Origin of the sequence: Stenotrophomonas rhizophila, assembly GCF_007667275.1 — a bacterium.
GTDB classification, from domain to species: Bacteria; Pseudomonadota; Gammaproteobacteria; order Xanthomonadales; family Xanthomonadaceae; genus Stenotrophomonas; species Stenotrophomonas maltophilia_AE.
On record NZ_VDQT01000001.1, the window covers coordinates 343,405 to 399,747 of the forward strand.

Here is a 56,343-nt window from a genome sequence, read left to right on the forward strand (position 1 = left end):
TTCCAGGGTCGCATTGCCGTGGTCCACGGTGGGGTCGCCGAACCAGATCGGGAAGCTGGCCCTGGTGAAATCCGGATGGAACTTGTAGATCGCCGTGGTCAGGATGGTTTCTTCGTGCCGCGCCGGCCAGTACAGCGGATTCAGGGTCACGCCCTGGTAGATCCAGCACGTGGTGTCGCGGGTGTACAGGGTGTTGGGCAGCGGCGGCAGCAGGTAGCCGACGATGTCCGGCTGCTCGCGTGCCGCCTGCAGGGTCGGACCGGCGAAATCGTCGGGCAGGTCGAACACGCTGAGGCCGCCGATCAGCGTTTCAGCCAGCTCGCGCGGTGACAGCGACTCCAGGTACGCACGCACTTCGGCCATGAACTCCACGCCCACTTCATTGGCGTTGATCTGGTGGTCCAGGATCCAGTTGCGCGCCTCTACGTTCTCCAGCGTCTCGGCCAGCAGGTCGTGCATCTCCACCACGTCCACGCCCCGGGCGCGCATCTTGGACATGAAGTCGAAATGGTCGCGCTTGGCATTGTCGACCCAGATCACGTCGTCGAACAGCAGGTCGTCCTTGTTGCGCGGGGTCAGCCGGCTGTGCGCCTTGCCGGGTGCGCAGACCATTACCTTCCTGAGTACGCCAACTTCGGAATGAACGCCATACACCGGTGCACTGGACATTGCGGGCCTCTCCTGGGTCACGAAACGTGGGGAAAACACGGCCCCGCACGTACTCGCGGTCGGCCGATGCTGCGTATGCGGTGCGTGGACAAGTAGCCCTCGAACAGTAATGCGTGCGTGAACGTCGGTTTCCGGATAGTGGCCGGAAACCCCTGCAAATCGTGGATCTATTGGCGCCGTAGGCATGCGCCGCGTCTTCACGTTCGCGTTACCGGCCGCGTTGTTAATCGCTGCTGCAAGGAGTAGTTGACCCGCACGGAGGGCGGAATCCACCTCATCGTTCCGCGCAGTCACTTGATGGAGACACACACAATGAAACTTCCACATGCAGGCGTGGCCACGGCGGTCCTGGCGTCGGCCCTGTTCATGGCGGGCTGCGCGACCCAGACCACGCCGAGCACGTTCAATCGTTCGGAGGTCGGGCGCGCCCAGGACGTCCAGATGGGTACCGTGCAGTCGATCCGGGCGGTGCAGATCCAGAATGACTCGCGTGGCGTTCCGACACTGGTGGGCGCGGCCATCGGCGGCGTGGCGGGTAGTTCGATCGGCGGCGGCAGCCGCGCCAATGCCATCGGCGCCATCGCCGGTGCAGCGGCCGGTGGCGCGGCCGGCAACGCGCTCGCGCGTGGCGCGCGCAATGGCGTGGAGATCACCGTGCAGCTGGAGAACGGCCGCACCGTGGCGGTGGTGCAGGATGGCAACCCGAACGACTACCGCGTTGGCGACCGCGTGCGCGTGTCCAGCGATGGTGCCACGACACGCGTAACCCGCTGACCCGGGACGCATCCAGGCTGGCCCGTCCCCGCAGGACGGGCACGCCATCCTGTTGTCCATCGAGGGAGCCGCCATGCGCCGCCTGCTGATTGCCCTGCTCGCCGTGACCACACTGGGCGGGTGCGCCACCACGCCTACACTGACCACCCAGGAGCGCTTCAACCTGTACGTGCAGCACGCCGGCGCGCCGGTGGCCTCCTTCCGCCTGGCCCGCTTCGTCCGCCAGACCCAATGGACGCCGTTGGGCGACCGGGCGCTGGCGGTGTGGACCAGCCAGAGCGTGGGCCACCTGCTCGAACTGCGCGGTCGCTGCACCGGCTTGTCGATCGCACACACCGTGGAGATCACCAATTCCTTCGGCACGGTCAACGCCCGCTGGGACAGCGTGATACCGCGCACCGCCAGCGTGGCCATGCCGCAATCGTGCCGCATCATCCGCATCCGCCCGCTGGACGGCCTGGCGATCCGCGACGCCCGCCGCGAGATGCGCAACACGATCTACGGCACCCGCCCCGCCGACCTGGTCGAAGACACCGGTCCGGACATCACCGATCAGCCGGTCGACTGAACGGCGCACCGGCATGGAGAAACTGCGCAGCATGCTCCGCCGCAATGTCTCGCGCAGTCTGTTCGATGCGCGCTGGATCATGGCGCCGTTCTATTTCGGCCTGGTGGTGGCGCTGCTGCTGCTGTTGTTCGTGTTCCTGCGCCAGTTGCTGAACTATGTGCTGCGCATCGCCGACATGGGGCCCGCCGATGCGGTGCTGATGGCGCTGTCGCTGATCGATCTGTCGCTGGTGGCCAACCTGATGCTGATCGTCACCCTGGCGGGGTACGAGAATTTCGTCACCCGGATCGACTCCGGTGGCGAACGGCGGCCGCAATGGATGGGCATGGTCGATTTCGCGGCCATGAAGAGCAAGCTGATGGGGTCGATCATCGCCATCTCGGCGATTGCCCTGCTGCGCATTTTCATGAAGATCGAAGAAGGCAGTCGTATCGACCCGGAAATGCTGCGCTGGATGGCCGGTATCCACGGCATGTTGCTGCTGTCGGCGCTGGTACTGGCGGTCACCGAGCGCCTGGCCCGGCACCGCCTGCTGCCGCCGCCGGAGCCGCCTGCCAGCGTACCGCCTCCCATGCCCCCTCCGGCCTGACTCAGTCGCTCCCACCGCCGCGGCGCTGCTCGATCTGCTGCCGACGCAACGGGTCCAGCAGGTCCTGCAGTCGTGCGGTGTCCCTCCGGTTCCAGTCGCCCTCGCCCAGCACGGCCTGCCAGCCCGCGATGTAATGCGCCGGCGCGAAGACGTGGCCGTACCCCATCGGGGTGCGGTCGGCCAACAGCATGTCCAGCGCCAGCTGCAGCATGCTCACCAGCGGATACCAGCGCACCGCAGGTGACACATCCGGTGCCCGGGGCCCGACCATCCAGTCCGGCTCGCGCCAGGCGTCGTTCGGGGTGAAGAACGTGATCGGATCGCTGGCGTACTGCAGGTACACCACCCGCATCCGGCCCCACGGCGCGTCGGCCGGTACCGGCGTGCCGTGCTGGTTCATGAAACGCACCGCGCGGCTGTCACGGAACACCGGCAGCCACTCCGGGGAGCCGGGATTGCGCTGGTTGGTGGTCTGCCGCCAGGTGCGGGTGGCGAAGGGTGGACCGCTCCACAGCGCGCCATCGATGGGGCTGTCGATCATGTCGAACAGATTGACCGAACGTTCGGAATTCATCGCACCCAGGCTCAGCCCGTGCACGAACAGCCGCGGCCGCGCCTCAGCCGGCAGCGTCCGCCAGTATGCATAGACCTCGGCAAACAGCAGCCGTGAGGTTTCCTCGCCGTACTCGGGTTCCACCAGCAACGACAACGGACTGGACAGATAGGAATACTGCACGGCCACGCTGGCCACGTCGCCGTGCAGCAGGTATTCCAGGCTGTCCGCCGCCGCCGGGTCGACCCAGCCGGTGCCGGTCGGGGTGATCACCACCAGCGTGGAGCGCTCGAATCCCCCCTGCCGTTGCAGCTCGCGCAGCGCCAGCCGCGCACGCGCGCGCGCGTCGGGCGCCGAGGGCAGCCCGGCATAGACCCGGATCGGTTGCTGTGCGGGCCTGCCGGTGAACGCCGCAATCTGTGCAGCGTCCGGCCCGGCGCTGACGTACTCGCGCCCTGCCCGCCCCATCTGCTCCCACGCCACCAGCGAACCCGGGCCGCCGCTGCTGCCGGGCCGGTCCGGCGCGGTCGCGTCGGGCGGCATCAGCGCGTCGGCCTTGCGGAACGATGCATCGGCGGCGTGCAATGCGCCACGCAGCAGCACCCCGTTGGCGATGTTGAAGAACAGCACCGCCGCCACCACGATGCCCAGCAGCCGCGCCACCGGCGCCGGCATCACCCGCCGCGACAACGTGCCGACCCTGCCGGCCACCCAGGCGAACGCACGACCGAGCACCAGCAGCACCGCGAACACCAGCAGCGCGAGCAGCAGCAGCCGCAGCGAGAAGCCCTCGTCCATCGGGGGCAGCCCCATCACCGCGCGTACCGAGTCCTGCCAGGGGCGCACCCACCACGCCATCAATACGCAGGCCAGCACACAGATCCATGGCAGCCAGCGTAATGCCTGCCGCAGCCTGCCCTCGCCCAGGGTGGGCAGCATCAAGCGCTGCCACAGCGCGGACAGCGCCACGCCGATCAGGTAGCCCAGCGCAACGCAGACCCCCGACAGCAGCCCTTGCGCCACGTAGCCGCGCGGCACCAGGCTGGGGGTGAGCGAAGCAATGAAGAACAGCGTGCCCAGGACCTGCCCGGTGCGGCACAACGGCCCGCGGTACGGCGCGCTCAACCGCAGCAGAGCCGTCCGCCATGGCGGTCCACGGGTGTCGCGCATCACAACCGCAACCGGCCGCTGCCGAAGCCGACCAGCGCGACCACCGCCATCACGCACAGCACGACCAGCACCACTCGTTCGCCCGGCCGGAACGCGATGCCGCGCTGCCGCTGCCAGCGCCAGAACAGGATCGAACCGGGCACGTACAACACCGCCGACAGCAGCAGGTAGCGGCTGCCGCCGGCCAGCAGCATCGCGGCGGCGTAGAGCGTTGCGATGGCGGCAATCCAGCGCATCCGCGCATGTGCGGCGGCGTCCGGGGCGTCCGAGCCACCCAGCGACAGCTTCAGTTGGTAGGCGGCCACCAGCAGGTACGGCACCAGGGTCATGGCGCTGGTCATCTTCAACGCCAGGGTGAAGGCGTAGTCGGCGAACCAGCTCACCAGCAGGAACGCCTGGATGACGCCATTGGTCAACCACAGCGCCGCACTCGGCACCCCGGCGCGGTTCTCGCGGGCCAGGCTGCGTGGCATGGCGTCGTTGAGCGCCGCTGAATGCAGCACCTCGGCCGCCAGCAGCGACCACGACAGGTAGTTGCCCAGCACCGATACCAGCAGGCCGATGCTGATGAACAGCGCGCCCCAGCGACCGGCAATGGCCTGCATCACCCCGGCCATCGACGGCGTCGCCAACGCGGCCAGGTCCGGCCGCAGCAGCACGCCATAGGAGAGGATGGTGACCATCACCAGCAGGCACAGCACGCCAAGGAAGCCGGCGACCGTGGCAATGCCCACGTCTTCGCGGCGCCGGGCATAGCGCGAGTACACGCTGGCGCCCTCGATACCCACGAACACGAACACGGTGAGCAGCAGCGTGCCGCGGGTCTGCTCCCACAGCGTGGACGCGCCGGGCGGCTCGAACCCCCACAGGTTCAGCGCGAAGATGTCGGCACGGAAGCCGATGAACAGGAACACGATGAATACCGCCAGCGGCACCAGCTTGGCCACCGTGGCGATGGTGTTGATCAGCGCTGCTTCCTTGATCCCGCGCAGGATCAGGAAGTGGAAGGCCCACAGCAGCAGCGAGGCGGACAGGATCGCCAGCACCGTGGTGCCGTCGCCCAGCGCCGGAAGGTACTGACCCAGCGTCGCCTTGATCAGGATCAGGCAGGCCACGTCGGCCAGGCAGCAGCCCAGCCAGTACCCCACCGCCGACAGCAGGCCGGCGTAGTCGCCGAACCCGGCCTTGGCGTAGGCATAGATGCCGGTGTCGAGCTCCGGCTTCAGCCGCGACAGCGACTGGAACACCAAGGCCAGCATCAGCATGCCGGTGCCGGCGATCAGCCAGGCCAGCAGCGCGCCATAGACGCCGGTGTTGGCCGCGAAGGCCGACGGCAACGCGAAGATGCCGGACCCGATCATCGAGCCGACCACCAGCGCGGTCAGCTCCAGCAGCGACAGCTTGCGGCTCCCCGTGGCGGACGTCATGGCCGGTCAGATCTGGATGTAGCCTGTCGCGATCCAGTAGACGCCGACCAGGGCGGCCACCACCGCCACGGCCAGGATGATGAAGTCCGACGCCTTGGTGAAGATCTTCTCGCCCTGCTCCTTCCGTGCCCAGAAGTACAGCAGGCTGCCCGGGGCATACAGCACCGCCGACAGCACGATGAACTTGATCCCGCCGGCATACAGCAGGAACGCGGTGTAGATCGTGGCCAGGATCGCCAGCGTGAGGTCGCGTCCACGCTCGTTGGGCCGCTGGTCGTAGGTCTCCCCGCGTTTGGTGATCTGCAGCCCGTAGGCCGCCACCAGCAGGAACGGGATCAACGACATCGCGCTGGTCAGGTTGAGCATCAACGAGAAGGCGTCGCGCGACCAATAAGTGGAGATCACGATCAGCTGGATGATGATGTTGGTGGCCCAGAGCGCATTGGCGGGAACGCCGTTGGCATTCTCGCGCGCGAAAACGGCCGGCATGTCCTTGGTGCGCGCCGCCGCCGACAGCACCTCGGCGCAGATCAGCGACCAGGTCAGGTACGCGCCCAGCACCGAAATGAGCAGGCCCACGCTGACGAAGATCGCGCCCCAGCGCCCGACCACGGCCTCCAGCACCGCCGCCATCGACGGCTGCCGCATGCCGGCGATGTCGGCGCGCTCCATCACCGCGAAGGGCAGCAGGGTGACCAGCACCATCAGCGTGGTCACGACCAGGAAGCCGGTGATGGTGGCCGCACCCACGTCCTTGCGGTCCTTGGCATAGCGCGAGTACACGCTGGCGCCTTCGATGCCCAGGAACACGAATACGGTGACCAGCATCGTGGCCCGGACCTGTTCGAAAATGCTGCCGGTGAGGTCGCCGCCGTAGAAGTTGAAGCGGAACACGTCCATCTTCATCGCAAAGGCGATGATCACCAGGAACACGATGATCGGAATGACCTTGGCGATGGTGACGATCTTGTTGATCGCCGCGGCCTGCTGCACGCCGCGCAGGATCATGAAATGGAACAGCCAGATACCGGCCGAGGCGACCAGGATCGCCACCACCGTGTTGCCGTCACCGAATACCGGGAAGAACGCGCCCAGGGTGGATTTGATCAACACCCAATAGGAGACGTTGCCGATGCAGCTGCCGATCCAGTAACCGAACGCGGACAGGAAGCCGGGGTAATCGCCGAACCCCTCCTTCGCATAGGCGAACACACCGGCGTCGAGATCGGGTTTGCGCTCGGCCAGCATCTGGAACACCCGCGCCAGGGTGTACATGCCGAGGCCGGCGATGGTCCAGGCCACCACCGCGCCCAGCGGACCGGTGGCACCGGCAAAGGTCCTGGGCAGCGAGAAGATCCCCGCGCCGATCATGCCGCCTACCACCATGGCGGTGAGTTGCATACGCGTCATCTTGACGACATTCGAGGACATGGCCGGCGCCCGCATCAGAATGGAGGGTTCAGGATGGAGAGCAATTTGTAAATCGGGTGTGAGACGTGCCCGGGCTATCCGGAATCCGACATCTTCGCTCAGCGCAGGATCTTCCCGTCCACCAGTTCCACCACCTGCTGCCCGAACATCGCAACGTCCGCCGGGTCGTGGCTGATCAGCAGCAGGGGTACGTCGGTGGCGGCCAGTACGTCCAGCAGTTCCTGGCGCAGGTGTGCGCGCAGGTCATGGTCGAGCGCGGCGAACGGCTCGTCCAGCAGCAGGGCCTGGGGCCGGGTCACCAGCGCACGCGCCAGTGCGGTCCGCTGGCGTTGCCCGCCCGACAGCTGCGACGGCAGCATCTGCGCCAGGTGCTCGATGCGCAATGCGCGCATCCAGCGTTCCACTTCGGCATCGCGCTCACGCCGCGGCGGATTGAACCAGCCACGCTGCAGGCCGAACCCGATGTTCTGCCGCACGCTCAGGTGGGGAAACAACGCATAGTCCTGGAACACATAACCAAGCCGTCGCTGCTGTGGAGGCCGATGGATACCCAGCGAAGCATCGAACACCACCTCACCACCCAGGCGCATGCTGCCCGCCTGCGGCCGCATCAGCCCGGCGATGGCTTTCAGGGTCAGGCTCTTGCCGGCGCCCGACGGCCCGAACAGCACCACCTGGCGCTGGCTGCACTGCAGCTGGATATCCAGCTCGAACTGCTGCCCGGGCGCGCTGAAGACCCGGCGGATGTCGAGTTCAAGCCACATCGCGCGGCGCCTGTCGACGGCCCACCAGCCGCGCCGCGGCCAGCAGGATCACGATGCATACCACCGAGGTGAGGATCACCAGCCCATTGGCCTTGGCGTCCTGCCCGGCCTGCACCGCTTCATAGATCGCGATGGACAGGGTCTGGGTACGGCCGGGAATGCTGCCGGCGACCATCAGGGTGGCGCCGAACTCGCCCATAGAACGCGCGAACGCCAGCAGCAGCCCGGCCAGGATGCCGCGCGAGGCCAACGGCAGGCTCACCCGCAGGAACAGTGCAACGCCGGAAACGCCCAGCGTGCGCGCCGCCTGCTCCAGCTGGCCGTCCACCGCTTCGAACGCGGCGCGGGCCGGTTTGAACACCAGCGGCAGCGAGGCCACGGCCGCGGCGATCACGGCCGCCTGCCAGGTGAACACCAGGTTGATCCCGAACGTGTCCTGCAGCCACGCGCCGAGCGGTCCGTTGCGGCCGATCACCACCAGCAGGTAGTAGCCCAGCACGGTGGGTGGCAACACCATCGGCAGCGTCAACAGCGTATCGAGCAGCTCACGCCCCGGAAAGCGATGACGCGCCAGCAGCGCACCCAGCGCCACCCCCAGGACCAGGTTGATCGCGGTCGCGCAGCCGGCCACCTTCAGCGACAACCACAACGCGGTCCAGTCCAGCGCCATCGGTCAGGGGGCGCCGAAGCCATGCCTGCGCAGGATCGCCCGCCCCTGCGGCGAGCGCACGAAGGCCACGAAACGGCGTGCTTCGGCCGCGTGGCGGGTGTCCTTGATCACCGCCAGCGGATACGCGATCGGCAATTTCAACGGCACCACGAACGCCTGCCGCACCTTGCCGTCCGCGGCCTTCAGGTCGCTCGAATACACGAAGGCGGCATCCACTTCGCCGCGCGCCACGTAGTCCAGCGACTGCCGCACGTTCTGGGTGGTGATGGTCCTGGCGGCCACTGCCTGCCACAGGCCGGCGTCCTGCAGTGCCGTGCGCGCATAGCGGCCCACCGGCACGCTGTCCGGGTTGCCGATCGCCACCCGCTGCACGCCCGCCGTGCCCAGCGCGGCCAGCGTGGCAGGCACGCTGCGCGCGTCCCGCGGAACGACCACGACCAGCTGGTTGCTGGCGAACAGCTGGCGGGTGCCGGCCATGAGCAGGCCCTGTTGCGCGGCCTGGTCGAGCGTGGCGGTGTCGGCCGTGGCCAGCACGTCCACCGGCGCGCCGCGCGCGACCTGCTGCAGCAGCACGCCCGACGCGGCGAAGTTCAGGTCCACGTCGGCGCCCGGATACGCGCGCTCATACGCCTGGGCGATGTCGCGGAAGCTTTCGGTGAGGCTGGACGCCGCGGACACGGTGAGCCCCGCCGCACCAGCGGGCAGCGCGAACACCAGCGAAAGCAGGCAAAGCACGCGTCGTAGCGTGTGGATCATGCGCCGGTCCTGTCGTGTACGGGATCGGAATGGCACAGCGAACAGCCTTCGCTCCAGACGCTGTCGCCATCCTCGTAGTGTTCCTGCTTCCAGATCGGCGCACGGTGCTTGACCGCCTCGATCAGCGCACGGCAGGCGCGGAAGGCCTCGTCGCGGTGCGGGCTGCCGGCTGCGACCACCACCGCCACCTCGCCCACCGCCAGGCGCCCCTTGGCATGGCCAACGTAAAGCTTCAGGCGTGGGCCGAATTCGGCCTCCACCTCGGCCGCCAGCTGCTGGAAGGTCGCCACCGCCAAGGGCACGAACAGGTCATAACTGATGCCCTGCACCGCGCGCCCATGGTTGAGGTCGCGCACCTTGCCGATGAACACATCGATGCCGCCGAAACCGGGATCGGAGACGAAGGCGATCGCCTCGGCCGGATCCAGCGCGGATTCGCTGCGTTCCACCACCCGCAGGCATTGGCGCTCGTGCATGCTCAACCTCCGCTCACCGGGGGCAGCACCGCGACCCGCCCATCAACCGGCAATGCGTCATCGTCGCGCAGCACCCGCTGCTCATCGGCGAACGCCGAGTAATCGAGCAGGCCGCTGCGGAACGTGGGCCAGCGCGCTGCCAGCTGGACCTGCAGGGCCCGGCGCAGGTCCGCGACCGACTCGCCTTCCACCTCGACCTGCAACACCCGCTCGGGCACCAGCTCGGAGAACGCACCAAACAACTGCAGCTCGATCATGTTCATGACACCTCCATGGCGGCCAGGCGCACCGGATCGCGGTGCCCCCAGCCCTGTACCTGCACTGGCGTACCCGCCCGTGCCACCTCGTCTTCGCCGTCCAGCACCACCCAGGCGTTGGCCTGCAGCATCGACATCAGCCGGAACGATTCCTGCCCGGCCAGCACCCGCGCCGACAGCTGTCCGTCCGCGCCCAGTTCCACCCGCGCACGCGCGTGAAAGCGCATCCCGGCCGGCTTGCGCACGTCGGCCCGCAACGGCAGCTGCAGCGTTGCCTCGGCGGCCATGCCGAGCAGACGGCGCAGCACCGGTTCCACGAAGAAGCGCTGGCCGACCGCGGCCGATACCGGGTTGCCGGGCAACCCGAAGTACAGCGTCCCCCCGGGCAGCTGCGCGAACAGCAGCGGCTTGCCTGGACGGATCGCCACCTTGTGCACGTGGATGGTTGCCCCGCGCGCGCGCAGCGCATCGGGAATGAAATCGTAGCGACCCTGCGACACCGCGCCGGTGCTCAGCACCAGCTGCGCGCCGGCGTCCAGCGCGGTCTGCAACGCGACATCGAAGGCGGCGACGTCGTCGCCGACCACGCCCTGCCACACCACGCGGGCCCCGGCGGCCTGCAGGCGGCCGACCAGATACGGCCGGTTGCTGTCACGAATCTGCCCACCGCCCAGCGCCTGCCCGGCGTCGGTCACCAGCTCGCGGCCGGTGGAGATCACCGCCACCTGCGGCTGCGCGCGCACCTCGACCTGGCCCACGCCGGTGGCGTGCAGCAGCGTGCAGGCGTTCAAGGACAGGCTGCTGCCGGCCGTCAGTACCGTTTCACCACTGCCCACGTCCTGGCCGCGCAACCGCACGAACTGGCCCGGCGTCACCGATTGCAGCAGCGCTATCCGCTGCGGGCGTCCCGCCGCCGACGACACTACACGGACCTGTTCGACCGGAATGACGCTGTCCAGCCCGTCGGGCATCCGCGCACCGGTCATGATCTCCCACGCACCCTGCCCGCCCGCGCTGGCGTCGTCGCCCGCGGCCTGCCAGCCCTGCACCTCCAGTTCGGTGCTGGCCGCCATCGCCACGCCATCGCAGCGCAGTGCGAAGCCGTCCATCGCCGAATTGTCGAACGGCGGCAGGCTCTGCGGGCTGTCCACATCGCGCGCGAGCACGCGTCCGGCGGCGTCTTCCAGTGCCACGGTCTCCGCCGGCAGCACATGCGCACACGCCAGCATCCGCTGCAGCGCATCTGCGTAGGCCATCATCGGTGGTCGCCGCCGTCGATCATCTGCAGCGCATGGCCCAGCACCGGCGCCAGGATGTCCAGGCACTGGCTGGCGGCACGCGGACTGCCAGGCAGTGCGAACACCAGCATCTTTCCAAGCTGCACCACGTCGGCGCGGCTCAGCCAGGCCATCGGCGTGTGCTGCGCGCTCAGGCTGCGCACCATCTGCGCCAGCCCGTCCACGCGACGCCCGCCCACCGCCAGCAGCGCCTCGGGGGTGAGGTCACGCGGTCCCAGCCCGGTTCCGCCGGTGCACAGGCACAGCCGTACGCCGGACGCTTCCAGCGCCTGCAGTCGTCCTGCCAGCGGCTGTACGCCATCGGGCAGCACCTCGGCCGCGATCACGCTGCCGCCCAGTGCCTGCAGGCCCTCGACCAGGCGCGGACCAGACAGGTCTTCGTAACTGCCGTCGCTGGCGCGGTCGCTGAGCGTGATCACCGCGCACGCGGCGCCCTGCAGCTGGCGCGGCGCGCGCGGCTGGTAGCGTTCGCGCTCGGCCGCGTCCATGCCGGCGGGATGGATCCACACGCCACGCTTGCCGCCTTCCTTGAACAGCAGGCGCACCGCGCTGATCTCCAAGGCCGGCTCGACCGGCTTGCTCAGGTCATACAGGGTCAGCAGCGCGGCGTTGACGCCGGCCAGCGCTTCCATCTCCACCCCGGTACGCGCTTCGCTGGCGCATTCGCACCAGACCCGGATCGCCTGCCGTTCGGGGACCGGCGCGCAGTGCACGCGTACCAGCTCCAGCGGTAGCGGGTGGCAGAGTGGCATCAGCATCGACGCCATCTTCGCCCCCTGCAGCCCGGCCACTTCGGCCATCACCAGCGCATCGCCCTTGGGCAGGCGGCGCGCGACGATCAACGGGTAAGCCACCGGCCCGGCCAGCAGTTCGCCCACTGCCACCGCGCGGCGGCGGGTCACGCGTTTGTCGCGCACGTCGGCCATGTGGAAGGCCACGGACAGGTCGCCACTCATCTGTTGCTCATCCTCCAATCGAGGCCAGGTTCGGGGTCAGCCCGGTGCGGCCCTGGTGCAGGCCATGGCCGGCGGCCTTCAGGCCCAGCTGGGTGGTGATGCGGGCCAGCAGCGCGTCGCGGTCATCGTCATGCTGCAGCAACGGCCGCAGCGGCACCCCGAACTCACCGAACAGGCACAGGCGCAGGTCGCCGCGCGCGGTCACCCGCAGACGGTTGCAGCCCTGGCAGAAATCCTGGGAATACGGCGCAATGACACCGATGCTGCCGCGATGCGCGGGGTGGGTGTACTCACGCGCGGGTCCGGCGTCGGCGGCGCGTGGGCGCAGCCGCCAACCGGCGGCCAGCAGCTGCTCCACCACCGTGCTGGCGCTCAGGTGGTGGCGCTGGAAATAGTCGGCGTTGTCGCCGGTGCGCATCAGTTCGATGAAGCGCACGCTCAAGGGGCGCTCGCGCAGGAACTCCATCCATGCAGGTAGTTCGTCATCGTTGAGCCCACGCAGCAGCACGGCGTTGAGCTTCACGGACGGCAGCCCGATCGCCTGTGCCAGCTCCAATCCTTCCAGGATCTCCGGCAGGCGGTCGTGCCCGGTGATGGCGTGGAAGCGTTCGCGGCGCAGGCTGTCCATGCTGACGTTGAGCGCGGTCAGGCCGGCGCGGTGCCAGCCGGGCAGGCGCCGCGGCAACAGCGTGCCGTTGGTGGTGATCGCCACCTTGCGGATGCCGGGCGTGCCGGCGACGCGCTCGATGATCTGGTCCAGGTCGCGGCGCAGGCTTGGTTCACCGCCGGTCAGGCGGATCTTGTGCATGCCCAGCGTGGCGAAAGCGCGCACCAGCCGGCCGATTTCATCCACCTCCAGGAACCGCGGGCGACCGTCGGCCTGGTAGCCATCGGGCAGGCAGTAGCTGCAGGAGAAGTTGCACGCTTCGGTCAGCGACAGGCGCAGATAGGGAAAGCGGCGACCGAAGCCGTCGGCAAGCAAGGGACCGGTCGATACTGCAGCCGTCATGGTGCTCCCTGGTACCGGCAGCAATGGCTGCAGGCAGTGTGGAAACCCGTGCTGCCGGACTACGGCCGGTGTGCACGCGCGTCAACCTAGGGCAACGCGCGCGCGCCGTCAGCTGTAGACCATGAAACTAGCCGGTCTACGGTGACGACAATGCAAAATCCAGCCCGGCGCGGACCGCTGCGACCTGCGCCGCATTGCACTGCGCCGGGGTGGTGCGCGGGCTGTCCGGGTACACCTCGGTGGTGGTGGCGAAGCGCGCATCGGTGAATCCGGCGCAGGCGCCGATCGAGCGCGACTCGCCCCAGACCACGCCCGGGGACTGCAACGGCAGGCCGACCAGGTTGCCGTGGGCATCGGCCGGGGCGATGTGGGTGATCGGCTCCACCGCCGCGATCAGCGCCCGCTGGAACGCCGGTTCCGGATTCTCGCTGTTGCCGATCACGTAGAAGCCGTCCGGAATGGTTTCCGGCACCCAGGCCCTGCCGTCGCGCGAGGCCAACGCCGGGTCGAATTCATGTGCGTCGCTGTCGGTGGTTTCGTGCAGGTCCAGGTGCACCCGCAGGGTGTCGTTGCGTGCTGCGATCCAGGCCATCAGGGCGGACGACTCGGTGATCTGGCCGCCGTCACGGAAGCTGCGGTTGGGATCGACCGCATCGTGGTTCCAGCGCTGGATGCGCTCGTAGCCCCACGGGCAGACACAGGGTGCCACGATCAGGTTGATGCGGCCGGCGTAGTCGCTGGCGTGGTCGCGCAGGAACTGCAGCGCGCCGTGCACGCCACTGGTTTCGTAGCCGTGCACGCCGCCGGTGACCAGTGCGGTGGGCAGCGCCGGGTTCCAGTCACGGGTCATGGCGAGCAGCAGCGGGTAGGTGTCGGTGCCGGCCTGGAGTTGGCCGTAGTGTTCGATGGTGAATGCTTCAGGCAGCGCGTGCAGTGCGGTGACGACGTCATCGGCGTAGCTGCGTTGGACGATCTGGCGCGCGCGCCATGCGGCCCGTTCTGCGTCGCCCCAGCGGTGCCCGGGGGTGCCGATGGGGTAGAAATGGGGGGTGGTCATGAGGGGTCCGGGATCAACGGTTGCCCGATATTGTAGATGCGTGCGCAGGGTCATGGCTTTGACACGCATGGCGTGTCACTACGATCCTTGGTCGCTCGGGTTTGGGGTCGAACGTTGGGGGTGGGCTGCATGCGTAGGGACACGCCATGCGTGTCCAGGGGGCCGACATTGTCGGCCCCCGTTCCCATTCCTCCCGGCTGCTCGCTCTACGCGGCCGTTACTTCTTCGTAGCCGGTGAAGCGCATGTCGCTGGACGCGCGTCCCTGGGTCAGCGAGCGCAGCGAGGTGGTGTAACCGGACAGCTGCGCCAACGGCGCATAGCCCAGCACTTCGGCGCGACCGCCCTGGTCTTCGATCAGGGCGATGCGACCGTGGCGGCGGTTGAGGTCGCCCACTACGTCGCCGACGTTCGCCGACGGCACATGGATGGCCACTTCCATCACCGGCTCCAGCAGCGTCGTGCCCGCCTGCGCCAAGGCGGCTTTCACCGCTTCGGCACCGGCACGGTGGAAGGCCATGTCCGACGAATCCTTGGCATGGGTCTGCCCGTCGACCAGCGCGATCTCGATACCCACCACCGGATGGCCACGCGGGCCCTCCAGCAGCGCGCTGCGCACGCCCTTCTCCACCGCCGCCACGAAACCGCGCGGCACCACGCCACCCACGGTACGGTCGACGAAATGCACCTCGCCGTCCTCGCGCGGACTGACATCCAGCACCACCCGGGCGTACTGTCCCTGTCCGCCGGTCTGCTTGACCACCTTGCCTTCCACCCCGCTCAAGGCCTGCCGCAGGGTTTCCTGGTAGGCCACGCGCGGCGCACCGGTACGCACGTTGACGTTCCATTCGGTGCGCAGCCGCTCGACCATCACCTCCAGGTGCAGTTCGCCCATGCCCCATACCAGGGTTTCACCCGTCTCCGCATCGGTGTCGACATGGAACGACGGGTCTTCCTGGGCCAGGCTGGCCAGACCTTGGGCGATGCGGATCAGGTCGGCCGACTTTTCCGCGGTCAACCGCCATGCCAGCACCGCCTGCTGCGCGCGGATGGTATCCAGCAGCAGCGGGCGCGAGGGCGCGCTGAGCGTTTCGCCGCTCACCGCATCCTTCCAGCCCAGCACCGCCACGATGTCGCCGGCGACGGCCTGCTTGATGTCATGGGTCTGGTCGGCCTGCACCCGCACCAGCCGGCTGACCCGGCGTCCCTGCGCATGCTGCGAACTGGCCAACGCATCGCCCACCTTCAACGTACCCGAATACACCCGCACGAAGCTCAACGCACCATGGTGCTGGTGGGTGATCTTGAACAGCAGCGCTGCCAGCGGGCCATTCGGGTCCGGTGGCAGGGACAGCTCGCCTGCGTCGGTCGTGGCCACCACCGCCGGCCGGTCTTCCGGCGCAGGCAGGTAGTCCACGATCGCGTCGAGCAGGGTTTCGATGCCCTTGCTCTTGAACGCGGCACCCGCCAGCACCGGTACGCCGGCACCGGCAAGCGTGGCCCGGCGCAGTGCTGCGCGCAGCGCCGCCGCGTCCACCGCGTCACCGGCCAGCCACGCTTCGGCCAGCACCTCGTCGTGGTCGGCCACCGCTTCCACCAGCGCGGCGCGGCGCGCTTCCCACTCGCCCTGTTCGGCGGCGGTCCACGCACTTCGCGTCGGTTGGCCGGCGTCGTCCCAGCGCACCGTGCTGCGTTCGACCAGGTCGACCCAGCCATGGAAGTCACCCTCCGCGCCCAGCGGCCAACCCAGCGCCCACGGCCGCGCCTGCAGCTTGTCCTGCAGCTGGTCGAGCACGCGCTGGAACGAGGCGCCGACGCGGTCCATCTTGTTGGCATAGGCGATCAACGGCACGCCATGGCGACGCGCCTGGTGCCACACGGATTCCGATTGCGGCTGCACGCCGTCCACGGCCGAGAACACCGCCACCGCGCCGTCCAGCACGCGCAGCGAACGCTCCACTTCGATGGCGAAGTCGATGTGCCCGGGCGTGTCGATCAGGGTCAGGTGGTGGGTCGGCTGGTCGCGCGGCGCCCAATGCGCCTGCACGGCGGCCGCGCCGATGGTGATGCCGCGCTCGCGTTCGATCGCCGAAAAGTCGGTGGTCGCCGCGCCGTCGTGGACTTCGCCGACGCGATGGATCTCGCCGGTTTTCCACAGCAGGCGTTCGGTGAGCGTGGTCTTGCCGGCGTCGATGTGGGCAATGATGCCGAGGTTGCGCCGAAGATTGAGGGTCTGGGTGTTCATGGAATGGGTCTCGCTGCTGCCAACTTCAGGGAGCCGCACGCCGCCGTTGGCTGACGGCGTGCGGCCAGGTTTGGGGCTCGGCGATCTGGTGCATGGCACGTTCTCCTTCGAACGGTTCTGGAATGGAATGGGAAAGCGGAAACGAAAAGAGCGCCCGGTGGGCGCTCTGTCGGGGGTGCTGCGCTGATCGTGGATCGATCAGCCGCCAGATGCACCGCGAGGCAGACGCGCCCGTCCCGCGACAGCGCGGGTGCGAGTAAAGAACGTCAGGAGCGGCATCGAAGTCATGGCGGTGGTCAGCGGGGATCTCCGCGCATTCTAGACCTCTACCCTCGCCACGCAAGGCTTTATTCAACGCACCAATGAAACACTGGAGTCGCATTCTCGGCACGCCACTCACCAGTGCAACAAAACCCGCCCGATCAGGTCTTACATGCGAATAGGTCGCAATTGCATCATTCAGGGAAGTCTCTAGAATAGGAACGCACGTTCCGGATTCCGCCATGACCTCCTCCCCCGCTTCATTCCGCCGGTTGCGCCCCAACCTGCTTGCCTTCGCCTGCGGCCTGGCCGCAGCCGCCTTCGCACCTGCCGTGCTCGCGCAGACCGCCACCGCGCTGGACGCCGTGCAGGTCAACGCCTACCGCGCCACCAACAGCACCAGTGGCGCCACCAAGACCAGCACCGCCATTGCCGAAACGCCACAGTCGATCGCCGTGATCGAACGCGCCGAACTGGACGCGCGCGGCGTGCAGTCGCTCAGCGACGCCATGCGTTACGTCGCCGGGGTAAGCCTGGAAAGCAGCGGCATCGACAACCGCGTGGACGATTTCCGCATCCGCGGTTTCGACGCCGGCAGCTGGGCCAACAACGTAACCCTGGATGGCATGCGCGCGCCGCAGGGCAGCCAGTGGAACCGCAGCATGTTCGACAGCTGGAACCTGGACCGCGTCGAGGTGCTCAAGGGCCCTTCCGCGGTGATGTATGGCCAGGTCGCTCCCGGGGGCATGGTCAACCAGGTCAGCAAGACCCCCACCCCGGACCAGCGGCAGCTGCTGCGCCTGGGCCTGGATGCGGACGGCCAGTACACCGCGGCCTTCGACGTGGGCGGCGGCAGCGCTGACGACGCGCACCTCTTGCGCCTGGTCGGGCTGTATCGCGATGGCGACACCCAGATCAAGCACACCGAGCAGGAACACTGGTTCCTGGCGCCCAGCTACACCTGGCAGATCGCCGAGCGCACCCGCCTCACCCTGCTGGGCATGTACCAGAAGGATGATGGCGGTTCGACCTACCAGTTCCTGCCGATGGCCGGCACGCTCACCGCCACCCCGTACGGTCACATGAAGAACAGCACCTTCATCGGCCAGCCGGACTGGAACAGCTACGACCGCACGCTGTGGACGGCCGGCTGGATGTTCGAGCACGCGTTCAACGAGCACCTCACCCTGACCCAGAACGCACGCCGCACCCACGTGGATTCGCTGTATCGCGGCGTGGTCACCTTCGGCGCGCTCAACGCCGACGGCCGCACCCAGAACCGGCGCGGCGTGCAGGGTACCGGCGTTTCGGACGGCGACACCTTCGACACCCGCCTGCAGGCGCGCTTCGCCACCGGCGCGGTCGACCAAACCGTGCTGCTCGGCTGGGACTGGCAGCGTGCGGACTGGGAAGGCGTGCGCAGCGCGATGAGCAACCCGCGCCCGATCGACATCTTCAACCCGGTCTACCTGCCCTACCAGCCCACGGTCACCAGCGAGACGCCCACCAGCGGCATCAACCGCCAGAGCGGCGTGTACCTGCAGGACCAGCTCGCCGCCGGCAACTGGCGCCTGACCCTGGGCGGGCGTTACGACTGGACCAAGGACGACACGCTCAGCGCTACCCGCAACATCGCCACCGGCGTGTCCCAGCCCGGCCCGCACAACGTGATCAAGAACGAAGCGTTCACCGGCCGGGGTGGCCTGCTGTACGTGTTCGACAATGGCCTCACCCCGTACGTCAGCTATGCGGAATCGTTCCAGCCGGCCACCAAGTCACCGCTGGACAGCTTCACCCGCACCGCCTTCGAGCCGGTCACCGGATCGCAGTGGGAAGCCGGCCTGAAATACCAGCCGGCCAGCGTCGATGGCCTGGTCACCCTGGCGGTGTACGACCTGCGCCAGGAGAACATGATCGTCGACGATCCGGTCGCCAGCCACCGCAACTGCGGCGCCACCGGCACGGTGGTCTGTTCCATCCAGGGCGATGAAGGACGCGTGCGCGGCATCGAACTGGAAGGCCGCATCACCCCGGTCGCCGGCCTGAGCCTGATCGGTGCGGCGTCGCGGATGGACTCGGAAATGCTGCGCTCCAGCGCCTACCGCGGCAGGCAACTGGCGATGGTGCCGGACCTGACCGCTTCGTTCTGGGCCGACTACACCTTCCAGGCCGGCAGCCTGCGCGGGCTGAGCCTGGCCGCCGGCGCGCGCTACAACGGCGTCAGCTACGGCGACAGCGCCAACCTGTACCGCATTCCGTCATACACCCTGTTCGACGCCGCGATCCGCTACGACCTGGGCCAGTTCGGCAGCACCGACGTGAAACTGGCGCTCAACGCCAGCAACCTTGCCGACAAGCGCTACGTGTCCACCTGCACCGGGGTGTCGTCCTGCTACTACGGCAGCGGCCGCAGCGTGATGGCAACGGCGACGTTCGGCTGGTAAGCGGCCTTACAGGTACACGATCTCGACGGTGACCCCGCCGTCGAGCAGCACCTCCTCGCCGGCCTCCAGCGCGGAGGTAGGCGCCAGCTGGACATCCACCTGCAGCGGCGCACTCAGGTTGTCGATGGCGCCGGGCACGACCTGGCCGGGCGCAGCGAAGGCGTACACCGCCGCATGCGCGTCGAAGCGTTGCAGCGGTGCGCCCTCCTCCTGGCCACTCCAGTTGTCGGCACGCTCGCCGGTGCCGCGCAGCACCTGCATCGTCTGCCCGTCCATGATCACCGCGCCGAACGACAGCAGGTAGATGCCTGCCACCCCGCCGCCGCGCGGTGCCAGGGCGAAGCGTGCCGGGCCTGGTATGTCGGCCGCCCAACCCGCCTCGGTGCCGGCGCGGTTGTCCAGCAGCTTCACCGCCAGCCGCGTGGGTCCGCTGCAGTTCAACTGCAGCTGCACCGTCCGCCGCGGCATTGCGTACGCGGCGTCCGCGTGCAGGCTGCTGCGCGGCACTGTGCCGAGCTCGAGCACCGAGGGCGTCAGCCGCGGCGTGCACGACCGCGGCATCGCCTGCGCCCGCAGTCCCAAGGCGGCGAACTGACGGGCGTCCTCGGCATCGATGATGCCCTCCGCTTCCCACACCTGCGCATCGCGCAGCGCGGCCAGGTCGGCGCTGACCCAGGTTTCGACATCAATCTGCGCCGACAGCCGGCTCCCGGGTACCTGCATGCCGGCGCGCATCGGAACCCACGCATGCTCTGGCAGCCACTCCAGGCGTTCGGCAATGGTGGTCGGCGGCTCGCCCGGCACGGTCACCAGGCCGATGTCCACGGGCAGTTCGTCTACGCGCACGTCGTGCACGCGCAGGATATAGCCGCCCCCGCCGCCGAAATCGTACTGTGACGAATTGCGTGAAGGCGCATGGAACAGCATGGTCAGGTTGATCGGCTGCGGGCAGACCAGGTTGAGGAACAGCGTGCGCGCGGGCAGCGGAATGCCGGTCGGGCGGATCAGCCCCGGCCCGCGCGACAACGCCAACGGGAGGGGGGTGGCCTGCACGGAGGTGAGCTGCCCGTAGTCGATCATTCCCGGTGACAGCGTCATGGTGCAACGCTTGAGCGGATCGATCCGCGCCTGCGCCGCGCCACCCGTCGCCAGCAGCAGAAGCAACAGCGTCAGCCGCACCGCCTGTCCGTGGGTGCTCATGGTGAAGCCTCCGCCGCGCCGGGCGTGCAGATGACCGTCGCGGAGGGCATAGTCACGGTTTCATCCTCGTGCTCGTCCAGGCGGTAGCTGAGCGTGCACACGCGTTCGTCGGGCAGGTGCAGCTCCAGGATCTCGCCGTCCACCGCGTCGCGGACGAACAGCGAGCCCGCGGCGGTGACCATCCCCACCAGGTCGTCGTTGCTGCGGAACGCGGTGGTGCCGTGCGGCAGCGCGGTGCCGTCGGGATGCTTCGGCAACAGCTGGATACGCCGGCTGAAGCGCGCGTCCAGGTCGAGCTGCGCCACCGCGCCACGCCCGGCATCCAGCGACACCACACCGTTGTCCAGGATCATGTTGCGCGGCAGGCTGTTGGTGTTCACCTCGACCAGGCTGGTCACGTAAGGCGTGAGCTGCGCCACCACCGCCTTGCCCCACGCATCGGTCCAGACCGGGCCATACGGAGTACCGATCTGCACCCCGGCGATCCTGTCGCTGAGCGCAACGATGCCGAACGTATCCTGGATCGGATACGGCGACAGGGTGACGCCGCGACCATGCAGGGCGACGCCCCCACTCATCAACACCGAGCTGGACGAGTTCCCCAGGCTGGAGCGCGTATACGAGACACTGGTCTGCAGATAGCGGGGCAGCCAGGCGGCCGAGGCGCTGCTGTCGGTCCGGCCGGTCCAGGAATCCCGATCGACCGCGAGCCGGTAGCTGAGCGTATCGCTGGGCGCATCGCTGTAGGACAGGCCGACGCGTTCCCCGGAGCGGTCGTGCTGGACATTGGCGCGCGCCTGCCGGCGACCGCCCAGGGGCACGCTCACGCTCAGGTATACCCGGTAGGCATCGCCCTCCACGGTGTCCCGCCTGCCGTCCGGCACGTCGCGCTGTGCCAGGTCACGCTCGGCGTTGAGCGATACCGACGCCCAGGGAAAACTGCGGCCCCACGACAACGACGCGCGCGAGGTCGGGCGCCCGTCGAACACGGTGGCCCGCGAGTACCCCGCACTGATCGAACCCAGCCAACGCGTCGACCAGCTCAGCGACACGTTGGCCTGCTCGCGGTAGCGCGCGCGGAATCCGCCGCTGGCATCGATCGACATCACATCGACCAGCTCGCGGTACGCGCGGGACTGCATCGCCACCCCCGCATTGAGCGAAAGCTGGCTGCCCAGCACCTGCTGCACGCCGATGCCCGCATGCCAACCCGTGTGCGTGCCGGCGTCGTCGCGTGCCTGCGAAAGCAGCAGGTAGGGATTGATCGAGGTGCCATGGCGCCAGCCAAGGAATGCGCTGCTGCCGAGCGCAGCGTAGTCCTGCGCCGCCATCGCCGCCACGCTGCCGGTGCCTCGGCCGCCCAGCGCACCGCTCCAGCTGGCACTGGCCACCCAGGGTTGCCGTCCCGGCGCCAGCTCCATGTTGCGTACCTGCCCCAACGCAAGGGTGTAGCCGCTCTGCGGGCGCACCAGCCCGGCCAGGGCCACCGCCGGCACGGTGAAGCCGTGTTCCCTGCCGTCGGCCTCGATCACCCTCACCTCCACATCGGTCAACGCCGACAGCGCCGGCAGGCCCGACAAGCTGAAACGCCCGGCGTCCACCACCGTGGCATACAGCAGCACACCGCGCTGGCGTACTTCCACCCGCGCGGTGGAGTCGGCGATGCCGCTGATCACCGGACCGTCGGACACCTGCAGCCCGGCTTCGGGCAACAGCTGCACGCCGGTGAACGCAGTGCCGGGCAGCACCGGGCTGAGCATGTCCAGCTCACCCAGCTGCACGACCGTCTTCCAGCGGGCGAAGGTGCGCTGGGCGTAACTCTGGGTAACGTCCAGGGTCGCTTTCTCCTTCGAGCGGGTGTAGTTCTGGCGGCTGCGGAAGATCCAGTCCCCGGCGTTGAAGCCGGCCTCGGTGATTGCCGCCACGTAGGTGCTGGCGCCGCTGCTGCCATCGCTGCGGGTGGCCATCACGCTGTAGTTGAACAGGCCACCCACCCCGCCCTGTACGAAACCGTCCACGCCGCCCCGGCCGGGCTGGCGGCTCTCGCCGGGCACCAGCAGGGTCACCGTGCGCATGCCGGGATCCTTTTCGACCACCGTGGCCGGGTACGCCCGCCTGAAATCGTCGCAGGCCAGCATGCCGCCAGCGCTACTTGGCTTGGGAGATTTCAATCCGGCACGGTCCAGCAGCGCCTGGTCCATGCACAGTCGCCCCTCCTCGTCGAAGCGGACCACCGCCTCGCCGATCCGTTGGGTGTTGACCACCAGCGTCACCCGCTGCTCGCCGGGGGTGAAGCGTGCGCCGCGACTCAGGTACTCACCCAGCTTCGGGTCCAGGCCGCGCTGCCGCAGCAGGTCGGAATCGAACTCCAGTTCTTCGTCCTCGTCCTGTCCCTCGCGAACCACGTCGACGGGCGCACCCGCTTCAGCGGCCAGCTGCTGGCCCCGCGCAGGCGTCGCAAGCAGGGAGCCGCACAGCAGCAGGCTGCCCATCCATTGCATCGATTGAACCGTATCTGTCCGGCCCATCACCCCGTACCTGTTGCCTGGAATCCCCCGATTCACCAGCAACCGCAACCGCGCTCACGCCGGTTCCGGCACAACGGCACCGCAGCGGCCTGCGGCCGCAGACGTTCGCTTACAGATAGATCACATTGAGGCTGATGCTGCCGCTGATGTCTGCCTCACCTTTCAGGCGCAGCACTTCGGTCGGCTGGATCCTGGCGCCGATTACCACGTTGCCCTGCAACGTGGTGGTCGGGGCGGGGCCGTCCACCACGCCCAGTTCCTTGGCGAACCCGCGCAACCGGTTCGGTGGCATGTCGCTCAAGGGCGCGGCGCTGGACGCATCCCAGGTGGCACCACTGTCCGAAGATGCGGTGCCATAGCCGGGCACGCCATCGACGGTCACATTGCCCAGGCTGAGCTCGACCCCGCCGATGCGCTCGGATTCCGGGGTCAACCCCATGCCATACATGTTGGTATACGCGGCACTTTCGTGGCGGTTGTCGTTGCCCTCGAAGGCCAGCAGCACCGGCGATCCGCAGGACACCGCCAATGTCAGCGACACCGGATCCAGGTCGGTGTAGGTGCTGGAATTCAGCGTCGCCGCATTGATGATTCCCAGGTCGGCGACGCCGCCATTGCCCAGCTGGACGTCGCATGCCTCCGGCAGGATCCGACCGCTGATGGAAACATCGGCCGATTGCGCAAGGACACGTGGCGCCGCGGCGACACAGGCGACGGCAAGCAGGAACATGGCAAGCTTCATGGTGGCATCCTCTTCCAGCAGTGGGGGGTCAGAGGTAGATCAGGTCGATGGTGACCCGCCCGTTGATCGGCACGTTGCCGTCGATGGTCAACGCGCTGGTGGGTTGGATGTAGGTGCGGATCTCAAGCTGGGTCTGCAGCGACGACAGGTGGTCCGGGCCGCCCACCGAACCTTCGGTGGCGGCAAAGCCATTGATCGAGGCCTTTCCGAGCCAGGTGGTACCGGTGTTGCCGCTGACCTCCCACTCTTGCCCGCCATCTTCAGAGCGCGTGTAGTAGACCGGCGCGCCGTCGGACGTCGGGTCCCTGAACCGGATGACCGCGCCGCCGATCTTCTCGCCATCCGCTGTCAGCCCCAGGCCATAACGGGTCGCCACCGAGGCGCTGTCGCCGGTGTTGTCCGTGCCCTTGAACGCAAACAGCACCGGTACCTGGCAGGTCACTGTCAGCGGGACCAGCACCGGGGCGAGCGATGTCTCTTCGACCGGATCCAGTTTCTCGGCGAGTACGGTGCCCAGGTCGATTACGCCTCCACCACCGAGCTCGGCGCTGCAGGCTCCCGGCAGGATGGTGCCCACGATACTCAGGTCCAGCGACTGCGCGCAGACGCGCGGCGCCAGCACCACGCAGGCAATCGCCATCAGCATTCTGGAAAGCGTCAGCATCGCAACCTCCGCAGGGATGGGTACCGGTGAAACCACCACTACCGTTGTCCGACGCGCGCGGCGATGCGCGGCGTCGGACGCTGGTGAACCGTTACAGGTACATCACGTTGATGGTGGCCTTGCCGTTGATCAGCACCTCGCTGGTCAGGGTCAGCGCGGCGCTCGGCGCGATGAACGCCTTGACTTCGAGCGTGCCCTGCAGGCTCTTCATGCCCGACGGTCCGGCGGCATCGCCCTGGGTCTCGGTGAAGCCGACCATGCCGTCGGTCGGGATGGGCGCAGGGTTGCCGGCAACACCGTTGGACCAGGTTGCGCCGCCATCGTAGGACGTGGTCGCAAAGCCGGGCTTGCTGTCGATGCTGACGCCCTTCAGCCCGATCGTCGCACTGCCGATCTTCTCGTCCTCGGCGGTTCGGCCCAGCCCATAGCGGTGGGCCACGTACGAGCTGCCGTCGGCATTGTCGATGCCCTCGAACGCGAGCAGGGTCTCGGCGTCACAGGTGACGCTGATGGTCAGCTCCACTGCGTCCAGTGGGGTGCTGGTATCGGTCTCGAGCGCGTTCGAACGGATGTCGCCGAAGTCGGCAACCCCGCCATTGCTGAGGTCAATCACACAGGCGCCGGGCAGGATCTTGCCGGTGATGGACAGGTCGGCCGACTGCGCGAAGGCGTTCGGCGCGATGGCGGCGGAGGAAGCGATGGCGAGGGCCATCAGCGTGGTGGTGAGCTTCATGGTGGATACCTCGTGGCTTGATTCGCGGACGATTGAATTGAGCAATCGCTAATGAATGTTCGATTGACACAATGGAACGTCGCGAACAATACGGGTCATTTGCGCCGCTCAATATGCAAGATCTTGCAAAATGGGGCCCATTGCGTCGGATTCGCCACGCTACTTTGCCTTGGCTATCGGCGCGTCGAAATGATCGGTCTGGAAGCCGTACACGGTGGCCGGGTAGATTCGAATGCTGCCATCCGTCGCTGCCTTGGGCGGAAGCTTGATGGTGAGGCGAGCATTGGGCAGCACGTAGGAACGGGGCAATCCCAGTTCGGCGTTGGAGGGCAGCGACACGACTTTCTGCGACAAGCGCACGACGTAGGGGCTGTCGTTGCTGACCGTCAGATTGCCATCGGACACGGTCCACTTCAGGAATTTCCAGGGATCCCTGACCAGCTCAAGCTTCGCGGGATGGATGAGCAATGGCAGGTTCTGGCTCACGGTCACGCCCACTTCGTTGCGCTTCTTGTCGCGCTTGATCCTGCCCGTGGCGCCCTCGAATACGACCCGGCGCAAGCGCTGCACCTCGGTTTTCCTGGCTTCGTCCAACAAGGTGAAGGTCACCTTCTGCTGCTGGCCAGCCTTGACCGTCGTCGTGCCGGACGGCGGGTCGATCGACGCCACTTCGACCGTGTCCTCGTCGATGGGCTTGATATCCACCATCAGCATGTCGGTGGTCTTGCCGGTGTTCTTGACCAGGATCGACGTGGACGCCTGGTTGGTCGGCAGGATCACGATCGAACTTTCCGGGGTCATGCCGTCGGCGCGGGCGTGCTGCGCGCTGGACAGGGCCATCAGGCCCGCGACAAGGACGGGGACAGCGAGGCGTGCGATAGCCATGGGACCAGCTCCTCAAGGGTATCTGGCTGCATATTGCCCGCGCGATGGATGAAGCAATGCGCAGCCGATGAATCCCCCGATTCACAAGCCCCCGGCCTGGTGCCGGAGCGATGCTGTTGCCTTGCTGGGCGCATTCATGCGCCCCATGCCGTGAAGCCATGGTGAAAGCGGAACACCGGCGCGCAAAAAAGCTCCGGCACACATGGTGCGCCGGAGCCGGTTTTGCTTCTTACAGATACATCAGGTTGATCGTGACGCTACCGTTGACTTGAATCTCTTCGGTGAGGGTCAGCTCGTTGGTCGGCTGGATCTGGGCGATGACTTTGACACTACCCTGCATATCCTTGATCGCAGCCGGGCCGGCAGCAGTGCCCTGCTCCTTCGCGAAGCCCAGCACATCGGTCAACGTCAGGCTGAAGTTGCCACCTGCGTTACTGTCGTTCCAGGTTTCGCCGCCGTCGCCGGACAGGGTGCCAAATCCGGGGACGCCATCGGCGGTGACATCTGCGACGAGCACGTTGGCACTGCCGATCTTCTCGTCGGCCGAGGTCAGACCGAGGCCGTAGCGATACGGAACGGACGAACTATCGCTGTTGTTGTCGACGCCCTGAAAGGCGAAACGCACTTCCGACTCACAGGCGACGGTCAACGGCACGTTGACCGCCTCCAGCAGAGTGGTGGTCTCGGCGTTGAGCGCTTCGGCACGGATGTCGCCCAGGTCGGCGATACCGCCACTGCCGAGATTGACGACGCAGGCGCCCGGGAAGATCCTGCCGGAGATGGACAGGTCAGCCGACTGCGCGAGTGCGGTAGGCGCAATGCCAGTCGAAGAAGCGATGGCCAAGGCAATCAAAGTGGTACGGAGTTTCATGGGATATTTCCTCGTGGTGGGTTGTCAAACATTCGAGCTGTTCAATCGCGATCGAATGCTTGATTGACCCCGTGGGACGTCAGGTCACTACGTGCAGCACATTCCGCGAAGGATGCCGCAACACAACGACCGGTTGCTGGTAAAAACCGCGCGATTTGCTCTCGCGTCACGTCCACATTGAAGCAGAGTGGCGGCGCAGAAATGCGCCGACGCATCGCCAAGTGCGATGCGTCGGCGCCTGTTGAGACAATTAGAGATAGGACACAGACAGAGTGACGTTTCCGTTGATCTGCACGTCTTCGGTGAGGGTCAACTGGCTGGCGGAACGGATGATCGGCTGAATTTCCAGATTGCCGCGCACAAACCGGATGGCCGCCGGACCCGCCGAACTATTGGAGGTTCCAGTAAAGCCCACCATCCTGTCGGGCCCGATCGAAGCTGCGAGGGCCAGGCTTCTGCTCCAACTCTTTCCGTCGTCGGTGGAAGAGGTGTAATAGGCCAACTGCGTGCTGATCGCATAGTTCGTCAGGTGGACGGACATCCGGCCAATCCTCTCGTCGGCCGGAGTCATCCCAAGCCCGTACATCGCCGCGGCAGTAGAAGAATCCGTATTATCGGTGCCCTCCAACGCAAAACGCACGTTGGACTGGCACGTCACATCAAGGGCAAGAAAAGCCTTTGCCAAGCGGGTTTCGCCGTCCTGATTCAGGGTTTCTGCACGGATTTCGCCGACGTCGGCGATGCCGTTATTACCCAGGCTCACAGCGCAGGCGCCCGGATAGATCCTACCCTCGATGGAAACGTCCGCGGACTGTGCGAACGCGTTCGGGGCAAAGGCGGCCGCCGTAGCGGCGGCCAAGGAAAGCATTGCAGTCGTGAACTTCATGGCATGTGTCTCTCAGGTTGATCGACAGGCGTGCGATGCGCACGCCGTCGGGTCATTCAGGTCGGTGTTTACAAATAGATGACGTTCAAGGTGGCGTTGCCGTTGATCGGCGTGTCACCCGTGATGGTCAGGGTGTCGGTCGGCTGGATGCGTGCACTCACAACCAGGGTGCCACTGAGGGCCGCAGTCGGTGCCGGGCCGGTTGCAACACCCTGGTCTTTGGCGAAGCCACGCAGGGACGTGGTCTCGATGGCGTTGACAGCGTCGTTGCCTGCCACATCCCAGCTCGCCCCGCCATCGGTCGAGGAAGTCCCGTAACCGGTAACGCCATCGGCCTGGACGTCCTGCACGCTGATTACGGCTCCGCCGATCTTTTCGTCGTTCGAGGTCATACCCAGGCCGTACAGGCCCGGATAGGCAGCGCTGTCACTGGCGTTGTCAGTGCCCTGGAGCGCGATGCGGACTGCGGACTCGCACTGCACTGCCATCGACATCGCAACAGGTTCCAGATCGGTGTCCGCGTCCGCGTTGAGCGCTGCGGTGTTGATCGAGCCCAGGTTGGCAACACCGCCACCGCCCAGCTCGATGGTGCAGGCACCCGGGAAAATCCGGCCAGTGACGGACAGGTCGGCCGACTGCGCGAAGGCGGTCGGGGCGATGGCGGCCGAGGACGCAATGGCCAGGGCGAGCAGGGTCTTGGTGAACTTCATGGTGGGTGTTTCCTTGTGGTGGGTTATCAAACGATCGAAATGGTCAATCCCGAGCGAATGCTTGATTGACCCTGTGGAACGCCGCAAAGATTACGGGCCGATCGCGCCACCACACATGCAACATTGTTCAAAAGAGGCTGCAATTAGTTGTATTCGCGTTGAATGCGACACGCCGCCCGCGAGCCAGCGCAACGCACGGCACGCGCCTCGCCCACAGGGAGGAAGCACTATGCTAGGACGCTGCGGAACAGCTAAAAGCGGGGAAAATCCGACGTCAGCTGACGACGACGAGCGGCACGTCGCGGAGCGGATGCCGCAGTACGACGACCGATTGCTGGTAGACCCGTTCGATGTGCTCGCGGGTCAACACCTGGTCGGGCGTTCCGTCCGCGGCCACCCTGCCCTGCTCCAACAGCACGATGCGGTTGGCGTAGCCCGCCGCCAGGTTGAGGTCGTGCAGCACCACGATCACGCAGGCACCTTCATCGGCCAGCCCACGCACGGTGCGAAGCGTGCGCTCCTGGTGGCGCAGGTCCAGCGCTGCCGTCGGTTCGTCGAGCAACAGCAGCGGCGTGTCCTGGGCCAGCACGCGCGCGAACGTGGCACGCGCTGCCTCGCCACCGGACAGTGTCTGTACTTCGCGGCGCCGCAGACGCGCCATCTCGGCCTGCTCCAACGCCTGATCCACCCGCGCCGCATCGCGGACCGGATCGGCCGCATGCGGCAGGCGCCCCATCGCCACCACTTCCTCCACGCTGAAGGCGAACCGCACCGCGTGGTCCTGCGGCATCACCGCGCGTTCGCGGGCCAGCGCCATCGCCTTCCAGTGGGCGATCGGCCGATCATGCAGGATGACCTGCCCTGCGTCGGCCTCCACGTCACCGCTGGCAACCGCCAGCAGGGTGGATTTTCCCGCGCCGTTCGGCCCGACCAGTGCGGTCAGCGTGCCGGGCGCGAAGCCAAGATGGATGTCATGCAGGATCCGACGTTCGCCGAAACGCACGCCAACGCCGTCCAACTGCAGGAAAGGTGCGCTCATACCACCCCGCTCCGCCGCTGGTGCAGCACCAGCCACAGGAAGAACGGTGCACCCAACGCGGCCGAGAACAGCCCCAACGGAATCTCCGCCGGCGGATCGAGCGTGCGCGCCGCAGTATCGGCGACCACGATCAGCAGCGCCCCGGTCACCGCCGACACCGGCAGCAGCCAACGGTGCCCCGGGCCGACCAGCATGCGCACCACGTGCGGCACCACCAGCCCGACGAAACCAATGGAACCGGCAAACGCGACCGCCGCGCCGACCAGCAGCGCGCTGAACGCAATCAACTTCAACCGCGTGCGCTTCACGTTCAGGCCCAGATGCTGCGCCTGGCGCTCGCCCAGCGCCAGCATGTCCAGCGGCGTGCCCAGGCGCAGCAGGGCGACCGTGCCAAGCACGAACACCGGCAGCGCCGCCGCCACATCGGCCCAGTCGGCCTGCGCCAGCGAGCCCATCTGCCAGAACACCAGCGACTGCAGCTCGCTTTCGCTGGCGATGTAGGTCAGGAAGCCGATCGCCGCAGAACAGAACGCCGCCATCGCGATCCCGACCAGCAACAGCGTCGCCGTGCCGGTGTTGCGGCCGGGCCGCGCCAGCGCGTAGGTCAGGCTGATCGCCGTGGCACCGCCCGCGAACGCCGCCAACGGCAGGGTCCAGCCGCCCACGCTGCCAGCACCGAGCACGATGGCCGCCACCGCCCCCAGCGCCGCGCCCTGGGTCACGCCGACGATGCCCGGGTCCGCCAGCGGATTGCCGAACAGGCCCTGCAGGCTGGCACCGGCCATGGCCAGCGACGCCCCGACCAGCGCGCCCAGCAGGGCGCGCGGAATGCGCAGGTTCCAGACCACGGCCAGATCGCGCTGGCTGACATGGCCAGCATCCAGCAGGCCCAGCTTGACCGCCACCGCCTGCACCACCTCCAGCGGTGGCAGGCGCAGCGGCCCCACTGCGAACGAGGCCAGGATGGCGCCCAGCAGTGCCAGCGTCATCATCGCCAGCACCCAGCCCCCGGACCGGCGTCGCGCGGAACGTTCCTTCACGGCGTGCGGCTCACGGCGACGGCAGCGCCGCCAGCGCCTTGGCCAGCGCCAGCGCCCCGCTGCCAGACCCCACGCTGGCCGCCTTCAGCTGCACGTCCGGCATCACCCAGACGCGGTTGGCCGCGCCCGCCGGTGTCTGCTTCAGGGTCGGATAGGCTTTCCACACCCCGGCCTCGCCGCCGAACAGCTGCAGGTCGTTCTCGGTCAGCAGGATCACGTCCGGCGCTGCCGCCACCACGCCTTCGTTGCTCAGCGCGGAATAGTTGGCCACGCCCGCTTCGGTACCGATGTTGATGCCACCGGCCAGCGCGATCAGCTTGCCCGACGCGCTGTCCGCACCGGCTACGGTGGGCGCGCCGCCGGCACCGGTGGCCGACAGGTGAATCACGCGCGGATGCACTTTGCTGGACGCGGCAACGCGGGCGGCCTCATCCAGCTGCGCCTGCACCTGCGTGGCCAGTGCCTCGCCCGCCGGTGCCACGCCCAGCGCAGCGGCGACCTTGCGTACTTTGTCCGGTGCCGGTTGCAGGTCGTCGATCACCACTGCTGCTTCCCCGGCACCGCGCAGCTTCTTCGCCAGCTCGGTATGCCGGCGCAGGCTGTTGCCCAGGAACAACGTGCCTTCCAGGCTCAGCACGCCTTCCACGCCGGTGGTGCGGTTGAACAGGAACTGCTTCGGCGCCTTGCGCCCGGCCTCGGTGGCCGAACGCAGCGGCGCCGCATAGACCTGGCTGCCCATGCCCAGCGCTTCGATCACCGCGATCACATCGTCGCCGCCGGCCACGATGCGCGCGGTGTCCCGCACGGTTACCGTTTCGCCGTCATCGGAGGTGACCGTCGCCGGCAGCACCGGAACCAGGCCGGCGCGGGCCGGGACATCGGTGCCGGCCACGCGCAGCCAGCCCTGCGGCAGGGCCGCGCCGGTGGCGGCATCCGCTGCCGCGGTCGGCGCCGCGCTCGACGGCGCAGCCGTCGACGGCTCGGCCGGTTTGCCGCCGCACGCGACCAGCGCCGTCGCCAGGGCCACTACCAGCACGCCGCGGCGCGCACACAGGGAATTCAACATGCAGTGCTCCAGTCAGGCATCAACGCGTGGACGGCGTGATGCGGGTGATGCGGTCGCCCTTGGGGTCTTCGGCACCGCGCGACTTGTTGACCGCGAACACGTTGCCCTTGCCGTCCTCGCGGACATGGTTCGGGAAGGTGCCGCCGTCCAGGTTGCCCACCACCTTGCCGTCGCGGTCGACCACGGTCACCGTACCGGCGCCGCGATTAGTCACATAGGCCAGCCCTGACACCGGTTCGAACGCCACGTTCAGCGCGCCGGCACCCACGGGGACATCGTGCAGTACCTTGCCACTGGCCACGTCGACGATGAGCAGGTTGTCGCTGCCCTGCGAGGCCACGTACAGCCGGTTCTGCTTCGCATCGAAGGCCACGCCCGAGGCGCTGATGGCATTGCCGAGGTCGATCACTTTGTCGACCTTGCCGCTGGCGACGTCGATCACCGCCGCTTCCGGGGTGCCGATGCTCACCGTGAACAGCTTGCCGCCGGCTTCATCCAGCACCAGGCTCATCGGCACGAATTTCTCATCGTCCACGCCCGAGGCGAGGGTGATCGGCTCCAGCGGCTTGAAGGACTTCGCATCGAACACCGAAAGGTGGTCCTCACCGGCCGCCGAGGCGAACACCCTGCCCCGCTTGGCGTCGACCACCACGTCGCGCGCATGCGGCACCGCGCCCACCGGGAACTGGTGCACCAGCGACAGGTCGGACTGGCAGTACACCGCCACCGTGTCCTGGCGGGTGTTGCTCACCCACACGTTGCCATTGGCATCGTCCACGCCCACGCCGTACACGGCGAACACGCTGCCGCCCTTGGCGTCGGGCACCTTGGCCGGAGTGATCGCCTTCACCACCTTCAGCGTCTTCGGGTCGACCTTGAGCAGCTGCGACGCGGTCACCGGTGGGCGGCCCACTGCCGAGGTCACGAACAGCGCATTGCTGCCCGCACTGTAGGCGCTCTGGTACAGCCCCTGCACCAGCTTGCCGGACTGCTGCTTGAACGCCTGCTGGCCACTCAAGGGCAGGTTCGGCGACACCCGCAACGCAACCACGGTGGCCGCGGCCGGCTGGCTGGCCCGCACCACCACCGGGTGCTGGCCGGGAACCGCGTCGGCCGGAATCTGCACACTGGCCTTGAAATTGCCCTGCTCGTCGACAACGACCGGCGTGGGGGTTAGCACGGTCTCGCCGCGCAGCAGGGTCACCTGCTGCCCCGGCACGAAGGCGCGACCGGTCACTTCCGCGGTGCTGCCCGCGATGGCGTTCTCGTTGCGGGCACTGACCTTGCCACGGAAACCATTGGCCGGCGCGTCGAAGACCGGCTGCGAGACCGCGGCGCCGGACACCAGCGACAGGGCCAGGGCCAGCGCGGCAACGCGCGGGAGGGACATCATTCGGGACATAGCAGACTCCTTCTGTAGGGGCGCGCCAGCGGCGCGTGTCACAAGGGTTGCCTTGGCGGGCCGCATCGCTGCGGTGGTGGCGGAGCGCCACGCATTGCCTGGGTAGGGAAGAAACAAGATCAGTCCGGCACGCCATACAACGCGGCCAGCGTCGCCTTCAGCGAAGCCGGCAGCATCGGGCCATGGCCCAAACCGGCAAACTCCCGGTAGGTCACCTGCAGGCCGGGCACCGCCGCCAGCCGTCCGCTCAGCACGTGCGCAGCGTCCGGCGTCGCGCCGGCAATGCGGCGCAGGTGCGCCACCACGCGCGGGTTGCTCATGTCGCGCACGCCGCGGTTGCCGCTGCGCTCGTCACCGCCGAGCATCAGCCACAGCTTTGCCGGTGCGGGATGGGCGACAAAGCGCTGCTCCAGTTCACCCTGCGCAGCGCCCTGGCTCCACCACAGCGACGGGCTGGCACTCACGTACTGCTGGAACGCGTCCGGCTGGGTATACAGCGTACTGAGCACGAACAGGCCGCCCAGCGAATGGCCCCAGAGCGCCTGCTGCTGCGCGTCGACGCGCGCGCGCCGGGCCACCTCGGGCTTGATCTTCTGCTGGATGACCTGCAGGAACGCGGCGGCACCGCCGCCGGTGGACTGCGCCACGCCGTTCTCGTCCTCGGCGGTATCCACCCACGCAGTGTAATCCTGCGTGCGTGCCCGCGAATCGATGCGCAGGTCGTTGTCGTAGCCGATGAACACCAGTACCGGCGCGCCATGCGCGGCCAGCTCGCCAAGCAGGGCCTGGTCGAACACCATCGCCGCAGCGTTGCCGTCCAGCATGTACAGCACCGGCGCGGGCGTCTTGGCTGGCTGCGTGGGGACGCCTACGTGGACGCGCCAGCGGCGCGCCGGGGTGCCGTCCTCGATCACGAAGCGTTCGAAGCGGTAGCTCTGCGCCGGCTGGTCGAGCACGGTCTCGCCGATCGTCTGCAACGGATTGCGCTGCTGAGCGGCAACCGGCGCGATCACGGCCACCCCCAGGGCAGCGGCCATGCCCACGGCACGAAAGAGCGGAAAGCGCGTCGGGAACAAGCGGGAAAGCACGGCGGGCACGACTCAGGGCGGGACGATCAACCCAGTGTACCTCAAATGCGAATGGGTATCACTTGCCGCGATGCGCGGTGCAGATAACAAAAGTCCGGCCGCAGGGCCGGACTCGGGTCATGACGTGGCAGCAGAAGCTTATTCTTCTTCTTCCTGCTGGCCACCCTGCTGGTTGCGCTCGCGCTTCTGGTCGGCGTCCTGCTGTTGCTGCTGGCCCTGGCGCTGCTGGTCCTTCTGGTTCTGCTGGTTCTGCTGGCCCTGCTGCGGATTCTGCTGGCCCTGTTGCGGATTCTGCTGGTTACCCATGACGTATCTCCGATGTTCGGCGTCGAGAGTGATGCCGGTGACTCAACACTAGGCAGCCCAGCGTTACCGCTGCGTGCGCAGGATGCGCTTTCGTGTAGACGCATCCCGCATCTCGGTAAACAGTTCAGAAGCATCCATATCATCGTCACGTCGCTGTCGCACGCAGCGCACGCCCATCTGCTTCATGGATCGGCATCGAATATCACAGTGACGTCACCGCGGTAATGGCTGCCGGGGTGATCCAGCATCGACTCGACCGCGCTTCCGTTGACAGCGAAGCGAAGTTGCGAGGGTCGCCGGACGATGAAGGTGTCGGCGGTGAATACCGGCGGCGTCATGCTCGTGGTCAGCGGCAGCCCGACCACGTCCTGTGCAGAGGCTGCATCGCGAAAACCGGGAAGGGTCAGGTCGATATCCAGCGGCGCGTCCTCTGCGGACCCGGTGAGGTTGCGGATCGCACACCGGCCGTCCGGCAGCGGGTACTGGCAGTGCAGCGAGACACTGAACTGACCGGAGCTGCTCAGACTGAACGGCACCTCGCGCTCCAGCGCTTTGGGCACGATCCCGTGATCACTCCACTGCGCCCAACCACCCCTTGGCGCAAGAACCGCGCGGTTGCTGCCAGGCGGAAGATCAAGCTGGAATGCATGCTGGACATCAAGCTTGAAATGTACGTTCACAATGGTATCGTCCAGCGCCACGCCGTTGCCAAGATCGAAATCGGCGCCTTCGCCGGTGCCGCCAACGCGGTAGGTCGTCATGCCGGTATACACGCCACTGCGCATTGCCAACGGTGCCGGCGTCGTCAGCTGGTACGTGAAGTCAAATTCCGAAATGACGTAATTGTTGGTGTGCAGCCAATGCAACGAGCACGCCAGCACACCATTACCCCCATCCTGGCGCAGCCAAAGGCGCATGACACTCCTGTTGTTCGCAAGCGTGTTGCTCAACGCCTTGGTGCAGTTCCGCGCGTTCCCGGTGGATGCAGGCTCGATCGGCCCGTCCCCGTCCTGGTCGACCAGACGCAGCGCAGCGCCGATGATCTTCACGCCCAGGTCGAACGTGTGCAGCCCGTCATCCGAGGTTACCGTTACGGTGCGCGGCGCCGGCATTCCAATGTAGAAGCTGTCCGGACCATAGTCGTTCGTACGCACCCCCTGCTTGGTGCCACGGACCTTGGTGTCGATGCTCCACCAGTTGTTGTTGATGCACGACTGCAGATGGACGCTGTTGCATACCCCCGACCATGGCGTGGTGTTGACGAAGTCGCGCTTGTTGGGGTCATTGATATCGGGCTTGAATTCCGCCGTGATCTGGATGTCGGCCGCATGGGCGCCGCCCGCAGCAACGAGCAGCGCAGCGGCACACACCGCACCACGCAATAGATGCATCACGGCGGAAAGGGAAACGTCACGGATCATGGCATTGCTCCTGCAGCGTACGCAGCCGGTGCGGCCTGCGCAGTTCCAAGGGACGGCGGCGGGCATTGCAGGATCCCGGCCAGCCAGGTGTCGCCCTGCGGGCGGGTGGTGGTGCCGTCGAGCGAGAAGCTGCAACCGGCCACTTTCGGATGGCGCACTTCCATGCTCGGCGTCGTAGCGCTCATTTCCAGCGTGAAGAAGCCATCGGCTTCGGTCACGCTGCGGCCGGCATGGTTGATGACATGGGCGCCGGCCAGCGGCTGGCCGGCGGCATCCTTCAGGTGGCCCATCACAGTGAAGGTGCTCAGCACCTCGACCTTGCCGTAGGCCACGCCGCCCTTGTTGAGGTGGTAGTCCAGCGTGGCCGGCTGGATGGTGGCGGCCGGCGCGGCACGCCCATGGAAGTCGATCTGCAGGGCGCCATTGCGGTAAGCGGCCACCGGCAGGACGTTGCGGCCGGGCTGCAGCACGTACGTGCCGCCGCGGCTGTCATGCGCACGCAGCTCCACGCCGGGTAGCTCCGAGTCCACGTCCACGATCATGCCCGTGTCGATGCTGCCCACCTGCCCCGTACCGGCGATCGCCAGCTTGCCGCCGCCGATCGCCATGGTGCTTTCCAGGTTCAGGCCGCCACTGAGGCTGCCGCCCATCGACGAACGCTGCGCGTGCACGTCGCCGCGCAGCGCCGGGTGCTCGAACTGCGCGTTGGTGCTCAGGCCCAGCCCGTCGCTGTCCACCGTCGCCTGCCCCGCGACGCTGCGCAGCAGGCCCTGCTCGAAGTCCTGCTGCACGCCCGCACTGGCGTACAGGCTGCGCCCGCCGTCGGTGCCGGTGCGGCTGCCCAGGCTGCCGCTGTAACGGCGCCCTTCGCGGCCAAGCGCGATGTTGAGGGTGAAGTCGACGCCGCGGTTACGGCGCATGCCGCTGCTGGCATTGGCCGGGCGGTCGAACACCGCGGCGCGCCAGGTCGCGTCACTGCCGAACAGGGTCTGGCGGCGGCTGAACGAGAAATCCAGGCCGACGCCGTTGCTGACCCCGTCGTGGTGCGAGACGCGCGCGGCCACGTGGCTGCTGTCGCCCAGGCGGTGGTTGACGCTCACCGCGCTGGTCTGGAGCCAACCGGCACGGGTTTCCGGCAACGGGCGGTCGGGTACCGGCGGAAACGGCGCGTGTTCGGATCGGCGCCGCTCCTGCCAGCTGCGATTGTGCGACACGATCACGCTGCCGTGGCGGTAGCGCCACAGCCCCTGCAGGTCCACGCCGCTGCCGCCGTCACTGGTGTAGGCATTGGTGTAGAGGTTTGCGTTGTCGTTGACCTGCCAGTCCAGCGAGCCGGCGATCGCGGTGTCGCCGTCCAGGTGCTGGGCCGACAGGCCGATCACCGCGCGCGGGTGCGCGAGATAATTGACGATGCCGCCGGCCGCAAACGCACCCGCGTTCGGGTCTTCAATGCTGTCCAGCAGCGTGTGCTGGAGGCCGGCGAACGCGCTGTAGCGCCAGCGCCGGCTGGGGTCGCGCCAGTTGGACGGCTTGTGGATCACCGCTGTCTCTCGCGAGCTCTCGCGTCCATCCTCGATGACCCGCAGTTCGACCTCGTAGATGCCGCCCGGCAGGCGCCGGGTATCCAGCTTCTGCAGGCCCGGCTGCAGGGGTTGGGTCAGGACCAGGCTGCCCTCACGGAATACCTCCACGGTGCCCTCCCGGTTGGCGGTCACGTACACCGGGTACAGGCTGGGCGCGCGCGAATCGATGGCCAGGCTGTCCGAGGAGCCGGCCATCATCCCGATGGTGGTGTGGCTGACCGACCCCGACGCGCGCGGCTGTCGGGTCACGCCCTGGAAATTGGGAAGGAAGTAACCGACGCGCAGGAAGTTGTCGCGGAATTCCCGCTGCGCGTACAGGCTCTGCACCGACTGGCGCAGCTCACCTTCTTCATCGCCACTGCGGTCGACCTGGTAGTTGCCCAGCAGCGTCCACCGTCCCAGGCTGCCCTGCGCATCGACCGCGTAACGGCCGGCTGCATCGATGCCCTCGCCTGCGTAGGCGTTGAGCTGGTGGCGCAGGATCAGCCCACGGCTGCCACCGTCGGGAAGTGCATGGTGGCCCGGCTGGAGCGACGCACCGCCGCCACGGGTGGTGGCGATGGACAGCAGCGAGCTTTCAAGACTGTAGTGCAGGCGCACCAGGCCGGCGTCGCACGCCTGGCTGCACGCACCCAGCGGGCGCGGCGTGGCCAATACCTTCAGCCAGCGCTCGCGTTCGGCGGCCGGCTCGGTACTGTCGTGGCTGTCGGTGAACTCCAGCAGCGACAAGGTATTCTCGCGGGACAGCATGGCCCGGGCGTCGCCCAGGTACTGTCCGTCGCGTTCGACGCGGACCACCAGGGGCACGTCGAAGAAGTGGTCACGGAAGTCATCGGGCAAGCCTCCCGCCTGGTCGAGCAGGGTGAGGCTTTCCAGCGCCGCAGGTGCTGCCTGCACTACTGCACTGCTGCAATAGAGCATGACGGCGGTGGCGATGGGAAGCAGACGCGGTGACATGGTGATTCCTGTGCATGGAAGAGGGGCGCCTGAGCGCCCCTCCTGTGGCAGCCGGTGCTGCCGGGCTGGACGCGTGCGCGAACGCGCGCGGGCTTACGGGGTGCCGCTTTCGAACATCATGAAAACGTTGCCCTGGTAGTTGCCGTGGGCGTAGCCCTCGCCCGCCGGGGCCGCGGCGGTAATGGCCACGGCGGCACGCTTGCTCGCGGCGGCTTCGAGGGTGGTGGCCACTTCGACCGCGTTGGCGGCACCGACCAGCAGGTCCTGGCCCGCCACGTTGACGGTCAGATCGATCTTGTTGCCGGCACTGGTCAGCATGGCGTCGGTGGTCAGGTAGGCGTTGATCGCGCCCAGCCCGCTCTTCATGTCGACCTGCTGCTGGATCGGGTCAAGGCGCTGGGTCGCGATGTTCCAGCGCATGTTCTGGGTCTGGCCCGCCCAGTTGCCAACCGGCGAAATCTGCAGGCCGGTCGCCGACGGCACCACGGCTTCAACGGTGACCTGCAGCGGGAACTGCTCGGTGGCGGCCATGGCGGCGGCCGGGGTCAGGATCAGGGCGGCCGCAGCGGCCAGGACGGTGTTCTTGAGGTTCATTGCAATACATCTCCAACAGAAAGGTGTCGCCTGGAGCCCGGCGACGGGACGTCGGTTCCGGGCGGAACCTAGGGGCTGAGCAGGACCTCCCTGCGGCTGTCCCCCTCAACGATCTGGAAGCGGTGCAGGTGCTCTGCACTGCGCGTGAAGCGTTCGGTGCGGTTCGGCAGCAGGTGGACCTTCCGCGAGGGCGCGCACCTGCCCGACGTCTCCGGCGCGCTGCACTGGCGGATGTCGTCCAGGACCACGGTGGTATTGCCCGCGTTGTGCAGCTGGACATACCCCGCCTGGGTTTCGGTCTGCACGTCGTAGCGCGGCTGGTCCGGGTGCACGATCACGAACACGCCGTAGCCGGTAAGCACGTTGACGCCGGCCGACAGCTCCCGGCGGTAGTCGTCGCGCTGCGCGTCGGTCAGCGCGAATTCGTCTTCCGACTGCGGCAGCACCGGCACGAAGCGCACGCGGTAGTAGCGTTCGGCGCTGCGATCGCCCTGCACCAGCAGGCGCGTGGCCTGCTGTCCCTGGGCCGGCACGATCAGCCGCGACGGGCTGGCCACCAGGCCTGCGTCAGTGCCGGACACCGGCACCTCATGGTGGCTGCCATCGGCGGCATAGCGCACCTCGCTGATCTGCACGCGCACGAACGCAGTGGCGTCGCCGGTATTGCGCACGCGCTTGAGCAGCGCGCCCTTGCCGGGCTCGGCGTACTCGTACATTGCGCCAACATGGATGCTGGGCGCCGCCGCCTGCACCAGGTGAGGCGACGCCGACATCGCAACGGCCATTGCGGCCGCCAGCGTGGTCATCAGACGCTTCATTGAGATGCTCCCTTGATTTGCGGGGTGAATGCGAAGTGCGGTTGTCATTACCGCCTCGAATCGAGGGCGCAGAATAGGCACCCGCCCCATGTCGCCATATGCAACATTGTTCAAACGACACTGCAACTTGTTGCAGATTCAATCGAATTACTAATCACCAAGGCGGAAAGTCATCGCCGCGTTGAATGGGTGGGCAGAATAGAGTTTTGCTGCACTGCGCCACATTCAATATTCATCAATACGCCGTTGAACTTGTTGCAGCAGCGCGAAAAAAAACGCCCCGCGGATGCGGGGCGTTTTGCATGGCACGCTCTGGCGGCTGGCAGTCGCCTAGCGCCGGGCGTCCTGCTGCCACTGCGCCACCTTCTGCCGGGTCTGCGCCAGCAGCGCATCCAGCGCCTTGCGGTCGTACACGTGGCCACGCAGCACCACCGTATTGATTGCTCGGGTGGCCTGGATGTCCTGCAGGGGGTTGGCATCCAGCAGGACCAGATCCGCCGCCTTGCCTTCGGCCACGCCGCCATAGCGGTCCAGCGTGCCGAACCACGACGGGCCGGCACGCGTGGCCGACGACAGCGCCTGCGCGGGGGTCAGGCCCTCCTTCACGAACAGGCTGAGCTCGTCGTGCAGGCCGATGCCGGGATAGTTGAAGGAATTGAGGAAGCCTGCGTCGGTGCCCGCCATCACGGTGACGCCGGCTTCCTGCAGCAACGGCAGTACCGCCGCGACCTGGTGGTACTGCTGGTGGCGCTCGGCGATCTGCGCCGGGCTGGCCTTGGCCGCACGCTCGACCCGCCATTGGTAGGTGGCCTGCAGCTTCGGGCCGATGTAGGCCAGGTAAGGGTCGTTGGCGTGGTCGTCCTGGTCCAGGAAGTCGAGGATGCGCCCGCCGTTGAGGGTCGGTGTGACATACACGCCCTTGGCGGCGAAGCCGCGGTAGGCGGCCATTGCGGTCGCGCGGTCGAAGCCGGCGTCGAGACGGCGGTTGGCTTCGGCGCGGTCGATGCGTCCAGCGGCGAAGTCGCTGGCAATCGCGGCTTCATCCTTGACCCCGGCCTTGTAGGCGTAGTCCAGGTGCTCGATGGAACTGATCCCGGCGTCCACCGCCTGCTGGACGGTCAGCGCCATCGGAATGTGCCCGGAGGCACGCAGCCCGTTGGCGCGCGCACCGCGCACCGCGTCCAGGAACAACGGCGGCGTCAGGGTGCTGTCGGTGATCTTGACGAAGTCCACGCGGTCGCGCTTGAGCCTGGCCAGCGCCGCCTCCAGGTCGGCCTGGCTGCCCACTTCCAAGGTGCCCTTCCAGACCGGCTTGATGCCCTCGATCTTGGCACCGGAGCTGAACAGCTGCGGACCCTCGAGGCGGCCGTCGGCGATCTCCCCCCGCCACTGCAGCACCTGCTCCGGCAGGTCGCCCGAGCAGTCGCGGATGGTGGTGATACCGTGTGCGATGTACAGCGGCAGCAGCGCCTTGTTCTCTTCGATCAGCTCCGGGCCACCGCCGAAGTGCACGTGCATGTCCCACAGGCCGGGAATGAGGTAGCGGCCCTTGCCATCGACCTTGCGTGGCGCCGTCCACGCCCTGGCGATGGCGCGGTCGTCGCCCACCGCCACGATATCGTCGCCCCGCACCACCACTGCCTGGTCGGCAACGGTGGTGGCCCGTTCGACATCGACCACGGTGGCGTGGCGGATGATCACATCAGCCTGTTCGGCGGCCAGTACGGAGGGAGCCAAGGCAAGCAGCAGCGGGATGGCGGGCAACACGGTCGATTTCATGGCAGGGCGCACAACGGAAAGGGTCACCGCACCTTACGGCGCGGCGGGCCCCATTCACCAGTTAAATTTCGGCATGCCGCGCATTCGGTTTCCGAATGCCGCTCAGACCTCGCCCTGCATCGCCGGGCGCGCCACCACCTTGGCCAGCCAGGCGCTCACCGCCGGGTGGCCATCGACCACGGCGCCCACGTAGGTGCCGTAGCCGACCACCTGCGCCACCACCAGGTCCACCAGCGAGTAGCTTTCGCCGACCATCCAGGCCTGGGCCGACAGCCTCGCTTCCAGCACGTCCAGCAGCTGCCGCGCGTCGTCTGCGGCAATCGCCGCGTGGCCGGCATCCTGCTGCGGACCTTCCATGCTCGCTGCCCGCAGCCGGCCGATCACCGCCATGTAGGTGACATAGGCCCACGCGCACCACGACAGCGCCTGCAGGCGCTCGGGCGTGTCCGCGGCCGGCCACAGGCCACGCGCAACGCCGAAGCGGTCGCCCAGCCACAGGTGGATGGCCAGGCCCTCGAAGATCGGCGTGCCGTCCACCACCAGGCACGGCACCTTGCCGTTGGGATTGATTGCCAGGTACTCGGGCGTGCGCTGTTCGCCGTTGCGGATGTCGATCCGGACCCGGTCATGGGCCACGCCCAGTTCGGCCAGTGCGCAGGCGATCGGGGTGGCGCTGGACATCGGGTGCCAATAGAAGACGAGGGACATGCGGTACTCCTTGTAGGTGTCGGTGTGGAAAGGTGCGCTGCGGGAGGCCTTGCACCGTGGACACAGGCTAGCCACCATTGCGGACAGATCCTGTCCTCGACAGGCGCGACCCTGTGGCCATGCTCACGACCTCCGCCCGCCTGCTGCGCCTGCTCGCGCTGCTGCAATCCCGACCGCACTGGCCCGGCAACACCCTGGCCACCGACATCGGCGTGCATCCGCGCACCCTGCGTCGCGACATCGAGCGCCTGCGCGAACTCGGCTACCCGATCCAGGCCAGCAGCGGCGTGGCCGGCGGCTATGCGTTCCGCGCCGGGCGTGCGCTGCCGCCGCTGCTGCTCGACGACGAGGAGGCGCTGGCGGCGGCGCTGGCCCTGCGCATGGCGGTGAGCGGCACCATCAGCGGCATCGAGCAGACCGCCATCACCGCCCTGGTCAAGATGGAACAGGTGATGCCGGCGCGCCTGCGCCGCCGCCTGGATGCGCTGCGCACCTCGATCCTGCCGATCGACCAGAGCGGGCCGCTGGTCGACGCGCGCCTGCTCGCCACCCTGGCCGGCGCCTGCCGCGACCAGCTGCAGCTGCGTTTCGACTACGCCGACCGCCAAGGCCAGGCCAGCCAGCGCCAGGTGGAACCGCAGGGCGTGGTACATGCCGAACGCCGCTGGTACCTGGTGGCGTGGGATACCACGCGCGTGGACTGGCGCACCTTCCGCATCGACCGCATGACCAGCACGCCCGAGGTGGGCGCGCATTTCCGCCCCCGCCCGGCGCCGGCCAACGGCGACCTGCGCGCGTTCGTCAGCCAGTCGCTGACGCTGGGACCGTACGGCGACGAGGCCCGGGTGATCCTGCACGCGCCGATCGAGGTGGTACGCGAGCGCATGCCCAGCTCGGCGGGCGTACTGGAAGCGCTGGACGCGCAGCGCTGCCTGCTGCGCTGTGGCGCGCACCCGCAGGGTGCGGTGGTTTACTGGCTGCTGGCGCTGGAACTCGAGTTCGAGGTGTTGGGCCCGCCGGCGCTGCACGTGATGATGCGCGACGCCGGTGCCCGCGTGGCGCGCAGCCTGGCCCGGGCAGGCGCGACCGTGGCGGACTAACATGCGCTGACGTTCCCATTCGTTTCCTGGATGACACCATGTCCGTCAGTGCAGAATCGCATCGCACCCTGTTCGAACTGGACCTGCTGCGGGCCATGGTGATGGTGGCCGACTGCGGCAGCTTCACCACCGCCGCGGCGCGCCTGCACTCCACCCAGTCCACCGTCAGCCAGAAGATCCGGCGGCTGGAGCAGCTGGCCGGGCACCCGCTGCTGGTCCGCGCCAACCGCGATGTGCACCCGACCGACGCCGGCCACTCGCTGCTGGGCATCGCCCGGCAGATGCTGGCGCTCAACGACCAGATGGGCGAGGCGCTGGCCGGTGCCACGGTGGCGATCAGCGTGCGCCTGGGCGTGCCGGAGGACTTCGTCAATCCGCGTACCACTGCCCTGCTCGGCCGCTTCACCCGCCGCCACCCGCAGGTGAAACTGGAGGTCACCAGTGGCCTCAGCCGTGACCTCGCGCATGCCTTCGACCATGGCGAGCTCGACCTGGTGCTGGTCAAGCAGCGCCGCAACAGCCGCCAGGCGGTGGCCTGCTGGGCCGAGCCGATGCGCTGGGTAGACAGTGTGCGCAGCCCCTGCATCGCACAGGACCCCATTCCGCTGGTGACCTTCCCGCCGCGCGGGCTGTATCGCGACGAGCTGATCGCCGCCGTGGAGGGACTGGGTCGGCGCTGGCGGATCGGATTCACCAGCTCCAGCCTGGGCGGCATCCAGGGCGCCGTCGCCGACGGCATGGGCATCAGCCTGCTGCCGGCGCGCGCCGTAACCCGCGAGCACCGCGTGCTGACCGCTCGACAGGGACTGACACCGATTGACAGCATCGAGATCGCATTGCTGCACCGGAGCACCGCCGATGCACTCGTGGTGGAATTGGCGTCACAGTTCGCACGCCTGCTGGACCGCGAGCGGCGTTGATCGATTTTTCGCTGCATCATTCCGAACGGTGCACTGGATGCGCACGGAAAGTGACGGGGCTCTCGTCCCAAGCATAGGAATAGTCCTAATCTGACATCAGACTATCTACGCGGAAGGATGAAGCAGTAAGAATGGCGCAAATCCCATGATTGCGTGCCTCCCTTGTCCAGACGCCATCCAGGTCCCATCCACGGACCGCTTCCGCATGCGGTGCTGAACATCGCGCTGCTGGACGATCACGACGTCGTCCGTCACGGCAGCTACGTCCACCTTTCCAACGACCCGCGCTTCCACGTGGTCGGCAACCACGCCACCACCCGCGCCCTGGTCAACACCCTGCTGCACCATCTGGTCGATGTCGCGGTGGTCGACTACACGCTGGCCGAAGGTGACCTGCAGGGCATGGAGCTGCTGCGGATGCTGCGCCGACGTTTTCCCCGGGTCCGGGTGCTGATGTTTTCGGCCAACGTGCACCACGTCATGATTTCCAACAGCATGGCGGCCGGCGCCGCAGGCGTGGTGTCCAAGGGCGAGACCCTGGAAGAACTGGCGCGCGCACTGGGCCGGGTCGCCGCCGGGCACAGCCACGTACCGCTGGATTACCGCGATGAACACGCCGAACACCGGCTCTCGCAGAGCGAACGCGAGGTGCTGCAGCTGTGCCTGAGCGGCATGACCGTCACCGACATCGCGTTGCAGCGCCACCGCAGCATCAAGACCATCAGCACCCAGAAGCACGCCGCGTTCCGCAAGCTGGGCCTGCGCACCGACCGCGACCTGTTCACCCTGCGGCACCAGCTGGCGGTGTGGTGAGAACCCCCCGCATGGCCACCGGCGCCGTGGCCGGGGTGCTGGCGGTAGCTTTGTTGCCGGTGGTCCTGTCCCAGCCCGCGCAGCGGTTGGTGCGCGTGGCCACCGACCCGTCCCAGCACCGGCTGCTGGCCGCGGACAACCGTGCCGCGCGTGACGCCAACCTGATCAGCGGGTATGCGCAGCTGGTGTCGGAGCAGACCGGCATGCGCTTCCAGGAGCAGCCAATGGAGTCCACCACGGCGGCGTTGCAGGCACTCTGCGATGGCCGCGCGGACCTGATGCTGCTGCTCGGCCCGCTGGACAACGCGCCGTGCACCGCACTCGCCGCATCACCGGCGTACTACCGCGGGCAGACCCTGCTGGCCAGCCGCCACACCCACGCGCAGCCGCCCGAGTTCGCGCACCTGCGCCGGGTGGCGGTGGTACGCGGCAGCCGCCTGGCCGAATGGCTGGCCGCCTACCATCCGCACCTGCAGGTGGTGGGGTTGCCCAGCCTGCGCGAGGCGCTGGCCGCGGTAGAGGCCGGCGTGGTCGATGTCGCAATGGAGCTGGACGTGGCCATGCGCCCGCTGGTGCGGCGCGAATTCGGTGACAGCCTGCTGCTGCATGGCGGCCCCGCCACCCTGCCCGGCAGCCTGCACCTGGTGGTGCGCCACCGCGACCGCCGCATGCTCGACCAGATCCACCAGGCGATGCGCTCGATCAGTCCGCAGGAGCACGCCATGCTGATGCAGCGCTGGACCAAGGCCACCTACCTGAGCGGTCCCTCGCTGCAGGTGATGTCGCGGCATTTCCGCTGGGAACTGGTGGCGATGGGCCTGACCGTGTTGCTGCTGCTCAGCGCCGGAGCGTGGATGTACCGGGCGCGGCAGTCGGCACGCCGCAGCGAGCGCCAGCAGGCACGCTTCATCGCCACCATGAGCCATGAGGTGCGCAATGCGGCGCAGGCACTGGTGACCTCGGTGGACCTGCTGCATCAGTCGGCGCTGGACCAGGGCCAGCGGCAACTGGTCAATGCCGCGCGATCCGCCGGCGTCGGCCTGCGCCACCTGCTGGGCCACGCGCTGGACTACTCGCGCGTGGCCAGCGGCGACTACCTGCCCACGCCGGGCTGGCAGGATGTTCGCCAGCTCGCCCGCGACTGCATCGCGGTGGCGCGCCCCGGCGCCGACGCCAAGGGCCTGGCGATGGCACTGCTGCAGCGCACCGACCCGCTGCCACGGGTATGGGTGGACGGCGATGCGCTGCGCCAGGTGCTCAACAACCTGCTGGGCAATGCGGTGAAGTTCACCGAGCTGGGCGACATCGAGGTCACCCTGGCACTGCAGCCCACCGACGCCAGCGCGCAGCTGCACATCGCGGTGCGCGACACCGGCATCGGCATTCCGGCCGACCAGCACGACCGCGTCTTCAAACCCTTCGTGCAGGCCCACGACCGGCATTCGCGGCAGATGGGCGGGGCCGGGCTTGGCCTGTCGATCTGCCAGGACCTGGTGACGGGCATGGGTGGTCGCCTGCAGCTGCGCAGTGATCCGGGCGAAGGCAGCTGCTTCGAGGTGCAGCTGCCGGTGGTGACCGAAGGCGGCGGCCATTGCCCCAGTGGACAACCGCTGGCCGGGCGCACCCTGCTGCTGGTAGAGGACCACATGCTAAACCGCACCGTCGTGGCCCGCCAGCTGGAAGCGCTGGGGGCCTCGGTAAGCAGTTGCGGCGATGGCGCGAGCGCGTTGCGCAGCCAGGCCGGCGAACCGTGCGGGATCGTGCTGCTGGACTGCGTACTGGAGGACATGTGCGGCTACGAGCTGGCCGTGCAGCTGCGCCAGCTCGAGCGTCGCCACGGGCGCAGTCCGGCGCTGCTGGTGGCGCTTTCCGCCAACGATTCGCCCGCGCATGCCGAGCGCTGCCGCGCCTGCGGCATGGACGCGGTGCTGTGCAAACCACTGGACATGCGCCTGCTGCTGGAGGTGCTGGAGGTCGACGACCTCGACCCCGCGGGCGCACGGGAGGTGGAAGCGGCGCACGCGCCGCAACCGATGTGGAGCGAGTTCCTGCAGTCGCTGCAGGAAGAGATGATGGCCCTGCACGATGCCCTGCGCCTGCAGGCGGCCAATCGACTGCGCCACCATGCGCATCGCCTGTCCGGCGTGCTGCGAATGCTGGGCCAGGCCACATTGGCGGCCATTGCCGACGACCTGCACGAGCTGGACCTGGACGACGCCACCGGCTGGATCGAAGCCGAGCGCCTGCTCGGCTACCTGCGCCCAGCGGTGGGCGAACTGGTGCGCGGCGCGTCTACTTCAACTGCAGCGGATAGCGCTGCCACAGCACGTGCACCAGGAAGCCGGTGAGCTCTGCATCCTTGGCCGTGATCGCCGCGCGGATCTTGTCCAGCAGCACCATGTCGCTGCAGGTCCGCACATCCGCATGGTCGGCCTGCCCGGCACGGCGCGCACGATAGCGCGCCGCACGCTGCGCATCGGTCATGGCGTAGCCGAACGTGGGCGGACGGCCGCGCTTGCGCGGCAGCATCAACTCCAGGGTGCCGGGATCTTCTTCATCACGCATGACGGGGCGGGGGCGGCGCAAACGGGGCGAAACAATATCGTGATAAGGCACGGAAATCCAGCGGAAAAGCCGCTGGATTTCCGTAGCGTGGCATTCCCCCTATAGCCCGCGCCGTCGGCGCGCTCACCTGGCACACCCATGGCTTGCATCGCAGCGTAGAGCCAGGCCCTGCCTGGCTGCACAGGTCACCGCGCGACGGCCGCTTCCGCCACCCGCGCGCCCAACCACACCAGCGCGAACCCGGCCACCAGGCTCACCCCCAGATACGTCGGCATTTCCCAGCCTCGCGCGTTGCGCGCCAGCAGCACCGCCTCCAGCATCATCGACGAGAACGTGGTCAACCCACCGATGACACCGACCACCGCAAAGGCCCGCCAGTACACTGCGGCGTCGCCCCGGGTCTGCAGCCACACCGCGAGGTAGCCGATCGCGAACGCGCCGACCAGGTTCGCAGTCAGCGTGCCCCACGGGAAGCTGCTGCCGAACTGGCGCCCCATCGCATTGCCGATGATGAAACGCAGGGCTGAGCCGAGCGCGCCACCGAGCATCACCAGGCCCAGCTGCTGCCACCAGGCACCAAAGCCGAACATCAACCCTGTCCTTTGCGCGCCCGCGCCTGCTCGCGCTCGGCACGCAGGCGGTCCAGCTTGTCCTTCAACTTGATTTCCAGGCCGCGTGCCACCGGCTGGTAGTACACGCGCTCGCCCATCGCGTCCGGGAAACCGGTCTGGTCCAGCGCGATGCCGCCTTCGGCATCATGGTCATACTGGTAAGCCTGCCCGTAGCCGAGCTCTTTCATCAGCTTGGTCGGCGCGTTACGCAGGTGCAGGGGCACCTCCTGCGTGCCGGTTTCCCGCACTTCCCGCTTGGCCAGGTTGAACGCCGCGTAGCCGGCATTCGACTTGGCGGTGCTGGCCAGGTACAGCACCAGCTGCGCGAAGGCGAGCTCGCCCTCCGGACTGCCCAGCCGTTCGTAGATGTCCCACGCTTCCAGTGCCATCGACTGCGCGCGCGGATCGGCCAGGCCGATGTCTTCGATCGCCATGCGGGTCAATCGCCGCGCCAGGTAGGAAGGATCGCAGCCACCGTCGAGCATCCGCGTCAGCCAGTACAGCGCGGCATCCGGATTGGAGCTGCGCACCGACTTGTGCAGGGCCGAAATCTGGTCGTAGAACTGCTCGCCGCCCTTGTCGAAGCGACGGGTGCGGTCGGCCAGCACCTGCACCAGCATCTCCGAACTGATCCGGCCGCCTTCGCCGCCGGCCAGCTCGGCCGCGATCTCCAGCAGGGTCAGCCCACGCCGCACATCGCCGTCGGCGGCGGTGGCGATTTCCAGCAGCGCCTCGGCACTGACCTGCAGGTTCTCGCTACCCAGTCCACGCTCGCCGTCGTGCAGCGCCCGCTCCAGTGCCTCGACGATGTCGGCCGGCGACACCGCTTCCAGCACGTGCACGCGGCAGCGCGACAACAGGGCCGAATTGAGCTCAAACGAGGGGTTTTCAGTGGTGGCGCCGACGAAGACGATGGTGCCGCGCTCGATATGCGGCAGGAACGCATCCTGCTGGGCCTTGTTGAAACGGTGCACTTCGTCGACGAACAGCACCGTGCGGCGGCCTTCGGCGAAGCGCTGTGCGGCCTCGGCCAGCACCACCCGCACCTCCGGCAGCCCGGACAGCACCGCCGAGATCGCGCGGAATTCCGCGTCGGCATAGTGCGCCAGCAGCAGCGACAGCGTGGTCTTGCCGCAACCCGGCGGCCCCCACAGGATCATCGAATGCACATGCCCGGACTCGACCGCCCGGCGCAGCGCGCTGCCCGGCGCGAGCAGGCGCTTCTGCCCGACCATTTCGTCCAGGGTCTGCGGGCGCATGCGCTCGGCCAGCGGGCGCATGTTGTCCCGATCCACGCTCAGCAGATCGGGCCCGGGGGATGTCGTTCGGAGTCTAGCCACGCCCGTATTGTAGAGCCGGGCTCTGCCCGGCTGCACGCCTCGGCTGGGCCGGGATCACTCCCCGATGACGTCGGTGCCCTTCGGCGGGGTAAAGCTGAACGTGCCCGGCTTGAACGTCGGGTTACGCTTCCAGCCGCTGAAGCTGATCACCGTGCGCTGGTTGACCGCGTCGGTCACCTCCATCCGCGCCAGACCCTGGGCATTGAAGCCCAGCGCGGCGTACTGGAACGAGGTCTCGGTTTCACGCTTGGGGCTGAGCGACAGCCACTGCAGGCCATCGCGCGGCGCGGCTTCCTCGCTCACGTCGTACTGCTGGTCGAGCAGCTTCGGGTTGATCAGCGCGGTCAGCGGGCTGTTCTGCTCCTGCGCACCCTGCGCGCGTTTTGTCACCTGCTCCAGGTCCTTCTCATACACCCACACGGTCTTGCCGTCGGCGATGATCAGCTGCTCATGCGGCTTGATGTACTCCCAGCGGAACTGGCGCGGCGCCGACAGCGCCACCGTGCCGGTGGTGGTTTCCTTGACCTTGCCCTTGCTGTCGATCACCTGCTGGCTGAACTGCCCGTCCAGGCCCTTCAGGTCCTTGGTGAAACGGTTGAGTTCATCGCGGGCGCCGGCAAAGGCGGTGGCCGAGCCGACACTCGCGCACAGCAGCGTGGCGGCGATGAGGGAGCGGCGGAAGGTGGTGTTCATGCGGGTATCCAGTCAAGGGAATGGAGGATGCCCGGCAGTGTGCCGAGAGCATCCTGAATGGGGGATCAGGGCACCGACTGCACCGTACGCAGGTCGCCGTACACCACCTGCCCGCGGAAGCCCCGGCGCACCTGCTGGTACAGCTCGCGGAACGCCGCGTAATCGCCCGGCTGGCACAGCGCCTCGGCGCCCCGCACCGCGCGCTGGTGCAGGCGGTGGCGGGCGACGATGTCCTGCCCTTCGCGCCGCCAGTGCAGGTCGTATTCGCCGGCGGCATTGCGGAACCGCAGGTCGCGCGGGATCGCCACGATCGGCGTCCCTGCCGGGAACTGCAGCCGGTAGGTTTCCTCGCGCAGGCTGTCGTTGCAGTAGAACGGCGTGGCGTTGTCCGGTGCGGAGGTGGCCGTATAGATGTCGCGGAACGATTCGCCGCCGGGGGGATCGGGCAGCAGCATGCCGCCGACCACGCCGAAATCCACGTAGTCGCTGGCGTGGAAGTCGTAGCGGTAGTTGAACGGCCGGGTCAGGTCCTGCGGGTCGCCCAGCAGGTCCAGGGTGCCACTGCCATCGAACCCGGACGAGGCCATGATCGACTCCTCCACCCGGGCCCGGTTCTGCGCGTTGAGCCGCGCGAACGCGCCGCGCATGCCGATCTCGTTGACTTCCCGCGGCTGCTGCACGGTCTGGCCCTGCAGGTCGCCGTTGGCCGCGAAGCGGAAGGTCACCTCGAAGCCGGCGCCATTGCGGGAGGCGTTGTTCTCCGGGGTGCGCGCCAACGTGGCCGGGCGGGTGTGCAGCACCGGTGCACCGAGGTCGCCTTCCGGCAGCTGTCCGAAGCGCGCATAGGCGCTGGTCGAATCCAGGTACAGGTCGAACTCCGGCACGTAGGTGATGGCGTGATTGAACCGCGCCAGCAGCGGGATCTCCGGCAGGGTCGGCCCGCCGCCCGCACCGATCAGCACCGGCGTGCTTTCGATGCCGCGCGCCGCCAGCAGCGCCTCCAGGATCACCACGTGGTCCTTGCAGTCGCCATAGTGGTTGTCGAGGATGCTCTGCGCCGGGTTGGGCTCCAGACCGCCGTTGCCCAAGTACACCGCCACGTAGCGGATGTTCTGCGACACCCAGCGGTACAGCGCGGCCGCCTGTTCGCGGCGGTCGCTGATGCCACGGGTGATTTCATCGGCCAGCGCCTGGATGCCGGGGGTGACGCGGGCCGCTTCGCCGCCCTTGAGCTGGTACGCCTTGCCCACCTGGGCCCAGTCGCGGTACGTACTGGCCATGATGCCGGGACTGAATTCCCAGGCCGCTGCGGTCCAGTTCTGCACCGGCATCGGCTCGCTGCGACGGTAGCGCCAGCTCCAGGTGGCCTGGCCGTTGCGGATCGTCGGCGACTGGCTGCCCTGCACGCCGCGCTGCTGCACGTACAGCGGCATGCCGGCCGGCGCGCTCAGGGTCACCGTGGCGTCGTCGTACTGGGAAAACACGCTGAAGGTTTCCCACATGCCGAAGTAGCCGGGGAAGTACGGCGTGTTCTGCGTGCGCCGGGTGGTGTAGACCACCCGCGTGCCGGGGGCCAGGTTGGGGAACACGACCACGCGTACCTTGCGGTCGGCGTACATGGCTGCCGCGGCGCTGGAATAGCTTTCCTGGGTGTAGATGCGATCGGCCGGCACGTCGCGGCGCTGGCCGTCGGCGGTGAGCGTATAGGCCTCCAGCACCTCCAGCGATTCCATCTTCTCGCTGTAGCTGAGCCGCACCTGGCTGAACTGTTCGACCGCTGCCTTGGTCTTGAGCAGGATGTCATAGGCCTCGGTCTGCACGTTGCCGGCGTCGGCGCGCACCACGTAATCGGCGCGGTAGCGGACGAAGCTGTAGTTGGTGCTGGCCTGGGTGTCGCTGGCCGGCGCGACCGGTCCCGGCGCCGGGACCGGCCCCATCGCCGGTGCGGCGGCCTGCGACCAGGCCGGCACGGGCACCAGCGCCAAGGCCCACACCAGCATCCCTGTCATGCGGTTCATCCTGGATCCTCGGAGTGCGCAGCCACGCAGGGCGTGGCGTCAGGGCGGCGGTGGGGCGAGCACGCTGCGGTCGCCATTGTGCTCGGGGGGGCTGACCACGCCTGCGTTTTCCATCGCCTCGATGAGGCGCGCGGCGCGGTTGTAGCCGATCTTGAGCCGACGCTGCACGCCGGAGATCGACGCGCGGCGGGTTTCGGTGACGATCCGCACCGCCTCGTCATACAGCGGATCGGACTCGTCGCCGGCCGACGCACTGGATTCGGGCAGCCCGCCGGCGCCGACCACCACGCCATCGCCCATCATCTGTACTTCGTCGAGCACGCCGCTGATGTAGTCGGCCGGCCCGCTGGCCTTCAGGTGTTCGACCACGCGATGCACTTCCTCATCGGACACGAACGCGCCATGCACGCGGTCCGGCAGCGCGGTGCCCGGCGGCAGGTACAGCATGTCGCCGTGGCCGAGCAGGGTTTCCGCGCCGGACTGGTCGAGGATGGTGCGCGAGTCGATCTTCGAGCTGACCTGGAAGCCGATGCGGGTGGGAATGTTGGCCTTGATCAGGCCGGTGATCACGTCCACCGACGGGCGCTGGGTGGCCAGGATCAGGTGGATGCCCGCGGCACGCGCCTTCTGCGCCAACCGCGCGATCAGCTCTTCGACCTTCTTGCCGACAATCATCATCATGTCGGCGAATTCGTCGATGAAGATCACGATGAACGGCAGCGTCTCCAGCGGACGTGGCGCCTCGCCCAGCTCCGGGTTGGGCTTGAACAGCGGATCCATCAGCGGCTGGCCGGCGTCCTCGGCGTCCTTGACCTTCTTGTTGAAGCCGGCCAGGTTGCGCACGCCCACCGCGCTCATCAGCTTGTAGCGCCGCTCCATTTCGGCCACGCACCAGCGCAGTCCGTTGGCGGCCTCCTTCATGTCGGTCACCACCGGCGCGAGCAGGTGCGGAATGCCCTGGTAGACGCTCAGCTCGAGCATCTTCGGGTCGATCATCAGCATCCGCAGGTCTTTCGGCGAGGCCTTGTAGAGCAGGCTCAGCACCATGGCATTGACCGCCACCGACTTGCCCGAACCGGTAGTACCGGCCACCAGCAGGTGCGGCATGCGCGCCAGGTCGGCCACGGTCGGGCGGCCGGCAATGTCCTTGCCCAGCGCCAGGGTCAGCGGGCTGGCCGACTTGTCGTACTCCTTGGAGCGCAGCAGCTCGGACAGGTAAATCATTTCGCGGGTGACGTTGGGGATTTCCAGCCCCACCACCGACTTGCCCGGGATCACATCGACCACGCGCACCGACTTCACCGACAGGCCGCGCGCGATGTCCTTGTCCAGCGAGCTGATCTGGCTGACCTTGATGCCCGGCGCCGGTTCGATCTCGAAGCGGGTGATCACCGGACCCGGATAGGCGCCCACCACCTGCGCGTCGATGCGGAAATCCTTGAGCTTGAACTCGATCTGCCGCGACAGCGTTTCCAGCGTGGTTTCGTCGTAGCCCTTCGGCTGCGGCTTGGGATCGTCCAGCAGCGCCAGCGGCGGCAGGTCGGAGCCGTCGCCGTTGACGCCGCGGAACATCGGGATCTGGGTCTCGCGCTTGGCGCGGTCGCTCTTCTCCAGCACCGGTTCGGGACGCGGTTCGATCTTGACCGGCTCACGCTTGGCGCGGACCTCCGCGTCGACCTTGCGGACCTCCTGGCGCTCCTCGCGCATGGCGCGGGTCTGCTGCCACTCGCTGGCCTGGTCCTTCTTCTTGTTCAACAGCGGCGGCAGCGCAAGCACCGCACGGCCGATCTTCTCCATGACCACGAACCACGAAATCCCGGTGGCCAGGGTGATCGACGCCAGCAGCAGCACCAGCACGAACATGTTCGCGCCCAGCGCGCCAAAACCGGCGCTGAGCGAATTGCCGACCAGCCGACCGAGGATGCCACCGGCGTGGCCGACATCGCCATTGAACAGGCGCAGGTGCAGGAAACCGGTGCCGGCAATCAGGAACCCGACCAGCCCCACCAGCCGCAGCGCCGGATCCAGGTCGTGCTCGCCCTTGCTTTCACGCTTGAGGCCGAACATCGCGAACCAGGCCAGCGCGCCCAGCACCACCGGCAGCAGGAAGGCCATGAAACCGAACAGCTGCAGCAGCACGTCGGCAATCCACGCCCCTACCCGGCCGCCCATGTTCTGGATCGGCGCAACCACGCTGCCGGTATGCGACCAGCCCGGGTCGCTTGCCGAATAGGTGAACAGACTGGCGACCAGATACAGCAGCGCCGGCGCTATCGCGATCAGGCCGAGGTCGCGCCACAGGCGCTGCCGACGCGGGTTGTCGACCGGCGCCGCAGCCGCAGCACGGCGCGACGCCGCTTTGCCGTCGGGAGACTTGGATCGTTCGGGAACCTGCTTCGCCACCTTAGACCACACCTTGGGAATGCACTGTTAGTCCTTGATAATAAACGACTGAGCCGCGGCCCGGTAGGTCACGACCGTTGGTCGTGACCCCTGACCGCAGCCATCACCGCCAAAACCCCGCCGCGTGCCATCGACCCCACCCTCCGGGTTGCGCCGTTCCATCGTTCGCCTTGAACCAGCCGCTTCCTGCCGCCACTCTATAGGTCGCGCCACGACCAATGGTCGTGGCCTACCCGTTTGCGCCACGACCGACGGTCGTGGCCTGCCGACCTGCCTTGGACGCTGTGCAGTGCATCGCCAGCGCCCCGCCCCATCATCTCTTTGCGAGTCTACATGAGCAATTCCAAGCCTTCCCGCCACCAGAAGCTGGTCATCCTCGGTTCCGGCCCCGCCGGCTGGACCGCAGCGGTCTACGCCGCACGCGCCAACCTGAACCCGGTGGTGATCACCGGCCTGCAGCAGGGCGGCCAGCTGATGACCACCACCGAGGTGGACAACTGGCCGGGCGATGCCCACGGCCTGATGGGCCCGGACCTGATGGCGCGCATGCAGGCCCACGCCGAGCGCTTCGAGACCGAAGTGATCTTCGACCACATCCACACCGCCGACCTGCAGCAGCGCCCGTTCAAGCTGATCGGCGACAGCGCCGAGTACACCTGCGACGCGCTGATCATCGCCACCGGCGCCACCGCCAAGTACCTGGGCATCCCGACCGAAGAGACCTTCAAGGGCCGCGGCGTGTCGGCCTGCGCCACCTGCGACGGCTTCTTCTACCGCGACCAGGACGTGGTCGTGGTGGGCGGCGGCAACACCGCCGTGGAAGAGGCGCTGTACCTCTCCAACATCGCCCGCAAGGTCTACCTGGTCCACCGCCGCGACACCCTCAAGGCGGAAAAGATCATGCAGGACAAGCTGTTCGCCAAGGTCGCCTCGGGCAAGATCGAGACCGTGTGGCACCACCAGGTGGAAGAAGTGCTGGGCAACGACGCCGGCGTCACCGGCGTGCGCGTGAAGTCCACCCTGGACGGCAGCACCCGCGACATTGACGCACACGGCTTCTTCGTCGCCATCGGCCACCATCCCAACACCAGCCTGTTCGACGGCCAGCTGGCCATGAACAACGGTTACCTGGAAATCCGCTCGGGCCTGGGCGGCAACGCCACCCAGACCTCGGTCGAAGGCGTCTTCGCCGCCGGCGACGTGGCCGACCAGCACTACCGCCAGGCCATCACCTCGGCCGGCTTCGGCTGCATGGCCGCCCTGGACGCGGAGCGCTACCTGGACGCGAAGGGCGAGCTGGGCTGAGCCCACGCGGATAGCATGGAATCAAAGGCCGGTGCCCGTGCGCCGGCCTTTGCTCTGTCCGCGACTGCAGCGGGGCCGCGAGCTTGGAATTGACCATGTGTAGCCTACAGGCTACACTTTTGCCCATGCAGATGAGGCGCACCTCAGAGTTCACCACCTGGATCGACGGGATGAAGGACGTAA

At 67.7% G+C, this 56,343-nt stretch carries 52 protein-coding genes (2 of these 52 cut by a window edge); 11 read left to right on the forward strand and 41 right to left on the reverse strand.

The genetic code is table 11. The features are described from left to right. Positions 1–996: the 5' portion of an arginine deiminase gene (gene arcA / locus FSZ13_RS01340; protein ID WP_313955397.1), read on the reverse strand. It extends 582 nt beyond the left edge of the window; only the first 996 of its 1,578 coding nucleotides appear in the window; its start codon is at positions 994–996; the stop codon falls past the left edge of the window. Here arcA and FSZ13_RS01345 point away from each other — a divergent pair. The 3 genes from FSZ13_RS01345 (at position 982) to FSZ13_RS01355 (ending at position 2,600) form a co-directional block, all read left to right on the forward strand. Beyond that, the gene (locus tag FSZ13_RS01345; RefSeq protein ID WP_222116585.1) at positions 982–1,443 is read left to right on the forward strand and encodes a glycine zipper 2TM domain-containing protein; all 462 of its coding nucleotides are present in this window, start codon (positions 982–984) and stop codon (positions 1,441–1,443) included. The genes arcA and FSZ13_RS01345 overlap by 15 nt on opposite strands. A gap of 73 nt (positions 1,444–1,516) precedes the next feature. After that, positions 1,517–2,011, forward strand: coding sequence for a DUF6491 family protein (locus FSZ13_RS01350; protein WP_145477641.1), 495 nt, complete (start codon positions 1,517–1,519; stop codon positions 2,009–2,011). Positions 2,012–2,042: 31 nt separating this feature from the next. Continuing rightward, positions 2,043–2,600, forward strand: a complete 558-nt coding sequence (locus tag FSZ13_RS01355) for a TIGR00645 family protein (protein WP_145477642.1) — start codon at positions 2,043–2,045, stop codon at positions 2,598–2,600. Position 2,601: 1 nt separating this feature from the next. Here the strand turns inward: FSZ13_RS01355 and FSZ13_RS01360 are convergent, their stop codons facing one another. From FSZ13_RS01360 to fusA, 13 genes are all read right to left on the reverse strand, one after another. Further along, positions 2,602–4,323, reverse strand: coding sequence for an alpha/beta hydrolase (locus FSZ13_RS01360; protein WP_145477643.1), 1,722 nt, complete (start codon positions 4,321–4,323; stop codon positions 2,602–2,604). After that, positions 4,323–5,750: a basic amino acid/polyamine antiporter gene (locus tag FSZ13_RS01365; protein WP_145477644.1), complete on the reverse strand. Its 1,428-nt coding sequence runs from the start codon at positions 5,748–5,750 to the stop codon at positions 4,323–4,325. The genes FSZ13_RS01360 and FSZ13_RS01365 overlap by 1 nt, the downstream gene beginning before the upstream one ends. Positions 5,751–5,756: 6 nt before the next feature. Further along, positions 5,757–7,196, reverse strand: coding sequence for a basic amino acid/polyamine antiporter (locus FSZ13_RS01370; protein ID WP_313955398.1), 1,440 nt, complete (start codon positions 7,194–7,196; stop codon positions 5,757–5,759). Positions 7,197–7,279: 83 nt separating this feature from the next. After that, on the reverse strand, positions 7,280–7,945 hold the full coding sequence (locus FSZ13_RS01375; RefSeq protein WP_145477646.1) for a sulfate/molybdate ABC transporter ATP-binding protein: 666 nt from the start codon (positions 7,943–7,945) through the stop codon (positions 7,280–7,282). After that, on the reverse strand, positions 7,935–8,615 hold the full coding sequence (gene modB, locus FSZ13_RS01380; RefSeq protein WP_145477647.1) for a molybdate ABC transporter permease subunit: 681 nt from the start codon (positions 8,613–8,615) through the stop codon (positions 7,935–7,937). Before modB ends, FSZ13_RS01375 begins: the two co-directional genes overlap by 11 nt. A gap of 3 nt (positions 8,616–8,618) precedes the next feature. Beyond that, positions 8,619–9,371 (reverse strand): molybdate ABC transporter substrate-binding protein, encoded by a 753-nt coding sequence (gene modA, locus FSZ13_RS01385; RefSeq protein ID WP_145477648.1) that lies wholly within the window; start codon positions 9,369–9,371, stop codon positions 8,619–8,621. Beyond that, positions 9,368–9,847 carry a molybdenum cofactor biosynthesis protein MoaE gene (locus tag FSZ13_RS01390; protein ID WP_145477649.1) on the reverse strand — a complete coding sequence of 160 codons (480 nt, stop codon included), beginning with the start codon at positions 9,845–9,847 and terminating at the stop codon, positions 9,368–9,370. The genes modA and FSZ13_RS01390 overlap by 4 nt, the downstream gene beginning before the upstream one ends. Before the next feature lie 2 nt (positions 9,848–9,849). Further along, complete coding sequence (locus FSZ13_RS01395) at positions 9,850–10,110, reverse strand: MoaD/ThiS family protein (RefSeq protein WP_145477650.1); 261 nt, start codon at positions 10,108–10,110, stop codon at positions 9,850–9,852. After that, a complete protein-coding gene (locus FSZ13_RS01400) occupies positions 10,107–11,363 on the reverse strand; it encodes a molybdopterin molybdotransferase MoeA (protein ID WP_145477651.1) in 1,257 nt (418 codons plus the stop codon). The genes FSZ13_RS01395 and FSZ13_RS01400 overlap by 4 nt, the downstream gene beginning before the upstream one ends. After that, positions 11,360–12,358, reverse strand: a complete 999-nt coding sequence (gene moaCB, locus FSZ13_RS01405; protein WP_145477652.1) for a bifunctional molybdenum cofactor biosynthesis protein MoaC/MoaB — start codon at positions 12,356–12,358, stop codon at positions 11,360–11,362. Before moaCB ends, FSZ13_RS01400 begins: the two co-directional genes overlap by 4 nt. Positions 12,359–12,365: 7 nt before the next feature. Beyond that, on the reverse strand, positions 12,366–13,367 hold the full coding sequence (moaA, locus tag FSZ13_RS01410; protein ID WP_145477653.1) for a GTP 3',8-cyclase MoaA: 1,002 nt from the start codon (positions 13,365–13,367) through the stop codon (positions 12,366–12,368). Between the two features lie 136 nt (positions 13,368–13,503). Continuing rightward, the gene (locus FSZ13_RS01415; protein WP_145477654.1) at positions 13,504–14,424 is read right to left on the reverse strand and encodes a M14 family metallopeptidase; all 921 of its coding nucleotides are present in this window, start codon (positions 14,422–14,424) and stop codon (positions 13,504–13,506) included. 206 nt (positions 14,425–14,630) lie between these two features. Continuing rightward, positions 14,631–16,667, reverse strand: a complete 2,037-nt coding sequence (gene fusA, locus FSZ13_RS01420; RefSeq protein ID WP_145477655.1) for an elongation factor G — start codon at positions 16,665–16,667, stop codon at positions 14,631–14,633. Here fusA and FSZ13_RS01425 point away from each other — a divergent pair. Together FSZ13_RS01425 and FSZ13_RS01430 are read left to right on the forward strand one after the other, a co-directional pair. Next, positions 16,666–16,854, forward strand: coding sequence for a hypothetical protein (locus FSZ13_RS01425; protein ID WP_145477656.1), 189 nt, complete (start codon positions 16,666–16,668; stop codon positions 16,852–16,854). The two genes, fusA and FSZ13_RS01425, sit on opposite strands and share 2 nt — an antisense overlap. A gap of 316 nt (positions 16,855–17,170) precedes the next feature. Beyond that, complete coding sequence (locus FSZ13_RS01430) at positions 17,171–19,372, forward strand: TonB-dependent siderophore receptor (protein ID WP_145477657.1); 2,202 nt, start codon at positions 17,171–17,173, stop codon at positions 19,370–19,372. A 6-nt stretch (positions 19,373–19,378) separates the two neighbouring features. On the opposite strand, the gene FSZ13_RS01435 is transcribed toward FSZ13_RS01430, so the two are convergent. The 21 genes from FSZ13_RS01435 to FSZ13_RS01530 all read right to left on the reverse strand — a co-directional run bounded on the left by FSZ13_RS01435 (position 19,379) and on the right by FSZ13_RS01530 (position 42,392). Next, a complete protein-coding gene (locus FSZ13_RS01435; RefSeq protein ID WP_145477658.1) occupies positions 19,379–20,572 on the reverse strand; it encodes a DUF1120 domain-containing protein in 1,194 nt (397 codons plus the stop codon). Continuing rightward, positions 20,569–23,073 (reverse strand): fimbria/pilus outer membrane usher protein, encoded by a 2,505-nt coding sequence (locus FSZ13_RS01440; RefSeq protein WP_186308819.1) that lies wholly within the window; start codon positions 23,071–23,073, stop codon positions 20,569–20,571. The genes FSZ13_RS01435 and FSZ13_RS01440 overlap by 4 nt, the downstream gene beginning before the upstream one ends. 136 nt (positions 23,074–23,209) lie before the next feature. Next, positions 23,210–23,842 (reverse strand): DUF1120 domain-containing protein, encoded by a 633-nt coding sequence (locus tag FSZ13_RS01445; RefSeq protein WP_145477660.1) that lies wholly within the window; start codon positions 23,840–23,842, stop codon positions 23,210–23,212. Positions 23,843–23,870: 28 nt separating this feature from the next. Then, positions 23,871–24,506 carry a DUF1120 domain-containing protein gene (locus tag FSZ13_RS01450; RefSeq protein ID WP_145477661.1) on the reverse strand — a complete coding sequence of 212 codons (636 nt, stop codon included), beginning with the start codon at positions 24,504–24,506 and terminating at the stop codon, positions 23,871–23,873. 91 nt (positions 24,507–24,597) lie between these two features. Next, positions 24,598–25,239, reverse strand: a complete 642-nt coding sequence (locus tag FSZ13_RS01455) for a DUF1120 domain-containing protein (protein ID WP_145477662.1) — start codon at positions 25,237–25,239, stop codon at positions 24,598–24,600. A gap of 159 nt (positions 25,240–25,398) precedes the next feature. Then, a complete protein-coding gene (locus tag FSZ13_RS01460; protein WP_145477663.1) occupies positions 25,399–26,124 on the reverse strand; it encodes a fimbria/pilus chaperone family protein in 726 nt (241 codons plus the stop codon). A 229-nt stretch (positions 26,125–26,353) separates the two neighbouring features. Further along, complete coding sequence (locus tag FSZ13_RS01465; RefSeq protein ID WP_145477664.1) at positions 26,354–26,995, reverse strand: DUF1120 domain-containing protein; 642 nt, start codon at positions 26,993–26,995, stop codon at positions 26,354–26,356. Positions 26,996–27,245: 250 nt separating this feature from the next. Beyond that, positions 27,246–27,881: a DUF1120 domain-containing protein gene (locus FSZ13_RS01470; protein ID WP_145477665.1), complete on the reverse strand. Its 636-nt coding sequence runs from the start codon at positions 27,879–27,881 to the stop codon at positions 27,246–27,248. Positions 27,882–27,949: 68 nt separating this feature from the next. Further along, positions 27,950–28,591: a DUF1120 domain-containing protein gene (locus FSZ13_RS01475; protein WP_145477666.1), complete on the reverse strand. Its 642-nt coding sequence runs from the start codon at positions 28,589–28,591 to the stop codon at positions 27,950–27,952. Positions 28,592–28,865: 274 nt separating this feature from the next. Beyond that, positions 28,866–29,630 (reverse strand): heme ABC transporter ATP-binding protein, encoded by a 765-nt coding sequence (locus FSZ13_RS01480; protein ID WP_145477667.1) that lies wholly within the window; start codon positions 29,628–29,630, stop codon positions 28,866–28,868. Next, a complete protein-coding gene (locus FSZ13_RS01485) occupies positions 29,627–30,622 on the reverse strand; it encodes a FecCD family ABC transporter permease (RefSeq protein WP_145478506.1) in 996 nt (331 codons plus the stop codon). Before FSZ13_RS01485 ends, FSZ13_RS01480 begins: the two co-directional genes overlap by 4 nt. Before the next feature lie 58 nt (positions 30,623–30,680). Further along, positions 30,681–31,736, reverse strand: coding sequence for a heme/hemin ABC transporter substrate-binding protein (locus FSZ13_RS01490; RefSeq protein ID WP_145477668.1), 1,056 nt, complete (start codon positions 31,734–31,736; stop codon positions 30,681–30,683). A gap of 19 nt (positions 31,737–31,755) precedes the next feature. After that, positions 31,756–33,129 (reverse strand): YncE family protein, encoded by a 1,374-nt coding sequence (locus FSZ13_RS01495; protein WP_428999971.1) that lies wholly within the window; start codon positions 33,127–33,129, stop codon positions 31,756–31,758. A gap of 128 nt (positions 33,130–33,257) precedes the next feature. Then, a complete protein-coding gene (locus tag FSZ13_RS01500) occupies positions 33,258–34,175 on the reverse strand; it encodes an alpha/beta hydrolase (protein ID WP_145477670.1) in 918 nt (305 codons plus the stop codon). 189 nt (positions 34,176–34,364) lie between these two features. After that, the gene (locus FSZ13_RS18345; protein WP_186308820.1) at positions 34,365–34,532 is read right to left on the reverse strand and encodes a hypothetical protein; all 168 of its coding nucleotides are present in this window, start codon (positions 34,530–34,532) and stop codon (positions 34,365–34,367) included. 182 nt (positions 34,533–34,714) lie between these two features. Further along, positions 34,715–35,953 carry a hypothetical protein gene (locus FSZ13_RS01505; protein WP_145477671.1) on the reverse strand — a complete coding sequence of 413 codons (1,239 nt, stop codon included), beginning with the start codon at positions 35,951–35,953 and terminating at the stop codon, positions 34,715–34,717. Then, on the reverse strand, positions 35,950–38,493 hold the full coding sequence (locus FSZ13_RS01510; RefSeq protein WP_260844064.1) for a TcfC E-set like domain-containing protein: 2,544 nt from the start codon (positions 38,491–38,493) through the stop codon (positions 35,950–35,952). Before FSZ13_RS01510 ends, FSZ13_RS01505 begins: the two co-directional genes overlap by 4 nt. Positions 38,494–38,586: 93 nt before the next feature. Next, complete coding sequence (locus FSZ13_RS01515; RefSeq protein ID WP_145477672.1) at positions 38,587–39,087, reverse strand: CS1 type fimbrial major subunit; 501 nt, start codon at positions 39,085–39,087, stop codon at positions 38,587–38,589. A gap of 68 nt (positions 39,088–39,155) precedes the next feature. After that, positions 39,156–39,905: a CS1 fimbrial subunit B flags: Precursor gene (locus tag FSZ13_RS01520; RefSeq protein ID WP_222116586.1), complete on the reverse strand. Its 750-nt coding sequence runs from the start codon at positions 39,903–39,905 to the stop codon at positions 39,156–39,158. A gap of 330 nt (positions 39,906–40,235) precedes the next feature. Beyond that, entirely contained in the window at positions 40,236–41,672 is a 1,437-nt protein-coding gene (locus FSZ13_RS01525) for an amidohydrolase family protein (RefSeq protein WP_428999957.1), read from the reverse strand. Positions 41,673–41,786: 114 nt separating this feature from the next. Beyond that, entirely contained in the window at positions 41,787–42,392 is a 606-nt protein-coding gene (locus FSZ13_RS01530; protein WP_145477674.1) for a glutathione S-transferase family protein, read from the reverse strand. Between the two features lie 119 nt (positions 42,393–42,511). On the opposite strand from FSZ13_RS01530, the gene FSZ13_RS01535 reads away from it, so the two are divergent. The 4 genes from FSZ13_RS01535 to FSZ13_RS01550 all read left to right on the forward strand — a co-directional run bounded on the left by FSZ13_RS01535 (position 42,512) and on the right by FSZ13_RS01550 (position 47,573). Next, the gene (locus FSZ13_RS01535) at positions 42,512–43,492 is read left to right on the forward strand and encodes a helix-turn-helix transcriptional regulator (protein WP_145477675.1); all 981 of its coding nucleotides are present in this window, start codon (positions 42,512–42,514) and stop codon (positions 43,490–43,492) included. A gap of 38 nt (positions 43,493–43,530) precedes the next feature. Continuing rightward, positions 43,531–44,412, forward strand: coding sequence for a LysR substrate-binding domain-containing protein (locus tag FSZ13_RS01540; RefSeq protein ID WP_145477676.1), 882 nt, complete (start codon positions 43,531–43,533; stop codon positions 44,410–44,412). A gap of 162 nt (positions 44,413–44,574) precedes the next feature. Then, entirely contained in the window at positions 44,575–45,225 is a 651-nt protein-coding gene (locus tag FSZ13_RS01545; protein WP_186308821.1) for a response regulator transcription factor, read from the forward strand. 11 nt (positions 45,226–45,236) lie between these two features. Next, the gene (locus FSZ13_RS01550; RefSeq protein ID WP_145477678.1) at positions 45,237–47,573 is read left to right on the forward strand and encodes an ATP-binding protein; all 2,337 of its coding nucleotides are present in this window, start codon (positions 45,237–45,239) and stop codon (positions 47,571–47,573) included. Here FSZ13_RS01550 and FSZ13_RS01555 read toward each other — a convergent pair. The 6 genes from FSZ13_RS01555 to FSZ13_RS01580 form a co-directional block, all read right to left on the reverse strand. Continuing rightward, positions 47,518–47,790 (reverse strand): hypothetical protein, encoded by a 273-nt coding sequence (locus FSZ13_RS01555; RefSeq protein WP_145477679.1) that lies wholly within the window; start codon positions 47,788–47,790, stop codon positions 47,518–47,520. The two genes, FSZ13_RS01550 and FSZ13_RS01555, sit on opposite strands and share 56 nt — an antisense overlap. Before the next feature lie 185 nt (positions 47,791–47,975). Then, positions 47,976–48,380 (reverse strand): fluoride efflux transporter CrcB, encoded by a 405-nt coding sequence (gene crcB, locus FSZ13_RS01560; protein ID WP_145477680.1) that lies wholly within the window; start codon positions 48,378–48,380, stop codon positions 47,976–47,978. Then, positions 48,380–49,681 (reverse strand): replication-associated recombination protein A, encoded by a 1,302-nt coding sequence (locus FSZ13_RS01565; protein WP_186308822.1) that lies wholly within the window; start codon positions 49,679–49,681, stop codon positions 48,380–48,382. The genes crcB and FSZ13_RS01565 overlap by 1 nt, the downstream gene beginning before the upstream one ends. Before the next feature lie 114 nt (positions 49,682–49,795). Continuing rightward, a complete protein-coding gene (gene lolA, locus FSZ13_RS01570) occupies positions 49,796–50,434 on the reverse strand; it encodes an outer membrane lipoprotein chaperone LolA (protein WP_145477682.1) in 639 nt (212 codons plus the stop codon). 65 nt (positions 50,435–50,499) lie between these two features. Continuing rightward, positions 50,500–52,443: a DUF3857 domain-containing protein gene (locus tag FSZ13_RS01575; protein WP_428999958.1), complete on the reverse strand. Its 1,944-nt coding sequence runs from the start codon at positions 52,441–52,443 to the stop codon at positions 50,500–50,502. A gap of 48 nt (positions 52,444–52,491) precedes the next feature. Beyond that, positions 52,492–54,855 (reverse strand): DNA translocase FtsK, encoded by a 2,364-nt coding sequence (locus FSZ13_RS01580; protein WP_145477683.1) that lies wholly within the window; start codon positions 54,853–54,855, stop codon positions 52,492–52,494. 333 nt (positions 54,856–55,188) lie between these two features. Between FSZ13_RS01580 and trxB the strand changes: the two genes are divergently transcribed. Beyond that, a complete protein-coding gene (gene trxB / locus FSZ13_RS01585) occupies positions 55,189–56,160 on the forward strand; it encodes a thioredoxin-disulfide reductase (RefSeq protein ID WP_145477684.1) in 972 nt (323 codons plus the stop codon). A gap of 125 nt (positions 56,161–56,285) precedes the next feature. Next, on the forward strand, positions 56,286–56,343 hold the 5' end (the start) of the coding sequence (locus FSZ13_RS01590) for a type II toxin-antitoxin system RelE/ParE family toxin (protein ID WP_145477685.1). 230 nt of this gene lie beyond the right edge of the window; the window shows 58 of its 288 coding nt (coding positions 1–58); it begins with the start codon at positions 56,286–56,288; the stop codon falls past the right edge of the window.

Excerpts from the sequence above, each read along its gene's own strand:
- FSZ13_RS01345 (WP_222116585.1), top strand. The coding sequence starts at position 982 with ATGAAACTTCCACATGCAGGCGTGGCCACGGCGGTCCTGGCGTCGGCC.
- FSZ13_RS01350 (WP_145477641.1), top strand. The coding sequence starts at position 1,517 with ATGCGCCGCCTGCTGATTGCCCTGCTCGCCGTGACCACACTGGGCGGG.
- FSZ13_RS01355 (WP_145477642.1), top strand. The coding sequence starts at position 2,043 with ATGCTCCGCCGCAATGTCTCGCGCAGTCTGTTCGATGCGCGCTGGATC.
- FSZ13_RS01360 (WP_145477643.1), bottom strand. The coding sequence starts at position 4,323 with ATGCGCGACACCCGTGGACCGCCATGGCGGACGGCTCTGCTGCGGTTG.
- FSZ13_RS01365 (WP_145477644.1), bottom strand. The coding sequence starts at position 5,750 with ATGACGTCCGCCACGGGGAGCCGCAAGCTGTCGCTGCTGGAGCTGACC.
- FSZ13_RS01370 (WP_313955398.1), bottom strand. The coding sequence starts at position 7,196 with ATGCGGGCGCCGGCCATGTCCTCGAATGTCGTCAAGATGACGCGTATG.
- FSZ13_RS01375 (WP_145477646.1), bottom strand. The coding sequence starts at position 7,945 with ATGTGGCTTGAACTCGACATCCGCCGGGTCTTCAGCGCGCCCGGGCAG.
- modB (WP_145477647.1), bottom strand. The coding sequence starts at position 8,615 with ATGGCGCTGGACTGGACCGCGTTGTGGTTGTCGCTGAAGGTGGCCGGC.
- modA (WP_145477648.1), bottom strand. The coding sequence starts at position 9,371 with ATGATCCACACGCTACGACGCGTGCTTTGCCTGCTTTCGCTGGTGTTC.
- FSZ13_RS01390 (WP_145477649.1), bottom strand. The coding sequence starts at position 9,847 with ATGCACGAGCGCCAATGCCTGCGGGTGGTGGAACGCAGCGAATCCGCG.
- FSZ13_RS01395 (WP_145477650.1), bottom strand. The coding sequence starts at position 10,110 with ATGAACATGATCGAGCTGCAGTTGTTTGGTGCGTTCTCCGAGCTGGTG.
- FSZ13_RS01400 (WP_145477651.1), bottom strand. The coding sequence starts at position 11,363 with ATGATGGCCTACGCAGATGCGCTGCAGCGGATGCTGGCGTGTGCGCAT.
- moaCB (WP_145477652.1), bottom strand. The coding sequence starts at position 12,358 with ATGAGTGGCGACCTGTCCGTGGCCTTCCACATGGCCGACGTGCGCGAC.
- moaA (WP_145477653.1), bottom strand. The coding sequence starts at position 13,367 with ATGACGGCTGCAGTATCGACCGGTCCCTTGCTTGCCGACGGCTTCGGT.
- FSZ13_RS01415 (WP_145477654.1), bottom strand. The coding sequence starts at position 14,424 with ATGACCACCCCCCATTTCTACCCCATCGGCACCCCCGGGCACCGCTGG.
- FSZ13_RS01425 (WP_145477656.1), top strand. The coding sequence starts at position 16,666 with ATGGAATGGGTCTCGCTGCTGCCAACTTCAGGGAGCCGCACGCCGCCG.
- fusA (WP_145477655.1), bottom strand. The coding sequence starts at position 16,667 with ATGAACACCCAGACCCTCAATCTTCGGCGCAACCTCGGCATCATTGCC.
- FSZ13_RS01430 (WP_145477657.1), top strand. The coding sequence starts at position 17,171 with ATGACCTCCTCCCCCGCTTCATTCCGCCGGTTGCGCCCCAACCTGCTT.
- FSZ13_RS01435 (WP_145477658.1), bottom strand. The coding sequence starts at position 20,572 with ATGAGCACCCACGGACAGGCGGTGCGGCTGACGCTGTTGCTTCTGCTG.
- FSZ13_RS01440 (WP_186308819.1), bottom strand. The coding sequence starts at position 23,073 with ATGCAATGGATGGGCAGCCTGCTGCTGTGCGGCTCCCTGCTTGCGACG.
- FSZ13_RS01445 (WP_145477660.1), bottom strand. The coding sequence starts at position 23,842 with ATGAAGCTTGCCATGTTCCTGCTTGCCGTCGCCTGTGTCGCCGCGGCG.
- FSZ13_RS01450 (WP_145477661.1), bottom strand. The coding sequence starts at position 24,506 with ATGCTGACGCTTTCCAGAATGCTGATGGCGATTGCCTGCGTGGTGCTG.
- FSZ13_RS01455 (WP_145477662.1), bottom strand. The coding sequence starts at position 25,239 with ATGAAGCTCACCACCACGCTGATGGCCCTCGCCATCGCTTCCTCCGCC.
- FSZ13_RS01460 (WP_145477663.1), bottom strand. The coding sequence starts at position 26,124 with ATGGCTATCGCACGCCTCGCTGTCCCCGTCCTTGTCGCGGGCCTGATG.
- FSZ13_RS01465 (WP_145477664.1), bottom strand. The coding sequence starts at position 26,995 with ATGAAACTCCGTACCACTTTGATTGCCTTGGCCATCGCTTCTTCGACT.
- FSZ13_RS01470 (WP_145477665.1), bottom strand. The coding sequence starts at position 27,881 with ATGAAGTTCACGACTGCAATGCTTTCCTTGGCCGCCGCTACGGCGGCC.
- FSZ13_RS01475 (WP_145477666.1), bottom strand. The coding sequence starts at position 28,591 with ATGAAGTTCACCAAGACCCTGCTCGCCCTGGCCATTGCGTCCTCGGCC.
- FSZ13_RS01480 (WP_145477667.1), bottom strand. The coding sequence starts at position 29,630 with ATGAGCGCACCTTTCCTGCAGTTGGACGGCGTTGGCGTGCGTTTCGGC.
- FSZ13_RS01485 (WP_145478506.1), bottom strand. The coding sequence starts at position 30,622 with ATGATGACGCTGGCACTGCTGGGCGCCATCCTGGCCTCGTTCGCAGTG.
- FSZ13_RS01490 (WP_145477668.1), bottom strand. The coding sequence starts at position 31,736 with ATGTTGAATTCCCTGTGTGCGCGCCGCGGCGTGCTGGTAGTGGCCCTG.
- FSZ13_RS01495 (WP_428999971.1), bottom strand. The coding sequence starts at position 33,129 with ATGATGTCCCTCCCGCGCGTTGCCGCGCTGGCCCTGGCCCTGTCGCTG.
- FSZ13_RS01500 (WP_145477670.1), bottom strand. The coding sequence starts at position 34,175 with ATGGCCGCTGCCCTGGGGGTGGCCGTGATCGCGCCGGTTGCCGCTCAG.
- FSZ13_RS18345 (WP_186308820.1), bottom strand. The coding sequence starts at position 34,532 with ATGGGTAACCAGCAGAATCCGCAACAGGGCCAGCAGAATCCGCAGCAG.
- FSZ13_RS01505 (WP_145477671.1), bottom strand. The coding sequence starts at position 35,953 with ATGATCCGTGACGTTTCCCTTTCCGCCGTGATGCATCTATTGCGTGGT.
- FSZ13_RS01510 (WP_260844064.1), bottom strand. The coding sequence starts at position 38,493 with ATGTCACCGCGTCTGCTTCCCATCGCCACCGCCGTCATGCTCTATTGC.
- FSZ13_RS01515 (WP_145477672.1), bottom strand. The coding sequence starts at position 39,087 with ATGAACCTCAAGAACACCGTCCTGGCCGCTGCGGCCGCCCTGATCCTG.
- FSZ13_RS01520 (WP_222116586.1), bottom strand. The coding sequence starts at position 39,905 with ATGAAGCGTCTGATGACCACGCTGGCGGCCGCAATGGCCGTTGCGATG.
- FSZ13_RS01530 (WP_145477674.1), bottom strand. The coding sequence starts at position 42,392 with ATGTCCCTCGTCTTCTATTGGCACCCGATGTCCAGCGCCACCCCGATC.
- FSZ13_RS01535 (WP_145477675.1), top strand. The coding sequence starts at position 42,512 with ATGCTCACGACCTCCGCCCGCCTGCTGCGCCTGCTCGCGCTGCTGCAA.
- FSZ13_RS01540 (WP_145477676.1), top strand. The coding sequence starts at position 43,531 with ATGTCCGTCAGTGCAGAATCGCATCGCACCCTGTTCGAACTGGACCTG.
- FSZ13_RS01550 (WP_145477678.1), top strand. The coding sequence starts at position 45,237 with ATGGCCACCGGCGCCGTGGCCGGGGTGCTGGCGGTAGCTTTGTTGCCG.
- FSZ13_RS01555 (WP_145477679.1), bottom strand. The coding sequence starts at position 47,790 with ATGCGTGATGAAGAAGATCCCGGCACCCTGGAGTTGATGCTGCCGCGC.
- crcB (WP_145477680.1), bottom strand. The coding sequence starts at position 48,380 with ATGTTCGGCTTTGGTGCCTGGTGGCAGCAGCTGGGCCTGGTGATGCTC.
- FSZ13_RS01565 (WP_186308822.1), bottom strand. The coding sequence starts at position 49,681 with ATGCGCCCGCTGGCCGAGCGCATGCGCCCGCAGACCCTGGACGAAATG.
- lolA (WP_145477682.1), bottom strand. The coding sequence starts at position 50,434 with ATGAACACCACCTTCCGCCGCTCCCTCATCGCCGCCACGCTGCTGTGC.
- FSZ13_RS01575 (WP_428999958.1), bottom strand. The coding sequence starts at position 52,443 with ATGACAGGGATGCTGGTGTGGGCCTTGGCGCTGGTGCCCGTGCCGGCC.
- trxB (WP_145477684.1), top strand. The coding sequence starts at position 55,189 with ATGAGCAATTCCAAGCCTTCCCGCCACCAGAAGCTGGTCATCCTCGGT.